Consider the following 57,671-nt stretch of genomic DNA (forward strand, 5'->3'; position numbering starts at 1 on the left):
GCAGCTAAGCACAATGTATACTTATCACGCTTCTCACAAAGCATCATGTGTAACGGCCAAGATATTCGTGATATTGCAAAGAAAGATTCAACAAACAACATAACTGAAAACAAAGTAGAAGTGTTTGCTAAAGATGCTCAACAAGAAACTCAATTATGTATGACTGCATTAAAGCAAGGTTTAGCGCCAGTACGCCAAAAAATAGGTAACTTAAACTCGCTTAAATGTAACGGTCAGAAAGTTACTGACTTTGTTAAGCGTTATCAAAACGCTGCAATTTAATTAGCACGACAAAATTAATGAGAGCCCAGCTTTTACAGCTGGGCTTTTTTTTGCAAAATTTACAAGGTTGGTTGAAAAGGTTTCAAGGCTAACGTATTGAAAATAGGATAAATAATAAACAGGGTTTCTGTAAGGTACTGAAATTTATATTTATTTTACTTTGGCACCAGACTTGTATTAGTTGTTGTGACATTTATTAACAACGAAGGACACGTCTTATGAAAAAGTTAACATTAGCAACAACTATTTTAGCAACATTAAGTTTAGCAGCCTGCGCATCTAATCAAGGTCTTGATAAAATAGACAGCGACTTTGCAAGCCTAGACAACGACAGTGATGGTTTTATTTCAAAAGTTGAAGCTGACGACGATAATATTTGGGGTCACTTTTCAAATATCGACACCAATATGGATGAAGAAATTAGTCGTAAAGAATTTAATGCTTACATGCAGTTAAACACTGGCAAGGTTGCAACCGATAGTGATGTAAGTGAATCAGCCTTTAAAGCTGAAATTGCAAAATTTGACAAAATTGAAAGTAGTTTTGCCAGTTTAGATAACGATAGTAATGGTTACATATCAGTTGTTGAAGGCAATGACGACGATATTTCAAATCACTTTGGTTATATGGACAAAAACGAAGACAAGCGAATTAGCAAAAATGAGTTTATGGGCTACATAAATAAATATGGTAAATCTGTAGCTGAAGACGAAGCGTTAGAGTCAATTAAACACAGCTAATTAAAATTCAGAACATAAAAATCAAAGCCAGTTATTTTAACTGGCTTTTTTTATGGCTAATTTTAGATAATTGCCAGATATATTTTCCTAGTTAGTGGTTGTTCTGTCATAATAGATGGCTGTGTATTTTTATTTATTAAGAGTGTATATGGCTGGGCGGCGAATTAGTGATGAGCAGTTGGTTGAAATCATTGAGGCTGCGATTTTTGTTGCAGACAAACCCATAAGTAAACGCCATATTAAAGACACTGTTTTAGTGGATATTGCAATTTCTATGTCACGTATAAACGATGCTATAGAAACAATACAAACACACTTTCAAACCCGTGGTATTCGCCTTGTTGAAGTTGGTAGTGGTTATCGATTTCAGGCGTGCAGTAGTTTAAGCCCTTGGTTGAGTAACCTATGGCAAGAACGAGCTCCTAAATACTCACGTGCTTTATTGGAAACATTATCACTTATTGCTTATCGTCAACCCATTACGCGTGGTGAAATAGAGCAAGTAAGAGGTGTAACAACGGGTTCGAATATAATTAAAACCTTACTCGAAAGAGAGTGGGTGAAAGTGGTAGGGCACAAAGAAGTACCGGGTAAGCCCGCTTTATACGCCACTACTAAACAATTTTTAGATTATTTTTCATTAACGGGTTTAGAAAACTTACCTGCGTTACCTGCGCAACAAGAAAGTAAAATAAACCAGTTATTAAGTGATCCTTCTGTGAGAGAACCATCCGAATGAATATACAAGGTGAAAAGTTACAAAAAGTCCTAGCCAGAGCTGGTGTAGGCTCGCGTCGTGAAATGGAAAAATACATTGACGCTAACCGTGTTAGTGTTAATGGCAAAGTAGCTAAACTCGGTGACCGCGTTGAAGAAACCGATTTAATTCGTGTTGACGGTCATACCGTAAAAATTGAAGAAAAAGCTGACAGAATTTGCCGTGTAATTATGTACAACAAACCCGAGGGAGAGTTGAGTACTCGTAAAGACCCTGAAGGTCGTCGTACTGTATTTGACAGACTTCCTCGTATTGATGGCGATCGTTGGATAGCTGTAGGCCGACTGGATGTGAATACGTCAGGCTTAATGTTGTTTACCAACGATGGTGAATTAGCCAATCGTTTAATGCACCCAAGTTATGAAGTAGAGCGTGAATATTCTTCGCGTGTGTTTGGTGAAGTAACAAACGAGACACTTAAAAACCTGATGCGTGGTGTTGAGCTTGAAGATGGTCCAGCAAAATTCACAAATATAAAACCGCTAGGTGGTGAAGGGATTAACCGCTGGTTTAATGTGACATTAAACGAAGGGCGCAACCGCGAAGTTCGTCGTTTATGGCAATCTCAAGACGTTGAAGTGTCGCGTCTTATCCGTATTCGTTACGGTAAGCTAGAGCTAGATAAGCGTGTGCCACAAGGTGGTTGGGTTGAATACGACTTAGAAACCGTTAACTACTTGCGTAAAACGGTTAAGTTAGGTCGTGAAACGCAAACTAAACTTTCAGTTATGCCTGAAAAACGCAAAGATAAACGCGCTAAAATTAATCAAATTCGTAAAGCGGTTAAAAAGCACAACCAACGTGTTAAGTCGACTAAGCGTAAGTGATATTTTGACGTTTTGTATAAAAGCCGCATTATTTGCGGCTTTTTTATTGAGGTTAATAAAAGTAAACAGCTGTTACTTTTTTATTTGTGCGTCTAATGACTCGCCATTGACTGCAATTGAATCATCACTCATTAAATATAAATAGGTCGGCATAATACTTTCAGGTGTTGCCAACTTATCTCTATCTTCGCCAGGGTATGCCGATGCGCGCATAGATGTGCGTGTAGCACCTGGATTAATACAGTTTACGCGAATGTTGGTTTTACCTACTTCACAAGCCCACGTTTGCATCATACCTTCAACTGCAAACTTAGAGATGGCATAGGGTCCCCAAAACTCACGGCCTTTACGACCAACACCAGATGAAGTGAAAACAATAGAAGCATTGTCTGATTTACGCATCACGGGGAATAATGCTTTGGTGATCATTGCTTGAGCTGTCACGTTAACTTTCATGATGTTCTCAAACGTAGATGAACAAAAATGTTCTAGTGGCCCTAGAGAGCCTAATATGCCAGCATTATTTAAAAGTCCGTCTAAACGACCAAACTGATTCTCAATAGTTGCAGCAAGATCACGATAATTTTGTTTTGTTGCGCCTTTTAAATCCATTGGCACAATCGCAGGTTTTGGGTAACCTGCATTCACAATTTCATCGTATACGCATTCAAGTTTATTTGTTGTTTTACCCAATAAAATGACAGTCGCACCATGCTTTGCATAAGTAATGGCTGCTACCCGGCCAATACCATCGCCTGCGCCAGTGATTAAAATAACTTTATCGTTTAATGCATTTTCAGCTGCTTGATAAGTGTGCATAAAAGTACCAATTGATAGATTTTTTCTGATTTTAACATAGCAATTCGACAAGTAATCGAATTTATTGAAAAATTAGGTGGCGAAAAAAGAAACTTTACGTTAAGTTTAACTGGTCTAATGTCTCATTAATAATCTGATTACATTGTTTTAACTTGATACACTGATTAAACACACTATAAAAATAAAATATGTTCGGAGTCACCAATATGAAGAAAATGCTACTTTCACTCTCGGTCACTGCTGCTTTAGCAGGTTGTGGCGGCGGAGAAACGTTAGAAGATGTTAAGAATGAAACCGCTACAGTTGTACCTATGGCCACGGTTAGCTTTGACCCTGCTAACGGTGTAATTTCTGTTCCCAATGATTTATTAATGAGCGGTACCCAAGATGGTACTTTAAATATTCCAGGTGAATTAGATGACGACAATGTATCTATCCCGCGTGCTGCATATGCTGATCCTCAGTTAGCATTAGGCGCACTGGACGGCTGGTCGTCTCAAGTTCCTTATAAAGTTGATTTGACATTTCCACCAAATGTTTCACTTGACGAAGCGTCAGCTGGAACACTTGGTAGCGTAAGAATTTTTGAAGTAATAATGGGCGCAAGTCTGACAGATGCAGAATGTTCTGTTGCTCCAGCTGGTGCAGCTTGTAAGCTTGTTGGCGAATTAACATTCGGTGTTGACTTTGTTACTCAAGCTTCAGGAAATGCCGTCGCTATTATTCCTCTAAAGCCTTTTAAAGCAGGTAGTTCGTACATCAATGTATTAACCACAGGCCTAAAAGATTCTATGGGGCGTTCTATTGCGCCGTCATCTACTTATGGCTTAGTTAAGCAAGAAGCGCCATTAATTACTGATTCTCAACTTGCATTACAAGGTGCAGTTAATAGTTACGAGAACGTAGTTGTGAGCTCTGGGGATATTTCAAAGGAAGATATTATTTTTTCTGGCGCGATGACGATTCAGTCAGCGGGTCCAGTACTTGGCACAATTAAAAACTTATTGGCTGCAAGTTTACAAAACGATGCTTTGCCTACACCAGCATTGCAAGTACCTGAACAACCTATGGTCAATGTGCAACAAGTGTTTGCATCTCAGGGTGTAACAGTATCTGCTGCGTTTTCAGGCGTTCAATATCAAAAAGGTAGCATTATGTTACCTATGTATCTTGGTACGCCAACTGGCACAGATATTAGCGATTTAAACGATACATACTGGCAAGGTATGTGTGATAACGCTGTAGCACTTCAAGGTTACAAAGCGGTTGCAGGTGATGCATTCCCAACTGATCCTATCAGTGAAAATGATGGGTTATGTTCAGCGCTTAGTGGTGGACAGTTACGTGATCTAGGTATCGATAGCACACGTCATTTAACAAAATATAACTCAATCCCTAAAGTACAAAGTATGGCTAACGTACCAGTACAGGTGACAAAGCCAATTTTACCAATCATTAACGGTGTACGTGCACAGTTACAGTTGCCAGCAATTGAGATGCCTGAAGGCGGTTGGCCTGTTGTTATGATGCAACACGGTATTACAACTAATAAAGAGAGTATGCTTGCGCTAACGGCTCAACTTTCAATTCAAGGTTTTGCAACGGTTGCAATAGACCACCCTCGCCATGGTGAACGTGGTGTTGATGTAGACGGTGACGGCAACGATGATTTTAATGCAACGACCGGTTCAGTACTTAGCTACATGAATTTAAGCTCTTTATTAGTTGCTCGTGATAGCTTACGCCAATCAGCAGCTGATTTATTAGGTTTACGTTTAGGCTTAAACTTTTTACAAGATGCAACTATTAACAGCCAAGATGTAACATACATAGGGCATTCATTGGGTTCTATTGTTGCTCCTGCATTTATTGCACAGGCTAATAATCCATTAGCGCCTACTGTTGACCCATTATTTAATGTAAATACAGTGGCTCTGGCAAGTGGCGGCGGCGGTATAGCTAGCTTCTTATTAGAATCAGCAGCATTTGGTCCGTTTATTCAAGGCTCTGTACTTTCTCAAGCTGGTACAACTGAAGCTGATGAATTTAATGCCTTCTTGCAAGGTGATGCTGTTTCTAACTGTGGTGCTGCGTTGCCAGATATGGAAGCATATTTAACGTGTGGTTATAACGAGTACATTACTTCTATAACAACGGCAGGCGAAACAGCTAAGCTTACTAATATCCAAGGCGTGTTTACGCAGTTCGCGTTTGCTTCTCAAACAGCATTAGACAGTGGCGATCCAACTAATTACGCAGCGGCGGTACAAGCGTTAGGTACACCTGTTTATACGAATGTTGTAGTGGGCGACGGCGGTGAAAATAAGCCAGATCAAGTTATTCCACCAATGGCAGCTAACAATCCTATTTCTGGTACAATTCCACTTGCTAACTTTATGGGATTAGAAACAGTAAGTACAACGCAAGCAATGACAGAAGCACCGGCTAGCTACTTAGTTAAATTTTCTAAGGGCCATCATGGTTCTATTTTAACACCTGCTCAAGATGCTGCTCAGTCTTCTACTGTAGAGGGGAGTGCTGCTGCAAATGCTGAAATGCAAATGCAAGTTGCTGTTTATTTAGCAACGCGCGGTCGTATGTTATTAGTAACAAACAGTGATGTTGTTACTGATTAAATATACACTCTAAAATATATCTAGTACAAAGCCACTTTAAAGTGGCTTTTTTTTGCTTAAAAGCATGATAAATTAGCGTAAATTTAAAATCGGAGAAACCAGTTGGAATTTTTATACGAGTACGGTTTGTTTTTCGCCAAAACAGTTACCTTTGTTATTGCGATAGGAGTTATTTTAATGATGCTTGTTGGCGCTGCTGTGAGGCCAAAAGCAAAAAAGGGTGAAATACAAATTGATGATGTGTCGGCTCAGTTGAGTGAGCTTAAAGAGGATTTTTTACAAAATACATTAAGTAAAAAAGAACTTAAAGCGCACGATAAAGAGCGAAAAGCACTCGACAAAAAGTCAGATAAAGAAGGCTCAAAACCTCGCCTGTATGTTGTTGATTTTATTGGCAGCATGGATGCACATGAAGTTGAAAGTTTAAGAGAAGAAATTACGGCAATTATTTCAATTGCAGACCCTAAAAAAGATAAAGTCCTCATTCGCTTAGAAAGTGGTGGTGGGGTAGTCCATGGCTATGGGCTTGCTGCATCGCAATTGCAACGCATTAAATCGGCAGGTATACCACTGAGTGTGTCAATCGATAAGGTAGCAGCGAGTGGTGGTTACATGATGGCTTGTGTAGCTGATGAAATATTGGCAGCGCCTTTCGCAATAGTCGGCTCAATTGGTGTGATAGCACAAATTCCAAATTTTAATAAAATCTTGAAAAAGAATGATGTTGAGTTTGAACAAATTACCGCAGGAGAATTCAAACGAACCTTGACCTTGTTTGGTGAAAACACAGACAAAGCGCGTGAAAAATTTAGAGATGAAATTGAACAAACTCATGATTTATTTAAAACGTTTGTCAGTTCACAGCGCCCAAGTTTAAATATAGACCAAGTTGCAACGGGTGAACATTGGTTTGCAACGCAAGCAATAGAAAAAGGATTAGTTGACGTAATTAAAACAAGCGACGATGCATTACTTGAACAGCAAAGCGAACGTCAAATATACAAAATAAAATACAAAGTAAAAAAAGGACTAAGCGATAAATTTGCGCTTGGATTAAGTAGTGGCGTTAATAAAATAGGCATAAACTTGCTGTCTAAGTTTAAATCACTAAATCCTTAAGTACGGCATAAAGTGTTACGCATAAAAAACCCTGAGAACTATCAGGGTTTTTTATAGCTTTAAAACTGCATGGCCATTAGTCAATTGACTTATGGTAATCCTCTAAATCTTTTGCAGCGTTAGGGTCGTTAAATATAGTCTCATCTAACTCACCTTCGCTTTTAGCAACCGCGCAAGTAACCATACAGTCGCCTGTAACATTTACAGCAGTACGAGTCATATCTAATAGTCTGTCTACACCAATAATTATGGCGATACCTTCTACCGGTAAACCAACTTGGTTAAGCACCATTGCTAGCATAATTAAACCAACGCCTGGTACACCCGCCGTTCCTACAGACGCAAGCGTAGCTGTTAATATTACCATTAAGTAATCCGATACCGTTAAATCAACTGCAAAAACCTGTGCAATAAATACCGTAGCAACACCTTGCATGATTGCAGTGCCGTCCATGTTGATAGTTGCACCGAGCGGAATAGTAAATGATGCGACAGAATTACTAGCACCTAACTTTTTAGTTGCAGTTTCAAGTGTTATTGGCATGGTTGCACTAGAGCTTGATGTACTAAAGGCAAATAAACACGTGTGTTTCATTTTTGCTAAGAAAGTGGCAGGGTTTAAGCCGGTCAGGAGTTTTAATAATAAAGTGTAGTTTACAAAGGCATGAAACAATAGCGCTAATACAACAACACCAAAGTATTTAGCTAAACTTACAATCAAATTAAGTTCGATTGTAGTAAATAGTTTGGCCATTAAAAAGAACACACCGTAAGGGGCAATGTTCATTAGTAACGTTACTAACTTTAAGATAACGGTGTTTAAATCTTCAAAAACGGCTGCAACACGTTTACCTGCTGAGCCACTTAAAGCCATAGCAATACCAAAAAGCAATGCAAATACAATTACTTGTAGCATATTTCCTTTTGCCATTGCTTCAAACGGGTTGGTTGGAAACATATCAATAATAACACGAGCGAGGGTCGGAGCTTCCTTCGCATCGTAACTTGCTTGAGATGGCAAGCCAATGCCTTCACCTGGGTTAAATAATAAGGCAAGTGTCATAGCCACCGTTATAGCGATTGCAGTTGTAATCAAATACAAGCCAATCGATTTGCCACCTAATCGCCCTAATTTTTTAGGGTCACTTAAGCTGCAGGTACCACATACCAAGGACACAAAAACAAGAGGGACAACGAGCATTTTTAGGCTAGCAATAAAAATTTGCCCACCCACATGAAAAATGCCATCAACAAAAAAGGCTTTAATTGGCAAAGAGAATAATCCAAGAGGGATTAGATAATCGTCTTGACCAGCTAAGATTGCTTGAAATATAAAACCAACTGTAACACCAAGCACCATACCAATCATGATGCGAGTAGTTAAACTTAACGTACCGATTTTTGACATACACCGAATCTACTTTTTATAAATTTGCCATAGACTACCAGTAAGAAATTATTTACTACAGAAAAAATTAGTATTTACACGAAATATTTTTGTACAAAAAAGTAATAAAAAACTGTGATTTTAGACTAAGTTATAGGTTAATATGAGGTAAACAACATATTGTTAATAATAACAACGCTAGGGAGAGGTTCATGCCTTTAATGCGACTACTCGGCATTTTATTGCTCAGTTTATTACTCACAGCCTGTGGTGGCGGTGGATCAATTGAAAAAAGCGGTACAGTTGGTGGCACTGATACGGACACAGATACAACAACTTACACGTTAACGCTACAAGGGTACTCTCAAGCAGACGCAACTAAATCAAATAGCGTGACGAATACTGCGGCATTAGATTTACGTGCAACCCTAAAAGACAATGATGGCGCTGTTGTTGCTGGTAAACGCATTACCTTTACGTTGGCTGACGATATAGGGGTTTTAAACCCTGATTCAGCCCTGACACAAAACGATGGCATAGCAACAATCGAGTTAAGTGCAGGCTCTGAGGCAGGCGCTGGTGAAGTTACTGCTACCTACAATGGTGATGATGAAACGTATACAGCCACGTTTGCATTTCAATCAACGGGTGGCCAAGGTGACGACACGGGTGTGAGTGGCTCAACAACTTTAGAAGTCCAAATTGTTGACCAAAATGGTGATAAATTTACCAGTGCTAATCCAGTAACTGCGGATAACGTTGGTGTTGTTGTTGCTACACTTAAATCAGATGGTGTTGCTGTTGCGGATAAACTCATTTCTTTTAATACCAATTTTACGGGCGTTATAACGCCAGAGCTTGGCACGGCAATTACTGATGATTCAGGCGAAGCTCGCGTCACATTGGGCAGTGGTGTTGCAACGGGTGCTGGCCAAGTTGTAGCAAGTTACGCTCCAGCAAGTGGTACGAGCGTTAGCAACACGGCTGTATTTTACTCATCGGGTGATGGTGCAGCGCAAGATGAAGCGCAATTTTCGGTATCTATTAAACTACTAACAGGCTGTAATGCTGATTGGGATGATAACCGAAGCAATGTTAAATTAGACCCTTTATCTGCAGCATCTGGTTGTACTGTGACCAACAGTATTTCATCTTCTGAATTGGGTGAGCTATTTGTAGAAGTCACTAATGAACAAAGTGGCGAAGGCAGTAAAAACGCACTCGTAAATATTGAAACGAATTTAGGTACAATTTTACCTTCATCGGGCACTGCTTTAACTGATAACTTTGGTATTGCATTATTGAAGTTGCAACCGGGCAATACTGGTGGCGCAGGAACCGTTACAGCAACGGCTCTCGATGAAAGTGCATCTTTAAACTTTGCAGTGGGTATTGCAAATTTAACGCTTAGCGTTGATAACGGCTTGAACACCAATGATGACGGTAGTGTAATACCACTTAAAGCCGGCGGTAGTACGGTGATAGAAGTAACGCTTACAGACGAAGATGGCAATTTATACTTAACGGCTACTGACGTTGAATTTAGCTCTACCTGTGCGATTGCGGGTGAGTCAGTCATTGATGACAGCGTAAAATCGTCAAATGGTATTGCTACAGCAACTTACAGAGCAACAGGGTGTAATATTGACGATGATGTAACTATCACTGTTGAAACAGGCGGACAAAACTTTACTGAATCAACGGTTATACCCGTGGAAAGTTCTGCAGTACAGTCTATTCAATTTGTGGATGTAAGCGAAACATTTATTGCGCTTCCACCAGGCGAAGGTGGCCTACCAACTCAATCAATCGTTACTTTTAAACTTTTAGATGCTGACAATATAGCGTCTTCTCAGCAACGAATTGACTTTAAACTAACAGATTCGGTAGGCGCTGCAAATTTAACGCTTACCAGTGGCAATACAGATAATGAGGGCTTGGTACAAACGACAGTAACGTCAGGTATCGTGCCTGGGCCTTTAGTTGTGAAAGCGTGTTATGTGTCTAAAGACGATGTTAAAGCACTTCCAGAAGGTGATGATTTAACGTGTTGGGTTGATGACTTCCAATTGTGCCAAACTGATCCTAGCAATGAAATTTGCCCAGAGGGTACATTAAACCTGATCCCACTTTCTGAGCAAATTAGTTCTGTTTCTGCTCAGCTTACACTTGCCTCGGGTGTAACTGATCAAAACAGCTTTGATTTAAGCCCAACAACATTTAACACTAACTCGCTTTACTACAACGGTATCATAACCGATTTAACTGTATTTTTTGGTGACCAGTTTAATAATTACAACGGTGACGGTGTTGAAGCCACAGTGCTTTCAGAAGCCGGTGTGGTTGGCTCTTCAAGCAACGAAGAAACATGTAAAACAACCGATGCAACCTGTGTTGTTACATGGCGCTCTCAAGGTGACCGCCCATTTGAAGATTACAAATGGGGCAACAGAATAGGCGATATTGACGGTAATGCGTCTACAACTGAGGGTATCAATCCTAAAACAGGCCAAATTAACTGTGACCCTTACTTTGGCGCAGCTGCACCGTGTATTAATGGTATTACCCGCGCTAAAAATGACGAAAATGGCGTAGTAATGGGCGGGCGCGTAAGTGTGCTTGCAGTTACTAAAGGTCAAGAGAATTTTGTTGATGAGCAATCAACTGATGATATAAAGCGTACGAATGGTTTATTTGATATTGGCGAGTACTACGCTAGCTACGATTTACCTGAAGCCTTTATTGATCACAACGAAAATAACAGCTTTGATAAAGCGGATTGTAGTGATGCACGCGGCGATGATTACGACCCTGTATCAGATGCGTGTTCAGAGTTAAACTCACGTGGTGGCCATAACGAAACGTGGCGTGACTTAGACAACGACGGTATCTACGATGCCGCTGACGGCCTATACAATGGGTTATTATGTAGTGAAGCTGCAAATGCTGCAGGCGAGTGTTCACGTGAGTTGGTTGAGGTTCGTAAAAACATTGAGCTAGTTATGTCAGGCGATGAACCATTTGTACGTTTCTCTGTGGTTAAAACGGATGCATTACCAGCACCATTTGAAGTATTTGTTCCTGCGGATTGTTCAAGTTCAGTATCTGGTAACAGAACTTTTGTAGAGTTAGAAGAGTCCGATGTAACTGAACGTTGTGATGTTGCTGCAATAGACCTTTCTGTCAACAATGTTGAAATCGCTAACCCAGATTTCGACCCTAATGACCCTGACGAAACAGACCCTGAAACACTTACCGTGGACATTGGTTTAACATCAATGGCTGTTCGTATTCACTACACAGATGAATTTGGTAATCCATTACCTGCAAACACAGTAGTGTCTTTAACAACGAGCAATGGCGATCTGTCAATTATTAGTCACAGTGAAACAATACCTAATACCAACACAGATAAACCGATGTTCTCGGATGTATTAATTTCACGAGAGACTGATGGTAACGACCAAACAAGTGGGGTTTTAAGTATTACTTTTGAATTTGAAAACCAACTAGGGGCCAGTAAAACGGTCTCGACAGGCATCACAATTTTCGATGATGTTTAAGTTATCGTAAAAAATGCCAACCTTTAGGTTGGCATTTTTCTTTGTGTTCTATATATTCCACAGCAATTATTCTAAAAACACCAGTTTGTCTAAATTAGCAACAAAAATTGTTCGTTTATTCAGTAAATACTGAAAAGTTTGTATTAAAAGCTTGTAACAACTAGTGTTTGTAGATATACCTATAAATATTCGCACCGCTAATGCGGTAAACACATTTTCAATATTTGGTTAGAAATAGGCAACTATGGGCAAATCGCTAGTAATTGTAGAGTCACCTGCTAAGGCTAAAACAATTAATAAATACTTAGGTAATGACTTTATCGTAAAGTCCAGTATTGGACATGTACGAGACTTACCTACCTCAGGTTCGAGCAAAGCAAAAGTGCCGGCAACTAAAACGCCAGCAGAAGTGCGTAAAATGCCACCGGATGAGAAAGCAGCTTATAAACAGCAACGAGATTACACAAACTTGGTTGCACGTATGGGGATTGATCCTGAAAAAGGCTGGCAGCCTCATTACGAAATCCTACCGGGTAAAGAAAAGGTTGTTCAAGAATTACAAAAGCTGGCCGAAAAAGCAGACCAAATATACCTCGCAACGGATTTGGATAGAGAAGGGGAAGCAATTGCTTGGCACCTTCAAGAAATCATTGGTGGTGAACCAGAAAAATACAAACGCGTTGTTTTTAACGAAATTACTAAAAATGCCATTCAGCAAGCGTTTGAAACACCGGGTGAGCTAAATACTGACATGGTATTTGCTCAGCAAACTCGTCGCTTTTTAGACCGTGTTGTGGGCTTTATGGTATCGCCGCTTCTGTGGGCAAAAGTAGCGCGTGGTTTATCTGCAGGGCGAGTACAGTCAGTTGCAGTGCGATTACTCGTAGAGCGTGAGCGTGAAATAAAAGCGTTTATTCCAGAAGAGTTCTGGGATATTCATGCAGATGTTAAAAATAGCGAGTCTGACTTACGTTTAGAAGTCACTAAACAAGCAGACAAGCCATTTAAACCTGTAAATGAAGCACAGATCAAAGAGGCGGTAAAAAGCCTTGAGAGTGCAGAATATAAAGTTGTTAATGTTGAAGAAAAACCGAGTAAAAGTCGCCCAAGTGCACCTTTAATCACATCAACAATGCAGCAAGCTGCCAGTACACGTTTAGGTTATGGTGTTAAAAAGACCATGATGCTAGCGCAGCGATTGTACGAAGGTGGTTATATTACTTATATGCGTACTGATTCAACAAACTTATCGAAAGATGCTGTTGAGATGTGTCGGGAATACGTTACAGAGCAATTTGGCTCAAAATATCTGCCAAAAGAACCAATTAACTACAGTTCTAAAGGTAATGCACAGGAGGCACACGAAGCGATTCGTCCTTCTAGCGTTACTGTGCTGTCTGGACACCTTGAAGGTGTAGATGCCGATGCTAAAAAGCTTTACGAATTAATATGGCGTCAATTTGTAGCGTGCCAAATGGTACCTGCAGAGTACGATTTAACAACCTTAACTGTTGCGGCTAACGATTTTCAGCTTAAGGCAAAAGGGCGTGTGCTTCGTTTTGATGGTTGGACCAAAGTGCAACCAGCTGTTCGTAAGAAGAACGAAGAAGATCAATCACTCCCAGCTGTTGCAGTGGGCGAAACACTAACACTTGTTGAACTTGATCCTAAACAGCACTTCACTAAGCCACCTGCGCGCTTTAGTGAGGCAAGTTTGGTAAAAGAGTTAGAAAAACGAGGAATAGGTCGTCCATCTACTTATGCTTCTATCATTTCTACAATACAAGACCGTGGCTATGTGCGGGTAGAAAACCGTCGTTTCTTTGCTGAAAAAATGGGTGAAATTGTAACCGATCGTCTGGTTGAAAACTTTACCGATTTAATGAACTTCGATTTCACAGCAAAAATGGAAGGCCGTTTAGATGATATAGCAGAAGGTGAGCGTGTATGGACGCAAGTACTTGATAAGTTTTACGCTGATTTTTCAACCCAATTAACCATTGCAAAAGACGAACCAGAACAAGGTGGCATGCGTCTTAATGAAATGGTTGAAACTGATATAGAGTGTCCTACCTGTAGCCGTAAAATGGGTATTCGCACGGCATCAACGGGTGTTTTCTTAGGGTGTACAGGTTATAACTTACCGCCTAAAGAACGTTGTACTACTACTATGAATTTAGTGTCGGGCGATGAAGCGGTTGCCGCTGATGTTGAAGACGAAGAAACAGAAAAATTAATGCAAATGAAGCGCTGTCCCGTTTGTGAAACAGCGATGGATTCGTATTTAATTGATGAGACTCGCAAGTTACATGTATGTGGTAACAACCCAGCGTGTAAAGGGCATATTGTTGAGCAAGGCACGTTTAAGATTAAAGGTTATGACGGTCCAATTATTGAGTGTGATAAATGCGGCTCAGACATGGAACTTAAATCTGGACGTTTTGGTAAGTACTTTGGCTGTAATAACGAAGAGTGTAAAAATACACGTAAGTTACTAAAGAATGGTGAAGCTGCTCCGCCTAAAGAAGATCCAGTTCATATTCCTGAATTAGAATGTGAAAAATCAGAAGCCTATTTTGTATTACGTGATGGTGCTGCAGGTATATTTTTAGCTGCAAATACATTCCCTAAATCGCGTGAAACTCGAGCTCCTAAGGTTGAAGAGTTAAAACGATTTAGAGATCGTATATCCCCTAAATTTTACTATTTAGCGGACGCACCAGGTCAAGACCCTGATGGTAATCTTGCTGTTGTGCGCTACAGTCGTAAAAACAAAGCGCAGTATGTTATGACTGAGATAGACGGCAAAGCAACTGGTTGGACTGCTCATTATGAAGCAGGTAAGTGGGTAGAAGAAGCCAAGAAAAAAGCTGCACCTAAAAAGAAAGCAGCTGCTAAAAAAGCCCCTGCTAAAGCAAAACCTAAAGCAAAAGCAAAAAAAGATGAAGAGTAACTAAAGCTCGTTTTTAACACCTTATAGTTACAAAAAACCGGAATGCACAGCATGTGTCTATTCCGGTTTTTTTATGCTTGGTAATTGTGCTCGCAACGGCTTTTTGGCTGTTCAATTAGCTAAGCATAGCTAGCCTTTAAAGCAGGCTTAAAGCATACCTTTGAGTCAGGGTTAGATTTTTACAGAAGTTACTTTTTGATAGCCTTCTGATTCAAGCTCATCATTTACGCAATTTAAAACATACGCGTAAAGGTCTTCATTCATTACATCGTCGTCTTTAGCCCAGTTAACGCACATCTCAGTGTACTCTTTTACCATTTGTGCTGATGCTACTGGTGTATCGTCTGCTACTGAGTATGTTGCATATACTGCAAATAGAGACGCTGTAAGTGATGCAAGTAATGCTTTTTTCATTCGTTTATTCCTAAAAATGGTTTTATAGCGGTGATTGTCGCTATTAAACAAACATGTCCAAGCAGAACGCTTCTGTTGGTATGCTGAATTTAATCGAATTTTAAATAAAAGATAACGAAATATATTTATCGTAAAGATAAGTTTATTTATGAGCCGTTTTTTTATAATTATTTGTATAAGCTTAATTAATACGTTAATGTCGCATTTTTAAATTCATAGAATAATAAATGACACCTAACACTCCCGTTACACCCAAAAAAAACATTCAATCAACCAATAAAATAGAGCATGCATTGGAGTCGTTTATTTTTAAAGGACGTTGGTTGTTAGCGCCTTTTTTTGTTGGCCTTTTGTTTGCAGTTATTTTGTTATTAATAAAGTTTTTTAAACAACTTTATTTAATGGGGATCGCTACTTTTACCGCATCAAGCCAAGATTTACTAGTAGGCATATTGACGCTGGTTGATACAGCGTTACTTGCAGGCTTATTATTGATTATTATATTTAGTGGATACGAAAACTTTGTGTCTAAACTAGGTATAGATAATCATGAAGATAAGCCATCTTGGATGGGTAAAGTGGGGTTTTCAGGGCTGAAAATGAAGCTTATCAGCGCAATCGTTGCAATATCGGCTGTAGAACTATTAAAAGTGTTTATAAATTCAGAGGCGCATTCAAACGACGAGCTACTATGGAAAGTAATAATCCACGTTACCTTTGTAATGTCCGGAGTGTTGTTTGCATTTACCGATTACCTCAATAGTAAAACCCATAACCATTAAATTTACCTACAAAAAAAGCCCATGTTATTACATGGGCTTTTTTGTAACTAATTAGCGGTTAGTATCAATTAGCACTTTGCGTAATAGCATGCAAAAGGCGCTAATAGTAATTCCTCGCTCGTTACATGGCCTTTATGGTGGCTAAGCTCACTAAACTCTGTTAATACTTCAGTTGGCAGCGATAGCGATGCATCAGCGCTGCTTAAATTAAAAACACACAACATTTTTTCATTTTCGAATGTTCTGTAAAAAGCAAGTACAGGCTCATGTGTGTTAATAAATTCAATATCGCCTTCAAGTAGCACGGTTTTTGTTTTTCGCCACGCCATAAATTCACGATAAGCATTTAAAATAGAATCATGATCATGTGTTTGCTGTTTTACTGATTGCTGTTTATGCTGCTCGTCTACAGGAAGCCATGGCTTAGTGTCACTAAAGCCCGCATGGTGTAAATCGGCATTATCCCATGGCATCGGCGTTCTACAGCCATCACGGCCTTTAAAGTTTGGCCAAAAGGTTATCCCATACGGGTCTTGCAAATCCTCAAAGGCTACGTTTGCTTCCCCTAGGCCTAACTCTTCACCCTGGTACATACATACGCTACCGCGCAAGGATGCGAGTAGGGCGGTGAGCATTTTACATTGCTGTGAATTAACTTCGCCATTTTGACTCCAACGGCTTGCTACACGTTCAACGTCGTGATTACTAAACGCCCAACAAGGCCAGCCTTCTGTCATTCCTTTTTCAAGGGTTTGCACGGTTGTTCTTATATACTCACTTGAATAATCGTTAGTCAAAAGCTCAAAGCTATAACCCATATGCAGCTTATCACCGCCTTGTGTGTACTCTGCCATAGTGGCTAAAGAGTCCTCTGACGAAATTTCACCCAGTGATACAGTGCCTGGGTATTTATTAAGTAACGCACGAATATCTTGCATAAACTCAATATTTTCAGGTTGGGTATTATTGTAATAGTGGTATTGAAATGCGTAAGGGTTGTCTTCACTGAAACCACGGCCTTGGCGTTTTTCTTTTGGTTTTGCAGGATTATCACGAAGCTGCGCATCATGATAACAAAAGTTAATGGCATCGAGTCTAAAACCATCAACGCCTTTTTTAAGCCAAAACTCAACGTTATCTAGCACTGCTTTTCTAACATCTGGGTTATGAAAATTTAAATCGGGTTGTTCAGTTAAAAAGTTATGAAGGTAGTATTGCCCTCTGCGTGGTTCCCATTGCCATGCACCGCCGCCAAAAATTGATAACCAGTTATTTGGTGCAGTGCCGTCTTCTTTAGAGTCAGCCCACACATACCAGTCGGCTTTGTCGTTACTTTGATTTTCACGGCTGTCTAAAAACCATTGATGTTGATCTGACGTATGGCTTAATACCTGATCGATAATAATTTTAATATCGCGGTCGTGTGCTTGTTCTATGAGCTCGTCGAAGTCGTTTAAATTGCCAAATAAAGGGTCAATATCACGGTAGTCACTAATATCGTAACCAAAATCTTTCATTGGAGATTTAAAAAATGGCGAAATCCAAATAGCATCAACACCTAAGCTCTTAATATAATCAATACGATTAATTATTCCTCTTAAATCACCAATACCGTCGTTGTTGCTATCTTGAAAGCTACGCGGGTAAACTTGATAAATAACCGCACCTTTATACCACTGCTTTTGGGCCATGCTTTTCTCCGTCATTCCAAACAGTTTTTTAAATTCTTATATGTGATTATGGTAAATCACGTTATTTGCAAAAAGCATACGTGAAGGCCGAGATACTGTAAAAAGACTGCATACGTATGCACAAAAATAAGCATGTTTGAGTGACTTCAAAAAGCGTCTATTTAGTTTTAAGGAAGCGTTGCCATTAAATTAAATCTGTTTACCAATTGCATGTAATTAAAAAGTAACACGGCATAGCACCTCGCAAGTGCATATTTTAGCTGGGTTGCACTATAATAGTGATTGAATGTAATGGTCTTACCAATTTCACATTGATATTTATTAGTTAAATTTAGCCAATGGTGTATGGATCTAATTTATTTCTTAATAATTACAAGCTGTTAAAGCAGGTTTAAATCATTAGGCTATTTTGCATAATTGTAATATTCGGATAAAATTTTTTGCACCAATAAATGTCATTTAAAACAGTGTGTTACTAATTTTTTTGTGAAGTTTATGTTAATTTATGTTGGTTTTATAAGGCTTGAATACGTATGCATAAACTTGTTAATAAAATAAACCAAGCGTTAATATCCATCCTGACAACAAAATAAGCTCGCCTCTGTTTACTATCACTAAACAATTGAGCGGGTATCACAATATGGGTAACGGGAAAACATCATGTCTATGTTCAAACCAAGTATATTAACTCTGGCGTTAGCTGCTGCTGGCATCACTAGTTTTGCAGCAACTGCAGCGGAAGAAAAACAATTAAAAAATGATGACGTAGAAGTTATCGAAGTTAAAGGTTTTCGTGGCAGTATTGTAGAATCAATCAACACTAAACGTTTTTCACCAGAAGTCGTTGAATCTATCTCTGCAGAAGATATCGGTAAGCTACCTGATTCGTCGATTGCTGAGTCTATCGCTCGTCTACCTGGCTTAACAGCACAGCGCCTAGACGGGCGTGCAAGCCGAGTGAGTGTACGTGGCTTTAGCGAAAACGAAAGTGCCACTACATTTAATGGTCGTGAGCAAGTATCAATTGGTGATAACCGTGGTGTTGAGTTCGACCTTTACCCATCTGAAATAATGAGCGGCGTTACCGTTTATAAAACACCAAGTGCGAGTATCGAAGCTGAAGGCATCGCCGGTGTTATCGACATGCAAACCGTTAAACCTTTAAGTAAAGGTGAACGTGTAATCATGTTTAATGGTCAACTTGAGCAAACTGGTTTTGGTAAGCTTAATCCAGACGGTGATGATCAAGGTTACCGTGGTACGGTTTCATACATTGACCAATTCGCAGATGACACCATTGGTGTTGCGTTTGCTCTAAACACAATGAGTTCACCAAACCAAGAAAAGCGTTGGAACTCATGGGGTTACCCAGAGTTTACTACTGAAGATGGTCAATCATATTCTATTTTAGGTGGTGCTAAACCATACGTACGTTCTTCAACGCTTGAGCGTGATTCAGCAATGCTTGTATTAGAAGCTGCACCGACTGATAAATTGAATATGACGTTTGATGCGCTTTATATCGACTTTTCAGATGAACAAATTTTGCGCGGTATCGAAATTCCATTTGCATGGGGTCAAGGTTCAATTAGCTCAGATTCAACAACAGTTGATGCTGAAACTGGATTTATCACAAGTGCTGTGACTGAAGGTCAGCGTGTTGTTGTTCGTAACGACCATCAAGAACGAAAAGCTGAATTAACGCAGTTTGGTTTTAATGCAAAATACGATATTAACGACAGTTGGAGCACAGAGTTTGATATTAGCCGCTCTGAGGTTGAACGTCAGCTATGGAGCATTGAAAGTTATTCAGGCACAGGTCGAGGTGATGCTAATGGTGTTGCTGACAACATTGGTTATATGCTTGATGGCGGTAATACAGGTGCACAATTTTCTCATGAGCTAGACTATAGTGACTATAACCTAATTCAATTAGGTGGCCCGTTATCGTGGGGTGGAAGTAAAGCCCTTAATGACAAATATGGTTTAACTGACACACCATTTCAAAATACAGCACAAGATGGTTTCATCAATGCGCCAGAAGTGAATGATGAACTAACCACGTTAAAACTTGCTGCAACTAAAATTCTAGACAACGAATACGTTAATGCTGTTAAATTTGGTATGTCTTATCGTGACCGTGAAAAATCAAAGTTATCTGAAGGTTATTTTTTAACACTTAAAGATTTTTCTCTATCAAACCCAGGTATGGTTTCGGTTCCAGAGCAGTACCGTTTAGGTTCAGCTAGCTTAGACTTCATTGGTATGGGCGATATGATTGCCTACGATACTCGTGCCCTAATAAACGATGGTTACTATGATTTACTTCAAGAGAGCCTTACAGACCAAAAACATAAAACACAGTCGTGGACAGTCCAAGAAAAAGTAACTGCCTTCTTTGTTCAAGCCGATATTAACGCAGAAATTGGATCAATTCCGGTAACAGGTAATGTGGGCGTTCGTTATGTTAAAACTGAACAGTCTTCACAAGGTTCAGCTGCTAACACAGTAGACGGTCTCGTAGTTGTTACACCAACAGACGTAAGTCACGACTACAGCCATGTTTTACCAAGCATTAACTTGTCGTTTGCAATCGACGAAGAACAAACGTTACGTTTTGGTGCGGCTAAAACTATTTCACGCGCATTGTTAAACGATATGAATGCGTCAATCAATGCATCATACGGTCAACAACCAGATGATAATGGCAACTTTTGGAGTATTTCAGGTGGTAACCCTAAACTAGAGCCAAAAGAAGCGACAGGCTTCGATATCAGCTACGAAAATTACTTTAATGCAGAAGGTTACTTCTCTGCTGCGGTTTTCTATAAAGATATCAACCAGTGGATATTTGATGGTACTTACGCAGTCGATATGTCTGGCGTTGCTAACCCTGCAACGGGTGAAATACCAGCAACTTCTTCAGGTACTGGTAATGGTAAAGTAAATGGTGGCGGCGGTGACCTATGGGGTTACGAGCTTTCTCTTGCGCTACCGTTTAACGTATTTCATTCTTCACTTGATGGCTTTGGTTTAATTGCAAGCCATACAGGCATTGAGCAAGACGTTGAAGATCAAAATGGGAATGAATATGAACTTGTTGGCTTATCTGACCAAATAGATAGCTTAACTGTTTACTACGAGCGTAATGGCTTCCAAGCGCGTACAAGTATGCGTAAACGTAGTGACTTTAAAGGTAACGTAAATGGATTAGGCCTTGCTGCAACTCAAGTTGACATTAAAGGTGAAACAATTTGGGATGCACAATTGGGCTTTGATTTTGGAGAAGCAGGTGTTGATAGCTTAGATGGCTTAAATGTAACCTTCCAAGTACAAAATATTACTGAAGAACCGTTTACCACTTTAAGTGGCGATAACGCGCTACAAGTACGTGACTACCAAGATTATGGTCGTACGTTCTTATTGGGCTTTAGTTACAAGCTATAATAAACGTTGTGTGTAGGAGCCCTTGTAATTTATTTTACAAGGGCTTTTTTATAGCTACTTTATCTAAATTTTATCAAACTTAACAAAGCTTTGGCTTGTACAAGTGGGCAATACTATGAAACCAATAAAAAACGTTGTTATTGCGGGCGGTGGGACCGCTGGTTGGATAGCCGCAGCGCTACTTAATAAAGTGTTAGGTAAAGTAATTAACATCACCCTTATAGAATCCAGCAGTATTGGCACAATTGGCGTTGGTGAAGCGACCATTCCGCCTATTATTCAGCTCAACAATGCGTTAGGTATTAATGAACAAGATTTTATAAATGCCACTAATGCCTCTATAAAGCTTGGTATTGAGTTCGAAAACTGGAAAACACCATCACATAGTTACATGCATGCGTTTGGCTCGTTTGGTAAAGACTTTCCGTTTTGTGACTTTTATAACTTTTGGGTAAAAGGGCAAATTAGTGGTAGTGAGGATTCTTTATGGGATTTTTCACTTAATTACCAAGCAGCTAAAAAGCACAAGTTTGCACCACTAAGCGCTATTCCTAATACCCAGCTACCTGGGATAAGTTACGCTTTTCATTTTGATGCCACCTTATATGCTGAGTACCTTAAAAAACTGGCATTATCACGCGGTGTAAAACACATCGATGCAAAAATAGAGCGTGTTACTCAGTGCACAAATACAGGCCGAATTAACAGTCTAACGCTTGATAATAATAGCCAAATAGAGGGAGATTTATTTATAGATTGTACGGGGCAACGTGCACTTTTAATTGAGCAAACGCTTAATACAGGCTTTGTTGATTGGTCGCATTATTTACCATGCGATAGCGCCGTAGCAGTGCAATCAACAGGAAGTGACGAATTAAGGCCTTATACGCGTTCTATTGCACATAACGCAGGCTGGCAGTGGCAAATACCGTTGCAAAATAGAACAGGAAACGGGCTTGTTTACTGCAGTCGATATTTATCTGACGAGGGCGCGACTGCACTTTTACTTAATAACTTACCGGGTGAACCGACAACAGATCCTCGCTTAATAAAATTTAAAACTGGGCGACGCTTAAAGCAATGGCATAAAAATGTGGTAGCAGTGGGGCTTTCAAGTGGGTTTTTAGAGCCGCTTGAGTCTACCAGTATTCATTTAATTCAAAGTGCGGTTATACGTTTAATTAAGTTATTTCCTCATAATGGCATTAGTGATGCGCTTGTTACTGAATTTAATAAGCAAAGTGTTACTGAAATAGAACATATTCGCGACTTCATTATTTTGCATTACAAATTAAACGAACGAGAAGACTCGCCATTTTGGCGCCAATGTAAGCAAATGGATATACCTCAATCGTTAGCTCATAAAATAGATTTATTTAGGCAAACAGGCAAGGTAGTGCGCGAAAACGACGAGCTATTTGCAGAAGTGGCTTGGCAGCAGGTGTGTATTGGGCAAGGTCTTATTCCCGAGGATTACAACAACATCGTTGAGTCACTCAGTAGTGAACAACTAAACGATTTATTCTCAACACTAAAAACGCTTATTACCTCAACGGTAGATCAATTACCCACTCATAAAGATTTTTTAGCAAAAATTAAAAAGGCATGATGATGCAACTTTTAAAAAAACTTTTACTTGTAAGTGCCTGTACTTTACCAACCATTAGCTACGCACTTGACGTTGAGCCAGCTAATTGGTGGGTTGGCATGAACAAAAACACGATTACCATCATGGTTCATGAGCAAAACATTGCAAACGAGCACATTAAATTAGCTAAATACAACGGCGTTAAGTTAAATAAAGTAACCCGTACCGATAATCCAAATTATGTATTTTTAAATATTACCATCACCGACGCCGCTAAAGCCGGAACGCTTAAGTTTAATAGCAGCGAAACGAGCAATAACTTTGAGTTCCCACTTCTTGATCGAGATAAAAACAGCGCTCAGCGTCAAGGGTTTACATCAGCCGATACGCTTTATTTAATTAACCCCGATCGCTTTGCTAATGGTGATAAAGAAAACGATACCGTCCCAAACATGTTAGAAGCAGCAAACCCGAGTATAAAAGGTGGGCGCCACGGTGGTGATATTCAAGGCGTTATAAACGCGCTTCCCTATTTAAACGACTTAGGCGTAACACAGCTTTGGCTAACGCCTGTGCTTGAAAACAACATGCCTAATTATTCTTATCATGGATATGCAATTACTGACTTTTATAAGGTTGACCCACGAATGGGCTCAAACCAGTTATACAAAACGTTATCTGTAAAAGCAAAAGAGCAGGGTATAGGCCTTGTAATGGATATGGTTCTTAACCATTTTGGCTCTGAGCATACTTGGGTTAAAGATAAGCCAACTAAAGATTGGATTAACTTTAATGGTGAGTTTAATAAAGGCAAGAATGCCACCAGCCATGCGCGCCAAACCATACAAGACCCACATGCCAGTGAATACGACAAGCGCCAGTTTAACGATGGCTGGTTTGTAGAAACCATGCCTGATTTAAATCAGCGCCAGCCACTGTTAAGTGAATACTTAATTCAAAATGCGATTTGGTGGATAGAATACGCCGACTTAAGCGGCATACGCGTTGATACCTACTCTTACTCAGATAAAGCATTTTTGAGTGATTGGACAAAAGCCATAATGCAAGAGTATCCAGACTTTAATATTGTTGGAGAAGAGTGGACGTCTAACCCTGCTATTGCTTCTTACTGGCAACGTGGCAAGCATAATCAAGATGGGTATACATCAAGCTTACCAAGCGTGATGGACTTTTCGTTGCAAGAGTCGGTAATTCAAGCGCTAAATGAAGATGAAAGCTGGAACACGGGTTGGGTTAAAGTATATGAATCGTTAGCTAATGACTTTTTATACCCTGATACAAATAACATTATGGTGTTTGCCGATAACCACGATATGAGCCGTGTTTACACTGAGCTAGGTCAAGATGTAGCCAAAACAAAAATGGCGATGACCTTGTTTTTAACCACACGTGGCATACCGCAAATGTATTACGGTACGGAAGTATTATTAGATAACACCCCAAGTAAAGACCATGGCGATATTAGAATTGATTTTCCTGGAGGGTTTGATGGGCAAACACGTAACGCCTTTACCAAAGAGGGCTTAACAAAACAGCAAAAAGAGATGCATAACACCATCAGTACGCTGCTTAACTTTAGAAAAAACAGCTCAGCACTAGATAAAGGTAAACTTGTACACTTTACGCCTCAACAAGGGGTTTATAGTTATGCACGTATTAGCGATGAGCAAACTGTGTTGGTATTTATGAATAAAAACACACAGACACTACAAAAAAACATTGAGTATATGCAAGAGGTGATGCCTAACAGCACAACAGCATTTAATTTATTTACTCAAAAAATACAAAAGCTTGGCAAAACTGTTCAATTACCAGCTATGAGCGCAACTGTATTAGTTATCAATAAGCCACAATAGTGACCTGAATACGTATGCAGCAACTGTATGGTTGCTGCAGTAATCTTTAGTATAAAGTTAATAACAATACTGACAAAAAAGACACACAATGAAAAAATCAGTTTATATACCCGCAGTGCTGTGTAGTGCACTTATTGCTACAGGGTGTTCAGAAAATAATAAACCTGAACAACAGCAAACACCTGCACATACGCAAAATGAGCTTACCAAGCCAGTTGTGTATCAAGTTTTTACCCGTTTATTTGGTAATACCGAGACAGCCAATGTGCCATGGGGCACTAAAGAGCAAAACGGTGTAGGTAAATTTGCCGACTTTAACGACGCAGCCCTAAAAGGCATTAAAGAGCTAGGTACCACGCACGTTTGGTATACCGGTGTGTTACACCACGCGTTAGTGGGCGATTATACCGACTACGGCATTTCACAAGATGACCCTGATGTGGTAAAAGGTCGCGCAGGCTCACCGTACGCGATTAAAGATTACTACGATGTTAACCCCGATTTAGCTGTTAATGTAACAAACCGCATGGGAGAGTTTACCCAGCTTATTGAACGTACACATAGCCATGGCATGAAAGTCATTATTGATATAGTGCCTAACCATGTGGCACGTAATTATGAATCGCTAGGTAAGCCTAAAGGTGTTAAATACTTTGGTGAGCAAGATGACACCAGTAAAGTGTACGATAAAAATAATAATTTTTACTATGTACCAGGAAAGTCTTTTCAAGTACCTACAGATGTTAATTACCAAGTCCTAGGTGGCAATGCTCATCCACTTGCGGACGGCTTTTTTGATGAAAACCCAGCAAAATGGACCGGTAATGGTGCACGAGCGCCAAAACCTGACATAAACGATTGGTACGAAACCGTAAAAGTGAATTACGGTGTTAAACCAGACGGCAGTTACGACTTTCCAACACTACCAAAAAACATAGAAACGAAAGATTACCGTGTTCATTATGCGTTTTGGCAAGATAAAGAGCTTCCTAACAGCTGGTATAAATTTAGAGACATTGCGCTTTTTTGGCTCGACAAAGGCGTTGATGGCTTTAGATACGACATGGCCGAGATGGTACCGGTCGAATTTTGGAGTTTTTTGAATTCATCAATAAAAATGCAAAAGCCAGATGCCTTTTTACTGGCTGAAGTTTACAACCCAAAAATGTATCGCGCCTATATTCACCAAGGGAAAATGGATTTTCTTTACGACAAAGTGGGCTTTTACGATACGTTAAAGGCCATTATGCAAAGCAAGCAGCCAGCAAACACTATTTTTGATGCGCATAAAACCGTTGCAGACATAGAGCAACACATGTTGCACTTTTTAGAAAATCACGACGAGCAACGTATCGCTAGCCCTGACTTTGCAGGAAATGCAGTTTGGGGTAAACCCGCCATGGTGGTTTCTAACTTAATTAGTCGAGCACCAAGCTTATTATACTTTGGCCAAGATGTTGGTGAGGATGGATCTGAAAATGCCGGCTTTGGATCGCCTACTCGGACTAGTATTTTTGATTACATAGGCGTACCCGCTCATCAAGCATGGATGAATAACGGTAAGTTTGATGGCGCAAAACTCACTAACGAACAAGCTGCTTTGCGTGAGTACTATAAAGCAATTATGGCTTTAAATAGCTTACCTGCTGTTGTAGGCGGCGATATGCAAAAGCTTAACCTTACAGGTAGCGATCGTATTGTTGGGTTTAGCCGAACACTAGGGCAGCAAACAATTTTGGTACTAAGTAACTTCAGTGAGCAAACACAGAGTATCTCCGTTGATTTATCTCAGGAGCAAGTAACAAAACTGGGAGAAAGCTCACTAATTGTTGATTTACTTGAGCAACACCAAGTGGAACTTAAAACACACTCACAAGGCGCCACATTTAACCTGACACTTGATGCATTTAGCAGCGCAGTATTAACAAATAAGGCTAATAATGAATAATCAAAATATTAATACCGATAAGCCAAATTTAAGTTTTTGGCAAATATGGAACATGTGCTTTGGCTTTTTAGGCATACAGTTTGGTTTTGCTCTGCAAAACGGCAATGTAAGCCGAATATTTCAAACATTAGGCGCACAAGTTGATGATATTCCTATTTTATGGGTTGCAGCTCCGCTTACAGGCTTAATTGTTCAGCCTATTATAGGTTACTGGAGCGATAAAACGTGGGGGCGCTTTGGCCGTCGTCGTCCGTTTTTCTTTGTGGGCGCTGTGTTAACAACACTTTCGTTGTTTATTATGCCGCACTCGCCAACACTTTGGATTGCTGCTGGTATGTTGTGGATTATGGATGCCTCAATCAACGTGACAATGGAACCGTTTAGAGCGCTTGTTGGCGATAACCTGCCAGAAAAACAACGCGCGACAGGTTACGGTTTACAAAGCTTTTTTATTGGTATTGGTGCGGTGTTAGCCTCGGCGCTACCATGGATGATGACCAACTGGTTTGATGTAAGTAATACTGCAGCGGCTGGGCAAATTCCCGAGTCGGTTAAATATTCATTTTACTGGGGTGGAGTAGTTTTATTAGTTGCTGTTTTATGGACTGTGGCACGCACGAAGGAATATAGCCCAGAACAACTTGCTGAATTTGAACAGCAAACAGCAAAATCTACGACTGCAATTATTGCTGATATTAACTTTAATAAAGGTGCTATTATTTTTGTGGTGTTAGGTTTAGCAACCCTTGCATTAGTTATGGGTTTATCGCTTGAAAAAGAGCTTTACCTATTAGCCGGTGGATTATTGGCATTTGGTATTGTTCAGTGGATTGCAGCCGCGCTTAAAAGCGCCAACAAAACACAAGGTGGCTTTTACCAAGTAGTACAAGATGTTTTTACGATGCCAGAGGCCATGAAGCAACTTGCATGGGTACAGTTTTTTAGCTGGTTTACCTTATTTGCTATGTGGATTTATACCACCGCTGCAGTAACAAGCTTTCATTATGGTAGTAGCGATGCAACTTCTAAAGCATTTAACGATGGCGCAGACTGGGTGGGTATTTTATTTGCAGCCTACAATGGCTTTGCCGCAATTGCAGCTATGTGTATTCCGTTTTTAGTAAAGAAAATGGGTTTAAAAGGCGCACATTGTTTTAATTTATTGCTAGGCGCGTTAGGCCTTGCAAGCTTTATGTTTATACAAGACCCTAAAATGTTACTTATACCTATGATAGGCGTAGGGTTTGCGTGGGCGTCTATTTTATCGCTGCCTTATGCCATGTTAAGTAACGCCTTACCAAGTAATAAAATGGGCGTTTATATGGGCATTTTTAACTTCTTTATTGTAATACCGCAGTTACTCGCCGCTAGCATTTTAGGGCTTATTTTACGCCATGTATTTTCTAACCAGCCTATTTACGCCCTATTAATTGGTGCAGCCTCATTTGTGGTTGCCGCTGTAGCCGTAATGCGCGTTAAAAATTCTAATTAAGGACACACAATGAAAAAATACAACCTTATAACCGCCTCACTTTTAGCCTTAGGATTAACAGCTTGTGGTGCACAAAACACAAGCACAACTAATGAAAGTACTTCAGCAAAAGTTACATCGGCACCAGGCGCCCCAGGGGTAGAGCCATTTTGGGCGTATGCAGGCAAAACAGGTATTGGCACATCGTTTGAAGAATATAAAAACGGGCAGTACAGCGATACAACCGCAACAGGCAATGTGTCTAAAGTATGGTTTTCTATTGCTCAAGGAATGATCACCGAAACCATGTTTGGGCTTATTCACCAAGCGCAAATAAAAGACATGCAATTTATAGTAACAGGTAATGATTTTACCGTTACCGAAGCGGATGACTTAGACGTAAGCATTGATTACTTATACAAAGATGAGCAAGGCAGACCGCTTTCGCTTGCTTATAAGGTAACAAGTACCGATAAGCAAGGCCGCTTTAGCTTAGAAAAGCACATATTTACTGACCCAGATGGGCAAACCTTGTTTGTACGCAGCGTATTTAATACTGAGCTTGAAGGGCTAAAAGCGTATGTGGCTGTTAATCCGTACATTAATAATAACGGCTTAGATGACTTTGCTAAAACAACAGATCAAGGGCTTGTCGCATGGGAAGGCGATAACTATTTAACATTACAATCAAGTTCACCTTTTAAAGCTAAAACAGTAGGATTTACAGGTGAAAGTGATGGTATTAATGCACTTAAAACAACGCAAGCAATTAATAATCAGTATACAAATACCGGTGAAGTTTCAGGTAATGTAAACATGCTTGCAGAACTCGGTGATATTAGTAACAACACCACATTTGATTTAGCGTTAAGCTTTGGTAAAACGCAGCAGCAAAGTATTCAGCAAGGCGAACAAAGTTTGGCTAAGGGCTACCAAGCCGTACTCGATCATTACAACGGTAAAGGCGATGCGCTAGGTTGGCAAGATTACCTACAAAGCCTTAAACCACTAAATACAATGACTGAACAAACTGCCGATAACGGCAAGCTTTTATACACCAGTGCTATGGTTTTAAAAGCGCAAGAAGATAAAACACACGCGGGTGCGCTTATTGCGTCACTGTCAAACCCATGGGGAGAAACCGTATCTGCTAAAGAGGGCTCTACGGGTTATAAAGCGGTATGGGTACGCGATTTTTATCAAGTAGCTATGGCTTTTATGGCGCTCGGCGATACCGCTACAGCTAAAACAGCGTTCGAATACCTTGAAAAAGTACAAGTTAACAGCAGTACACCGGGTAACAATGGTGATACTGGCTGGTTTTTACAAAAAACACATGTTGATGGTGAACTTGAATGGGTGGGTGTCCAGCTTGACCAAACAGCCATGCCTATTATGCTTGCTTGGAAACTTCACCAAGCTAATGTACTTAGCGATGAAGAGCTAAAAACTTGGTATGGCAAAATGTTAAAACCCGCAGCTGATTTTTTAGTTGATGGTGGCTTAGCTAAAATTTTATGGAACGACACGCAGATCACTCCACCGGCAACACAGCAGGAGCGCTGGGAAGAGCAAGAAGGGTATTCTCCTTCTACTACTGCCGCAATTGTTGCAGGGCTGATAACAGCAAGCGATATAGCAACACTTAGCGGTGACGATAAAAACGCAAAACGTTATTTAGAAACGGCTAAAAAGTATAACAGCGAAATAGAATCGCAAATGTTTACTACAAAGGGTAATTTAAAAGGCGAAAGTACCGATGGTGAGTACTTTATTCGGATCGGTCAGGATACTGACGCCAATTCAAACACTAAAATTAACGCCAATAATGGCCGTGAAGGGTTTAATAAAAAGCAAATATTAGATGGTGGTTTTTTAGAGCTAGTACGCTATGGCGTTCGCCGTGCAACCGACGAAAGTATTGTTAAAACACTGCCTGAATACGACGATGAAACGCTTGAAGATAACCTACAGGTAAAATATAGCTTTAGTTTTGAAGACGGGACCGGCACATTTGCAGGCTACCGCCGTTACGGTAACGACGGTTACGGCGAAGATGAAGTAACAGGCACAAATTACGCAGAAGGTGGCGCTAACACACCAGGCCAACGTGGTCGTGTATGGCCATTTTTCACCGGTGAACGTGGCCATTACGAAATAGCGGCAGCCAACGCTACCAAAACATTGAATGATGCTAAGCAGGCTGATATTAGAAATAGTTACGTAAAAGGTTTAGAACAATTTGCGAATGAAGGCATGATGCTGCCTGAGCAAGTATGGGATGGTGTAGGTGTCAACAAAGCGGGTTATGAACTAGGCGAAGGTACTAATTCAGCAACCCCACTGGCATGGACTCATGCTGAATACGTTAAGCTAGTGCGCTCACTAAGTGATAAACAAGTATGGGATCATTACCCAGTTGTTGAAGAATCGCTAAAGAAATAATACATCATACCAATTCGCATAATTAAGTGATTTATTTGAGGGCTAGAAAAACGCGTTGATAGCTTGGCTAAAAAATTAGCTACTTAGTTGTTCTAAATGAGACATTTTTAACGCCGTTAGCGACAAGTTTAGCCCCAAAAAATGATTAAGTATTATTGAGGAACGGTATATAAAATACTGTAACTGGAAAAAGGGCTTCTAAATAAATTTAGAAGCCCTTTTTCTATATCCTCACTTAATACACAAAAAGTGCTCTTCAAATAAAATGAATGCCACTTTTTTATTTATATTATTTGAGACCACATTCATTATCAAACCATGATAACAACTCTGTATAAAACTCTTTTTTATGATCGTAGAAAAGCGTATCGGAAAAGTGATCGGCATCTTCTAGCTCAACATATTTAAAGTCTTTTTTATACTTCTCAAGCTCTGATACGAAGTCTCTACTGTGTTTTACTGGAACACGACTGTCTATATCACCATGTATAACCAATATAGGAACATTTACCTTTTCTACTTGTTCTACAGGGGATACACCTGAAATAGTAGGGCGTTGTAAAATACTTAAAAAGCGATTTTCGTTAAGGGTTGCATTTATACGACTTAAATCACTTACCCCAGCACCGGCAACAACACATTTGTATATGTTGTTTTCACGCATAGATGCAGCAAATGCAGCGTAACCACCATAGCTCCAGCCAAATAAAGCAAGTTTATCTTTTGTCGCTAAGCCTTTTTTGATCAAGTACTGCGCAGCATCGTCTAAATCATCTTGTTTTTTCAAGCCCCAGTTATTATCACCAGCCATCCAATGCTCTAAACCGTAACCAGTAGAGCCACGATAGTTTGGTTGAATAACTACATACCCATGATAAGCAAGTAGCTGTGCCCAATCATCAAACACAATGGAATCTCGCACCCAAGGGCCACCATGAGGAAGCACTACCGCAGGGTAAGGGCCTTTAGTAGCCGGGATGGTTACATATGCTTTTATTTTACGACCATCTCTAGCTTTATAAGAGATATACTTAACGGTTCCTAGCTTACTCTTATCAATAAACGGGAGTCGATCACCAATTTTAGTTAGTTTTTGCTTATTAGTAACAATGTAATAGCTGCCAGGATTGTCGTCAGCAGATACTCTAACCACTAATACGTTATCGTTTTCAGAGCTACTAACAATTTGTACAAATTTACCCTTAAATAGGGAGGAAACAGATTCGTTAAGTGCTTGAAGGTTAGGATCTGTGAAATAAAACTTAGGTTGCTTGGTTGTATAGCGAAAGCCTTGTAAAGTGCCGTCGGTATCAAGTACGACACCATCGGTATCTACAGATTTAAGACCAAATTGTCGGTCAGTGTACTGACCTGTTTTGATATTGTATATATAAATACCAGTCGTATTTTCGCCCAAGTTAGCGTTTACATAAACTTCGTTAGGGTTACCTTTCGCAAATCCTAATATCTCAAAGCTTTCACGCTTTTTAGGGCTAACTTGCTTAATTACTTTCCAGTCATCACTGCCTTTATCGCGTGCGTAATAATCAATTGCGTTATCAGATTTATTCCAACCTTGGGCTATTCTTATTTCACCATCGTAATCAGATAAAAACGAGCCTGATACTTTTTCATTACCACGCATTACAGTAACACTTCGTCCAGTATTAATATTAAATCGGACTACATCTGGAATGTAGTTATTATTAATATCAACCTCTACGAGTACTTCATCTTTTTTGTCTGGAAGTATATTGATTATATTAAATTGAACATTTCGCTTTTTCTTAAACGGTAATAACCAGTCACCTTTACCATCTGCATCTGTTATTGCAAATTTGTTTACCCAGTATTTGCGACTACCATCTTCAAGTATTTGCCTAAACATAACGCCAATTTTTTCATCGTTTAACCATACGATGGAAGATATCAACATCTTATCAGCACCTAATCTTACAGGTTCTGCTTCTAGATTATTAGGATCTCGTATCTCAATAATATAATCACCATCTTTGGTAGTCGCTCTTAAAATAGCAAGCTTATTACCATCTGGTGATGCTACAACGCTCCGAATAGCAGCCGACATTGAGAAAGCATCGATACTACTCACTTGCGTCGTATCTTCAGTTTCGCTATTGGCGAAAGAAGATAGGCTTAGTAAGCTCAATCCTACTAACATTCTTTTTTTTAGTTTCATTTTTATTCCTTCAAAAAAAATGGCCTAAAATTTTAGGCCATTTGTATTGAAATTTACTTAGCCATTCTAAATTAGAATGATGCTGTAAAGCTGATGTAAGGGCTTCGACCAGAGGTATCGTAACCAACACCCAGTGGGATGTTAGTATTTGAGAAAGACCCACTCGGATCTACTTTTGGTGGCGCTTCATTAAATACGTTACGGACACCTAAGTTAACTTTGTATGCATCGTTAGACCATGTAAGACCAACGTTGTGCACAAAGTAGTCATCAGTGAAACCAACAGGGCGACACTTAAGTGCTTCACCATTAGCGTCAGTTAAACCACGACATCCTGCAGTACCTTCTTCAAACTCACCTAAATCATCTTCATCTTCACGACCTTTACCGATGAAACGAGTTTCCCAGTTAAATCTAAAATCAGAGTACTTCAGTTGTAAGCGAGCTGTACCACGCCATTCTGGTGAATCTGGTTCACCCATATTATCGTCAATTGTACCAAGCACATCATATACTTGTTCAGTCATACGTGTTGCTTGAAGGTCTAGAGTAATACCTAAATTTTGCTCGGCTATAACAGTATCAGTTTCGAAATAAACGTTGTAGTCAAAACCTTTAGATGAGATTAAGCCAATATTAATAAAGCTAGCATCAACCAAGCTAATTTGACCATTAGCATTACGGTTTATTCTGTCACAGAATGCTTCATTACCGTCTGCAGAGTAACATTGTGCAATGCTGTATCCTGCACTTGGCTCTGCAATACTGTTGGTAACCTCAATATCAAAGCGCGTCAATGATAGAGTTAAATCAAACGCTTCACTGAATGGTTGTTCAAAGATAAAGCCGTATGTTTTTGCTACAGAGGTTTCAGGTTGAAGCTCTGTAGTACCACCAGTTTCTATTTCAGCACTATATCCTGCAGTGTAAACTGTTGTTCCGTCTTGACCTAAGCCAAGCGAAGTAGGATCAACACCAGATGCTTGACAAGCGTTCAATACCGCAGCATCACGAGTTTCTTCAGCTGCATTATATGTCGCTGCAGCGCCTGGATTTAATGGATCAATATCACGTGCATCTTCAGGTACAACACATGGATCTGCAACTGTATTAAAACCAGAGGTACCATTTAAGAAACGTTCACGTAAATTTGGTGCTCTGTATGAAGTACCTTTCGTAGCTCGAAGTGTGAACCAATCTACAGGTCGATAAATGGTTTTGATACTGTACGTAGATTCAGCATCGTAAAAAGACTCTTCAGAAACACGACCAGAGGCCGTAAACGTTAATTCTTCTGCACCTTTAAGACCTTTAAGCAAAGGGAATTCAACTTCAGTAAATACCTCTTTTAGATTTCGTGCACCATCGGCTCCTTGGTCAGAGAAGTAACCCCAAAGCAAGCCTTGAGCTGCTGCAGCATTCGGGTTTGATTCAATTTCGTCACGTCGATATTCAACACCAACAATACCAGCTACAGTTTCATCGTTCCATGGTAATGCAAAGAAATCACCGCCCATGAACGCATTGAATACGAATTGGTTTACCTTAGTCTCTATATCACGGTCAATGAATAAGTACGCCGCTTCTTCAGGTGAAAGCGTTCCGCCACCTTCTTGATATATACTATCAGCAAATAAATTTACAGGAACACAGCCATCAGAACCTGTACCACAAGTAACAGTGCCGTCATCATTGAGTACAGATGTTTCTAGAGAGTAAAGTAATCGTTCTTCATCAATACCCACACGGTGATCATCACCTTTAGATGCGCTGTAAGATACGGATGCATCATAGTACCAGTTGTTTAAACCGACATTCTCAAACATCCCTAAGTTACCCGTTACACCTGAGACTAAGCGATATTGAGAAACTTCAACATCAGTACGGTCACGATCTCCACGAATATTTATAATAGGGCGAACTGTTTCAGGGCCTCCAGGACCTACACCTAAAACGCCAAAACAATCAATGCCATTTGTTCCACAAGGGTTGTATGGGTTTGTTTCTGGTACATACTCAAAAATTTGTGCGCCTGGGCTAAAAATTGGTGATTTACGACTTGCGTATAAACCTTCGTAATAAAATGTAGTATCGTTATCATCTTGAAAGTTATATTCACCGTTTAGCATTAACGAGATGCGTTCATTTTTACTTCTGTAATCACCGCTTTTGTAATAATCAGATTGTTGGAATGCATATAGTGGGTTTTGGAAGTCAACATCACGGAAACCATCACCATCACCATCAACAAATACACCATCATTAATCCCATCACCATCAAAATCACCCGCTACCCAAGATGGAAAAAATCCTTCAAGACTTGCAGGAACAGTTGATTCACTAAAATTAGGTATCCCTGTATTCGTAAAATTAGGTGTGTAGTAAACACTTCCAAAAAACGAAGGAACACTAATGCGATTCGTTAAAGGAAATATGTCACAAGAGTCTTCACCACTTGCAACTGGACCATAGCCACTATTGCGCGTAACAATGCTTCCATCTTCTGCTTCCCAAATACGCTCTTCACAGCCTTTAACAAAAGGATTACCAGATAGAGATTGAGATTTTTGCTCAGAGTACTCAACACCGACTGTTATAAAACCATTGTCCATGGTTTTACCCCACATACCAGATAGTACAGTTTCTTCTCCGCCTTCACCTTTAGGCTGACGATACGATGCGTCGAAAATGAATCCTTCAACATCTTTTTTCAATATTACGTTAGCTACACCGGCTACCGCATCAGAACCATAAACAGTTGATGCACCGTCAAACAAGTTTTCAACTCGTTCAACCATAACACCTGGTATTAAGTTAAGATCTGGAGAAGTTGGTGCACCACCAACGCCAGCAGGAGCCATTCTTCGGCCATTAATTAGTACAAGAGTACGCTCTGCACCTAAACCACGAAACCCGATTGTTGCAGCGCCCGGACCGTTATCTAATACAAAACCACCAAATGTATTATCTATTTGTGTACCTGCAGCTTGGCTTGTGGATTGCAGCATAGAGCCTGCGTCAAACAACCCCATTTCGCGTGATAAATCGCCATTGATAATTTGAATTGGGGACGCATTAGAGAATTCTGCTTTTCGTATACGAGAGCCGGTAACAACAATTCTCTCAGGACCTTCTTCTTCTAATTCTACGTCTGCGTTTAACTCTTCCTGCGCCAATACATTGGGGGCAAGTGCTACAGAGCCTAACAATAAAGAGTACCTTACTGCATTTGATAGAGCTTTGGTTTTGAACATATTAAAATCCCTGTGATATTTTTTTTATAATGTTTAACAACTTATATATAAAAAGATAGATAAGTCACAATAAATTTACATCATGATGCGTGTTATGTAAATCGGTCCAATTCAAAAAACATTGCATTTCAACAGGTATAATGATTAAGAATGATAATTGGTGTACGTGAAAGTGCTGGGGTAAATGTAAGATATTGTTTTTTATGGTTAAATTATTGTGTTGATTTGCCTTGCAATTTGTAAACAAATGTAAATCAGGGAGGTGTTACATTTGTTTAAATTTCATGACTTTTCTTAATATTTAACTCGATCCGCGAGCAATTAACACAGGGGGTAAAAGGGTGCTTTGCACATCTTCTTCTCTGATTAGTTTGAGTAAATTTTCAACGAGCATTTGCCCTGCAAGAGTTGTATTTTGTTCTATGGTTGTCAGTGGTGGGTTTACAAAACTGGCTATAGCTATGTTATCAAACCCGACTACAGCGACATCTTTAGGGACATTAATGTTTGCTTCTTTGAGTGCTCTGATAGCACCAATTGCAATTAAGTCGCTTGCTGCAAACAACGCATTAAATTTAATATTATTGGCAATGAGCGAGCGAGTTGCATGATAGCCCGATTCTTCCGTTGAAATAGCGTTAGCCATTTTACGTTCATTTATTGCGATATTGTTAGCTTCTAGCTCGTCCTTAAACCCTTGAAAACGAGCAAAAAATTCCGGGCTGTGGTCAGAAGCATCGCCAATAAATGCACAATCTTGTCTGTTGTGAGCTATAAAATGAGCCGCAGCTTGTTTACCACCACCGTAATTGTCACAGCACACGGTTAAATCAGGTCTGTTATCTACCGTTGCCCCCCAACATACAAATTTAGTGTTTTGCTCAAGCAGTGTTTTAAATTTAGGCTGAAAATCAATGTAATCGCCATAACCAAGCAAAATAATGCCATCGGCTCTGTGGCTATCTTCGTAATCGGCTTGCCAATCTGCACTGGCTGATTGAAACGATACTAATAAATCGTAGCCTTCTTTTGCACACGCGCGTGTAATACTGCCGAGCATAGATAAAAAGAACGGGTTAATTTGTGATTCGTCTGAGGTAGGGTCTTCAAATAATAAAAGTGCGAGTGTGCTGCTTTGTTGCGTGCGCAAGTTGCTTGCGTTTTTGTCGACCTTGTAATTAAGTTTTTTTGCAATGTCATGAACACGTTTACGTGTTTCTTCGTTAACAAGCGGGCTATTTCGTAAAGCGCGAGATACAGTTGATTGAGATACCCCTGCATAGTGGGCAATATCAAATGATGTAGCTTTACCTTTCATTATCACAACTTAGTTAATGTAATACACAATAGTGCCATTTTCGTTTATTAATTAAATATTTCAAGCTTTTTGTGTTTAATGTAAATTATTTATTGATTTGACTGTGACACCGGTGTCATAATATTTATGTTTTATCATTTTGTTGTCAAAACGAATTGGCTGTTTGTAATTGCTACAGGCAGCATTTTTTCTCTGATAGCCGCTTTAGGGTGATAGCCTAAAGCAATTACACCAATGGTTTACTATTGTAGAACAAAAAGCACTGATTGCTTAAACAAAAGAGATAACACCATGAGCCTAAACTCTTCTACCCAATTTGATCCTATTTTAGTTGCCGATGTTGGTGGCACTAATGCTCGTTTTGCTTTAATTACATCGTTTGATGACACAACAAATCAATTTGCAATTGAGCATAATAATACGTTTCCTAGTGCTAATTTTGGCTCACTTGAAAAAGCACTCGAGCATTACTTATCAACCGTACCACATATTGTACCAAAACGCGCATGTTTGGCGGTTGCTGGCCCTATAAAAGCAGGGCAGGTGCATTTAACAAATTTAGGATGGCACTTTAGTGTTAACGATTTTAAGGCTTATTTTGAGTTAAATGAGCTTGATGTTATTAATGATTTTGCTGCTTTTGCTTACGCTGCACCTTACTTAAACCCATCTCAAAATGTTGTTATAAAAGCAGGTCAAGCTGATGACAATGCAAATATTGGTGTAATGGGGCCCGGAACTGGCTTTGGTGCGGCTTGTTTAGTCAGAACATCTCACTCTACTTCTGTTTTAAGTTCGGAAGGTGGGCACATATCGCTTGCAGCTGTAACAGAGCTTGATGCCTTGTTAATTCAAGAACTAAAAAAAGAGCATCAACACGTGTCTGTCGAAACCGTTTTTTCAGGCCCTGGTATTACCCACTTATATAAAGCAATGGCTGCAGTTAAAGGGCAATCGCCTAAAAATCTTGATGCTGCACAAATTAGCAGCTTAGCAAATAGTGGCGAATGTGATGTGTGCGATGCAACCCTGAATCAATTTTGTGATTGGATTGGCAGCGTAGCAGGCGATTTATCACTAGCTTATGGCGCATTGGGTGGCCTATTTATAGGTGGTGGAATATTACCGCGTATGCAAGCTCGATTACTTGAAAGCCGTTTTGTTGAACGCTTTTCGCAAAAAGGGATTATGTCGCAATACACAGGGCAAATACCTGTTACATTAGTGACACAAGACAACATACCTTTAATTGGCGCAGCGGCGTGTTTGCACAACGCAAATTAGTTTTTTGTTGATTGCATGTGGAAAATAGAGTGATGAAGAAAGTAACAATCAACAGCGTAGCAAGTCATGCTGGCGTATCTAAAAAGACAGTATCGCGGGTTCTAAATAACGAGCCCAACGTGAGTGCAGCCACTCGCGAAAAAGTACTCGCTGTGTTTAAAGAGTTGGATTACACGCCAAACCCTATAGCGCGTGGGTTAGCACAAAATCGAAGTTTTATTATTGGTTGTTTATACGACAACCCAAGTAAAAGCTACATAACCCGTGTTCAAACAGGGGCTCTAGCCGCTTGCCAAGAAAACAATTACAACTTGCTAATTCACCCATGTGAATGCAGAGGTGATGCTTTAATTAGCAACGTTGAGCAGTTACTTCAAACATCCCGTTTAGATGGTATTGTACTTACGCCACCTTTTGGTGATTTTCCTGAGCTGGTTGAGTTTTTAACAGCTAAAAAAATCCCGTTTGCGAGAGTAGCGTCCGCAATTTTACAAGATGAATCTATTTCTGTTCGTAGTAACGATGAGCAGGGCGCATTTGAAATTACAGAACATTTAATCAGCCTTGGTCACAAGTCAATTGCATTTATTAAAGGTCACCCCGATCACAGTGCAACACAGCAGCGCTTTAAAGGCTACAGGCGTGCATTAGCCGATCACAATATTGAGTTTGACGAGCGATTAGTTGAAGAGGGTAACTTTAGTTACCACTCGGGTGTAGACAGCGCCCGCAGTATTTTAGACTTGTCGCCACGGCCTACGGCTGTATTTGCATCGAACGATTACATGGCAGCAGCGGTGCTAAAACTTGCAACACAAAGGCAATTGCGTGTACCTGACGACATATCTATAGCTGGTTTTGATAATGCACCTATTGCACGCCACATATGGCCAGGGTTAACAACCATAGCCCAACCAGTAGAAGAGATGACAAAGCTTGCTGTTACTCAATTAATTAATCACATTACAGAGCCTCAAGAACAGCCTTTTCAAATTACGCTTGAATCGCGTTTAATAACGCGTGAATCAACAGCTCGCGTAAACCCATAAAATATTTTTCACAGTAGCCTGAATAAGAGTGACGCTTATTCAGGCTTTTTTTTTGCCCGTAGCTTGATAAAAGTCTGTATGTACACAAGAATTTAAGTGTTCATTAATTGGTCATGATAAAAAGTTAAATTAATTTTAGCGGTCAGGGTTGACACCGGTGTCATAGCTATGAGTTAATACAGTGACACCGGTGTCAGGTTTGTTGTGAGAGGCTCCCTGATATCGTACCTTTGAACGGGTCAATCAAAGATGCTCAGTACAGTTATTTACGTGGAGTCTGTAATTGCTACTGAGCCTTTATCCTCTAACTAATAGAGATGAGTTAATTATGTTACATCCTCGAATTCAAGAAGTTACCCAACGCGTTATTGAACGCAGTAAACAAACCCGTCAAGATTATTTAGATCGTATTTCGCATGCAAAAAAACAAACAAGAGTTCGTGCGGGATTAGGCTGTGGCAACATTGCCCATGTAATGGCAGCTTGTAGCAGCGACGATAAAGCGCGCTTAAAAGCAGATGAAGTGCCAAACTTAGCTATTATCAATTCATACAACGACATGCTATCTGCGCATGTACCTTACAAAGATTACCCAGACGTAATCAAAAGCATTGCAACTAAGTTTGACGCAACCGCTCAGGTAGCGGGTGGCGTTCCTGCAATGTGTGATGGTGTTACGCAAGGGCGTGACGGCATGGAATTATCGCTTTTTTCTCGTGATGTGATTGCAATGTCTACCGCTGTTTCACTATCACATGATGTGTTTGATGGCGTTTTTTGTTTAGGCGTATGTGACAAAATTGTCCCAGGTTTATTAATTGGCGCATTATCATTCGGCCATTTACCTGTGTTCTTTTTACCAGCAGGCCCAATGCAGTCGGGTATCCCAAATAAAGAAAAAGCACGTATTCGTCAAAAGTTTGCACAAGGCTTAGTAAGCCGCGAAGACTTGCTAGAAGCTGAAAGTGCATCTTACCACAGCGCGGGTACTTGTACGTTTTACGGTACTGCTAACTCAAACCAAATGCTTATGGAAATAATGGGCTTGCACCTTCCAGGCAGCTCATTTATCAACCCATACACAGAGCTTCGCGATGGACTAACAGGTAATGCTGTAGAAACCATGCTTAAGCAACTTACAGATGATAAAGAAAGCCCGTGTTTAGCAGAGGTAATTAGCGAAAAAACCATTATTAATGGTTTAGTTGGCTTGCTATCAACAGGTGGTTCTACTAACCATGCTATTCATATCGTTGCAATTGCTAAGGCTGCTGGTATCCAAGTTACGTGGAAAGACATGTCTGATTTATCAGAAGTTGTCCCACTTCTTACACGCATTTACCCTAACGGCTCTGCGGATGTAAATCATTTCCAAGCAGCCGGCGGCATGGGCTTCTTAATGCGCGAACTAGCAAGCGCAGGCTACTTACACACAGACGTTAAAACAATGCTTGGCGATGGTCTTGCGCCATACATGACAGAGCCGCGTTTAGACAAAGACGAAAGCCTGATCATGAGCGATTCAAATGGTCCAAGCAAAGTGAAATGGGTTGATTGCCCTGCTAATTCACTTGATGAAGAAGTGCTTCGTCCTGTAAGTAATCCATTTAGCAAACAAGGTGGCTTGCAACTGCTTACTGGTAATTTAGGTAAAGCGGTTATTAAAGTGTCTGCTGTTGCTGAAGAGCATCAAGTCGTTACTGCACCTGCTAAAGTTTTCAACTCGCAAGGAGCATTACAAGAAGCGTATACCCGCGGCGAGTTAAATCAAGACTTTATAGCTGTGCTTAAAGAGCAGGGCCCTAAAGCGAAAGGTATGCCAGAGCTTCATAAATTAACGCCAGTAATGGCAACCCTTCAAGACCAAGGTTTTAAAGTTGCTATTGTAACTGACGGTCGTATGTCGGGTGCATCAGGTAAAGTTCCTGCTGCAATTCACCTAGCACCAGAAGCTGTTGAAGGTGGCATAATTGCAAAAATTCAAGAAGGCGACTTAGTAACTTTAGATGCCCCTAACGGAATTTTAAAAGTACATGTTAGCGACGATGAGCTTGCAAAACGTGAGCTTGAAATTAGCCAGCCAAGCTTAACATTTGGTACGGGACGTGAGTTATTTACTGGATTTAGAAATATCGTAAGCAGTGCCGATTTAGGCGCGAGTGCTTTTGGACTTGAATAATAATTAGCCGAACTGGGTAATGAGGAACAAGTAATGAGTATTGAAAAAATCTTAGCATCGGCACCCGTTGTGCCAGTGGTTGTAATCGAAAAATTAGAAGATGCTGCACCACTTGCTAGAGCGTTATACAACGGTGGCTTAAAAGCACTTGAAATTACACTGCGTACGCCAATTGCAGCAGAAGCTGTAAAGTTGATGAAAGCTGAAGTGCCAGAAGCTTTTGTTGGTACGGGAACTGTAGTTGATAAAGCAAGCTTTGAAGCATCAGTGGCTGCAGGTGCAGATTTTATGGTTAGCCCAGGTGTGAGTACTGAGTTATTAGCACTTGCAAAAGAGTCAGACATTCCATTTTTACCTGGTGCTGCAACTGCGAGCGAAGTAATGCAGTTAGCAAGTCATGGTTTTAAGTATTTAAAATTCTTCCCTGCTGAAGCTGCAGGCGGAACGGCAATGCTTAAGTCTATAGGCGGACCATTACCACATATTACTTTTTGCCCAACAGGTGGCATTAGCCTAGCAACTGCACCTAACTATTTAGCACTTAACAATGTTATTTGTGTTGGTGGTACATGGATGCTAGACAAACAACTAATTGAAAATAAAGACTGGCAAGCCATTGAAGCGCTTGCTCGCCAAGCAAGTGAACTTAAATAGGAGTCTCAAATGATTAATGTAGCAATTAACGGTTATGGTCGTATCGGTCGCAATGTATTACGTGCGCTTTATGAATCAGCACAAAACAGTGAAATTAAAATTGTAGCAATTAACGATTTAGCACCGGCTAATGTAAATGCACATTTAACACAGTTTGACTCAGTTCATGGTCAATTTTCTAAAAAAGTAACACTTGCAGATAACACCATGCTGATTGGTGATGACGTAATTACACTTACTCAAGAGCGTGACCCTGCAAACCTACCGTGGAAAGAGCTAAACGTAGATATCGTTTTAGAATGTACGGGCTTTTTCACTAAGCGTGAAGACGCGGCTAAGCACATTACAGCTGGCGCTAAAAAAGTTATTGTATCTGCTCCTGGTAAAGATTTAGATGCAACAGTAGTTCACGGCGTTAACAGCGATGTAATTAATGCTGATAGCAACATTATCTCTAACGCATCTTGTACGACTAACTGTTTAGCACCTATTGCAAAAGCAATTAACGACACAGTAGGTATTGAGCAAGGTAGCATGACTACAATTCATGCTTACACAAACGATCAAAACTTATCTGACGTTTACCACCCAGATCTATACCGTGCGCGTAGTGCAACACAATCTATGATCCCAACTAAAACAGGTGCTGCTGCAGCTGTTGGTTTAGTACTTCCAGAGCTTGCGGGTAAATTAGACGGTATGTCGGTACGTGTACCTACTATTAATGTTTCTTTAGTTGATTTTACGTTTATTACTAAGCGCGAAACAACTGCTGAAGAAATTAACGAAGTAATGAAAGCCGCAGCAACAGGTTCAATGAAAGATATCTTAGAATACAACGAGCTTCCGCTTGTTTCTATTGATTTTAATCACAACCCTGCGTCATCAATTTTTGATGCAACGCAAACAAAAGCTGAAGGCAAACTAGTTAAAGTAATGGCTTGGTACGATAACGAGTGGGGCTTCTCAAACCGCATGTTAGACCAAGTTAAAGCATTAGGTCAGTACTTATAATTGACCCTGTAAAAGTTTAGCTTTATCCAATCAAGCCTGCATTATGCAGGCTTTTTTTGCTTAATTTATACCAATTCGTTTAATAAGGTGCTTAATGCTTTAAAGCTAGGGCGTGATGCAATAACGCTGTTGGTAGAACGCGTTGCTATATCGGACATTTTACCAAACAATTCGTCTTGCTTAACTGCTGCGCTAACAGTACTTAGTAAATCCTCTATTAAACAACCAAAAGCGCGGACTTCTATTAATTGTATTTGCTTTTGCTGATATTCGCTAAGCATAGCTAAATTTGTTGCTGCTCCAAAATCGCCAAATAAAACGTCATAGTGTTCATTTATCATGGTGTTATGGGCGTAAATATCGCCGTGGCTTACCTTATTCGTATGGAGGTGAGTAAGAGTATTTGCCATTTGTTTTGCTATTTTATAAACAGCTTCAATAGAGTAGTTGCAACCGTCATTAAACGTATCGCGTGTACATGTTTCTAAACTTGGTGGTAAGCCTAAATTAGTATAATTGGTATCTATTAACTCCATTACTAAGCCAAGTTGTTCACTTTGCTCTATGTAGCTTAATACCTTTATTAAGTTTGCATGATTAGCAGCTTGTAGGCAGCAATTCACCTCATCAAGTGGGTAACCATCGCTGGTGATCGCGCCTTTAAAAAGTTTCACTGCAACATTATTATGTTCTGTTTTTGCAAGATGAATAACACCCGATGCGCCTTGGCCTATTACTTTTTTAAGCTGAAAATTTTCAAGTGGGGTATTTTTCAACGTACTTTTAGTTAAGCACTGCGCTTTATTAAAGTCGTTACCTGCAAAGGCAAGCCAAGCAAGTTTTGGTAATTCTAGTAGCCAGTCATCGAGTTTTATTAGGTTGTTTGCAGAGAGCCTAACAAGCTCTAAATTAGTACAGTTAGCCATGCTTGCTGGTAAATTTTTCAGGTTATTACCCGCAAGTGCAAGCTTTTTAAGTTGGGTGTAATTACCAAAGTCGTCAGGTAATTCGCTTAGATTATTATCGGTGAGAATAAGCCACTCAATATTTTTTGGCAGGCTGTTTGGTGCAAACTCCGATATTTGGTTACCTTTAAACGCAACCATAATTAAAGCAGGGCATTTAGCCAATACTGAGGGTATATGTTTAAATTGATTAAACGACAAAAACACACGCTTAAGGCGATGCAAACACGCAAACTCGTCTGGTAAATCACTTAAATTATTATTAGAAAGATCAAGTACTTCAAGTGTATCGGCAAGATTAAAAATGTCTGTTGGAAACTCAGATAATTGCTCAATCAGCTGTAAGTGCTTTGCACCGGCTAACTTACCAGCCTTTAGCTCTGAAAGGGTATTCATTAATTTATAAAGCCCTGTAAATAAAAAAGCCAACATGGCTGTTGGCTTTAATTAACATGTAGATGAAGTTTAGAATTGCGCGTTATGATAAACGTTTTGTACGTCGTCACAATCTTCTAGCATAGCTAAAAAGCGCTCCATTACTTCAACATCTTCACCTTCAATTGGCGCTTCTACTTGTGGTACAAACGCGATTAAGTCTTCGTCAAATTCAGAAATGCCCATTTCTTCTAATGCAGTACGTGTGTTGTTGTATTCAGTATGAGGTGCGAATACGGTTACTTTACCGCTGTCTACTTCTACATCGGTTACATCAACGTCAGCCATCATAAGCGCTTCAAGAACAGCTTCATCATCGTCGCCATCAAAAACAAAAATAGCTAAGTGATCAAATAAATGTGACACCGAATTTTGTGCGCCAATTTTAGCATTTGCTTTTGTAAAACAAACGCGTACGTCTGCAAATGTACGTTTGTTGTTATCGGTTAAACAGTCAACAATAATCATACAGTTACCAGGGCCGTAACCTTCGTAACGTGTTGCTGCGTAGTCTTCACCGCCGCCGCCTTTTGCTTTTTCAATTGCGCGTTCAATTACGTGTGCCGGCACTTGGTCTTTTTTTGCACGTTCAATTAAACGGCGTAATGATAGATTACCATCTGTATCTACACCGCCATTTTTAGCACAAATATAAATTTCTTTACCGTACTTAGAATAAACTTTAGTTTTAGCACCCGCAGTTTTAGCCATTGAATCTTTTTTGTTTTGGTAAGCTCTTCCCATCTGCGTTTCGCCTTAATTTTATAAATAACTGAAAAAATAATAGACCGTATTCTAAAGGTAAATGGCATTAAGGGCTAGTACGGAATGGGGAACATTAATAGTTAAAAAGCTAAAATAACCATTTGAATAAAAGAATATGCTTAAAATAAAACAGCCCGCTGTTGCGGGCTGTTTAGTTTTTGTTTACATGTGTATTAGTGTAATTACCAAATACGAACGCGTTCTTCTTCTGGCAAATACAAGGCATCACCAGGTTTTACGTCAAATGCTTTGTACCAAGCATCGTGGTTACGCGGTGCTTGTGCTCTAAAGCGACCCGGTGCATGTGTGCCACCGCGTAGTTGATTTAACATACTTTGCTCAGTACGTTTTTCTTTCCATACTTGTGCCCAAGCTAAAAAGAAACGTTGATCGCCGGTTACACCGTCAATTACAGGCGCTTCTTTACCATTTAGGCTTAGTTTGTATGCGTGGTAAGCCATGGCTAAACCACCCACATCACCAATATTTTCGCCTAGGCTATTACGCCCATTTACAAAGTTACCTTCAATAGGTTCGTATTTACTGTACTGTGCGGCAAGTTGGTCTGCTTTTGCATCAAATGCAGCGCGGTCTTCGTCTGTCCACCAGTTACGTTGAATACCGTTAGCATCAGATTTTGAACCCTGATCATCAAATCCATGGCCCATTTCGTGGCCAATTACAGCACCAATGCCGCCGTAGTTAACCGCTGGATCGGCATTTGGATCAAAAAACGGAGGTTGTAATATAGCGGCTGGAAATACAATTTCGTTAAACGAGCTATTGTAGTATGCATTTACACGTTGTGGTGTCATGCCCCAACGGTTACGGTCAGTTTTTTGTAGTTCTTTTTCTACGCTTTCAGCGCGGAAAAATTCACGCATGTTTTTAACGTTACCTACTAAATCGTTTTGGCTAATAGTTAAACCATCGTAAGACTGCCATACATCTGGGTAACCAATTTTTGGAACAAATGCTGCTAACTTAGCACGTGCGTTTACCTTCGTTTCAGCGCCCATCCAATCAAGATTATCAATTCGCTCACCTAATGCTGAACGCAGGTTTTCAACCAGTTCAGACATTTGTTGTTTAGATGATTCAGGAAAGTATTGGTCAACGTAAATTTTACCAATAGCAAAGCCTAGCGAGCTTGTACCCGACATTTCGTTAATAGCGCGTTTCCAACGAGGGCGTGGTTCTTGCTGGCCGTTTAGTTCTTTGCCATAAAATGCAAAACGTGTATTAAAAATATCTTCAGAAAGTAAACCTGCATTACCGCTAATTGCATGGTAGGTTAAGTAGTCTTTCCAAACCGCTAAATCTTCATTATTGATAAGCTCAATCATGGCTTTAACCGGTTCAGGCTGAGATACATTAAGTTGAGGTACTTTGTATCCTGTTTGCTCAAAATATACATCCCAGTTAAAACCAGGGTATGTAGCTGCTAAATCTTCACGTTTAATTTGATTTAACGACAGGTCGCGATTACGTCGTTTTTCGCGCGGCCAATGGCCTTGTGCTATTTTAGTTTCAAGCTTTAGTATGGCTTTTGCGCGTTCTGTTGTGTTATCAACATTGGCAAATTTTAGCATGTCGGCAATATGAGCCACGTAAGCTTCACGGGTTTTAACAAAACGCTCAGCATCTTCTAAATAGTAAGAACGGTCTGGTAAACCTAAACCACCAGCGCCTAACGACATTTCGTATTTATTTGGGTCTAAACGGTTAAACCACATACCACCACCAATAGGAGTACGAAGGCCCGATAACCACGATTGCCCAAATACATAAGCTAAGTCGTCGGTAGATTCCATATTACTAATTTGATTTAACAGCGGTTGAATAGGTTTAACACCAAGTTCATTAAGTGTGTCGGTATCCATGTACGAATTATAAAAATCAGCAACCAATTGCTCTTCAGCGTTAAGCTCTTTACGTGCTGCAATGTCTTCAATAATTTTTTTAACACGGTCTTCACTACGTTCTGCTAAAGCCGAAAACGCACCATAACGCGTTTTGTCAGCTGGCATATTGTAGTTGTCGTACCATGTGCCACTGGCGTACATGAAAAAGTCATCACCAGGCTTAACGGCTTCGTTACGCGCTGATAAATCAACACCAAAGCTACCTAATTCAGCTTTATTGCTAACAACTGTATTTTCTGTGCTTGCAGTTTGAACTCCACTGCTTGTAGTTTGTGGCTCTGAACAGCCCGTTATAAAAGTGGCAGCTAAAGCCGCTGCAATTAAACTCTTTTTCATTGTTTATCCCCCTGGATAATGAATTTGTTAATTTTTGTTATAAAAATATCATTTTGATTGTTATGTATAAAAGACAGGCACACAATTCTTTTGAGGTGAATCACAGCCTGACCCGATAAAACCAATAAACAACGCAAGCAACAAGCTACCAACATAAATTCATCAACAGGTTAATCTTGTTGTTGTAATGCCCACATATTTGCATATTCACCGCCCAAGGCCAGTAACTCATTATGTTTGCCTTGTTCAACAATTTGGCCTGATTTAAGCACAATGATAGAGTGTGCATCGGTAATGGTTGATAAGCGATGCGCAATTACAATACTGGTATGCTCGCTGGCTACTTCATGCATTGCCTTTAATATTGCTTGCTCAGCCTGAGAGTCGAGTGCCGATGTGGCCTCGTCAAATATTAAAATAGGGGATTGTTTTAAAATTGCGCGTGCAATTGCAATTCGCTGTTTTTCGCCACCGGATACTTTTAAACCGCGTTCGCCAACTCGCGTTTTATCGCCATCAGCCAACGTGTTAATAAAACCTTTTAGATGGGCCATTTCAATCGCTTTATCAATATCGGTGTCGCTTGCAGAAGGGCGGCCATAGGCAATATTTTCACGAATTGTTGTATTAAATAAAACGGTATCTTGCGGAACGATAGCAATGGCTTTACGAAGGCTATCAAGCGTAACAGAGCTAATTGCTTGGTTATCAATGGTAATACTGCCCGAAGTTACATCGTAAAAACGATAGAGCAGGCGCGCTAATGAACTTTTGCCGGCACCACTTGCGCCCACAATCGCCACTTTACTACCCGCTTTAACCTTAAAGCTAATATTATCAAGAATAGGGCGGTTTGCATTGTAGCTAAAACTGACGTTATTAAAGGCAATTTCCCCCTTTTTTACATTAAGGGTATTTGCATTTGGAGCGTTAGTGACTTGTGGTTTTTTATTGAGTAAGCCCAGCATATTTTCTAAATCGGTAAGGGCGCGGCGGATTTCACGGTAAACAAATCCTAAAAAGTTAAGCGGTAAAAATAATTGGATCATATACGCGTTTATCATTACTAATTCACCAATGCTTAGTGACCCTGTTACTACCTCGCTTGAACCTAACCACATTAACGCAGTGATGGCACTGGCAATAATTAATGCTTGCCCTGAATTAAGCGCAAGCAAAGACATCCTATTTTTTAAACGCGCGGTTTCCCAATTAGCTAAAAATGAGTCGTATGTGTTGGCTTCAAACTCTTCGTTGTTAAAGTACTTTACAGTCTCGTAGTTTAGCAGGCTGTCAATTGCGCGAGTGTTACTGAGGTTGTCAGCCGCGTTTGATTCACGAATAAAACGGTTACGCCACTGAGTGACCGTGACAGTAAAAAATATATACACGCCTACAGCAAGGAGCGTAATTAAAGCAAACCAGACAGAAAATAGCGTCCCAAAAATAATCGCGACGGTGAGGATTTCAAAAAGGGTGGGTACAATGTTAAACATTAAAAAGCGCATTAAAAAGCTGAGTCCACTGGTACCTCGTTCTATGTCACGGCTTATACCACCAGTTTGCCTGTCTAAGTGAAATGCAAGTTCAAGCGAGTGTAAATGCTTAAATACTTTTAGGCCAATATTGCGCATGGCATGTTCGGTTACACGCGAGAACACTGCATCGCGTACCTCGCCTAAAAACACGCTAGCGAAACGTAAGCTGCCGTACATAAGTAACAATAAAGCGGGAATGACCAATACTGGGTTTATTGACTTATCAACCGAGTCGATAATTTCTTTAAGTGCCCAAGGCATTAAAAGAGTGGCGCCTTTGGCACCAATAAGCGCTAAAAGCGCAATAAAAACACGCCATTTAAACTTTGTAATGTAAGGCCACAATGTTTTAACGCTTTGTTTTAAATTCATGGCATCTGCACGTTTTTCAACGTTTTGTCTGGAGCGCATTATTTTTCTCGATTAAATACTTAATTATTAAGCATTGTATTTTAAATAGTAGCCCTAATATACTAGTCATCCTTTATTTTAGTTTGATTTAAGTATGTTTAAATTTCGTGTTTTTATAACTGCTTTTTTGCTACTCGCTGCACTTTTTAGTGTGCAGAGCAATGCTGTGCAGGTAACACAAAATTTAAATCCAGCTGTCAATTCACATATTTTATTTACAGACACTATTGATAAAACTAAAACAAAGCCTACAAAAAAGTCTGCAGACGCACCTGCGCATAAAAAAACACAACACACCGATTTTGACTCACATCAACCAAGGCTTACAGCAAGTAATGCGTCACTTTTTTTGCACACAGTTCAAAGTGAGCCCGAATACGACGTTGTTTTTGAGTTTTTTGCGCAGCACCTTGTTAGGCAAATATTTTTACGCCCCCAAGCTGTAAATGCTATTCAGCCATGGTATACGCTTGTATATCATAGTAAAAAATTGCGTTTAAGTGGCTGGAAAGATGCCAACTTACTCTACAGAGCTGTAACTACCTACCACGCTTAATTTTCTTAGTTAATTTTTATTAGGTTTCAACGTTTTTCGTTTAAGCCTTGAGATTAATTGTACTTTTAAAAAGTACGTTGCCAGTAATTAACTGGTAATAAGGAAAAACCATGTTAAGTGTAAAAAAAGATCAAAAGCCATTTATGGCTAAATTTAAATTAAGCTATATAGCCATGCTTATTGTGCTGGTTTTATTAGCCATTAGCGCATTACCCAACTTATACCCTAATAAATCGTGGTTGCATGTATATAGCGCGCCACATAGCGAAACCCAAGCCGTGCCAAGCACTCAAGCCTTAGTTACTTTTTTAAATAACCAAGGCTTAAAAGTCGAGCAAGGCCTTGATAAGCAATCCACTATAAATATTTTATTAAACGAGCCAACTAAAAGCGCACAAGCGCAGGCAGCCATAAAGGCGCAGTACCCAAACACGCAAGTTAAAATTGTAGAGCATGCAACAAGCCCAATTTGGCTGCAAGAATTTGGTTTATCGCCAATAAAATTGGGACTAGATTTAAACGGCGGTGTGTTATTTGTACTCGACGTAGATTTAGATAAAGCCGTTGATGAGCAATTAGTCAGTGCGTATCAACAAGCCAAATCAATTATTGTTAAACAAAAAGCGCACGGCCTTAAAGTGCTGCAAACAGGGCACGGCTTTGAAATTAACGCGCTGCCTAATGCGGTGCAAAAACTTAACCCAGTGATTGATGAGCTACAAAGTCGCTTTGCTAATTTAGCGGTTACAACAACCAATAACGGCAATGTTAAAAACGCCAAATTTAGTTACTCAGAGCAAGGGCGCAGCAACTTTAATAAAGAAGTAATGAGCCAAACGCTTACTACGCTTCGCTCACGCATAGAAGAATTAGGTATTACTGAAGCCGTAACACAGCGCCAAGGAACACAGCGTATACGCATAGAACTGCCAGGTGTGCAAGATCCAACAGAGGCAAAGCGCATTATAGGTGCAACTGCATCACTTGGGTTTTATCAGTTAAAAGAAGTGGGTGGGCAAACATTTAATATGCAATCGGGCGGGACCATCAAACTTGATCCTGTGCCAATTTTTACCGGCGAGCATATTAATAATGCCAACATAGGGCGCGACGATTGGGGTAAACCCCTTGTGCAACTTAGCCTTGATGGGCAAGGCGGCGATGCCATGTCAGCGTTTTCAAAAGCAAATATTGGTAAACCTATGGCAACGGTTTACTCAGAGTACTCTCAAAACGCAAACGGTGAAACCGTTAAAAAAAGTGAAGTTATAAACGTGGCTAATATTGCGCAGCATTTAAGTTCACGTTTTAGTATTACCAATATGAAAAGCCAACAAGCAGCGGCCGATTTAGCCCTGTTATTACGAGCAGGTTCGCTGACTGCGCCGGTAACTATAGTGCACGAGCAAACAATTGGCCCAAGCCTAGGTCAAGAAAATATAACTCACGGCTTGGCCGCATTAATGCTGGGCATGGGTATTACACTTGCCTTTATGGCGCTGTGGTATCGCCGTTTAGGGCTTATTGCAAACGTCGCGCTGTTATTAAATTTAACGTCGCTTGTGGGGCTAATGTCGTTATTACCAGGGGTTGTGTTAACACTGCCGGGTATTGCCGGGCTTGTACTCACTATTGGTATGGCAGTAGATACCAACGTTATTATATTTGAGCGAATAAAAGAAGAGCGTAGAAAAGGCCGCTCTGCTTATCAAGCTATTCAAGAAGGTTACAAGCAAGCCGCTAACACCATATTTGATGCCAATATAACCACCATGATTACCGCGCTTATATTGTATGGAATAGGTTACGGCCCAGTTAAAGGCTTTGCCATAACATTGGCACTTGGCTTAATAACCTCAGTATTTACTGGCGTGTACGTATCAAAAGTACTAAGCCAAACGGTATATTTAAAAATGGCTAAAAAAGCAGGAGTAAATGCACATGCTTAACACTTTTTTAAAGGGCGAGGCGGGGTCGCGTCTGCGTTTTTCAGGCATGTTTTTGAGCACCATACTTGTACTGCTATCGGTATTTACGCTTAGTCAAAAAGGGCTTAATTTTGGACTCGACTTTACCGGTGGTTACCTAACAGAATTTACCACCAGCCAAGGTGTTGAGCTAAAACAACTGGAGCAATTTATTACTAAAAATCACAATGGCGAGTTTGAACTAACCGCACAAGGTAATAATCACTTTCAGCTACGCGAAGCGCCCAGCGGTTCAACAGCAAACAGCAATGATTGGCAAAGCGCCATTACACAAAATGCAGACATTAACGCCGAGGTTTTATCATCAGCGTATATTGGCTCACAAGTGGGTGATGAACTGTTTGAGCAAGGTTGTTTAGCGCTATTTTCAGCTATGGTTGCAGTAATGCTTTATTTAGCGGTACGGTTTGAATGGCGTTTAGCCGTAGGCTCAGTGGTTGCGCTAGTGCATGATTTATTACTGGTACTAGGGCTATTTTCGCTATTAAGTATTGAGTTTAATTTAACCGTACTTGCCAGTTTGCTGGCCATTATAGGTTATTCACTTAACGATTCTATAATAGTAGGCGATAGAGTACGCGAGCTTTTACGTGTTAAATCTAATAATGCACTTAGCCCTGCAAGTATTATAAATAGCGCGATTGAAAGCACTTTAACCCGCACACTTATTACGTCGGGTACCACGCTTGCTACAGTTGCAAGTGTTTGGTTACTCGCAGGTGCACCATTACAAGGCTTTGCCATTGCATTATTCACAGGCATTGTAGTGGGCACGTTTTCGTCTATTTGTATAGCGGCTACCTTACCCGAGCTTTTAGGGTTAAGTGCTAAAAATTACGAAGAAAAACAAGATGCAGAAACGCAAGCGTTGCTCGATATGCCCTAGCAATAAATGCTTTTAAAAATCTGCATTAAAACACTGGCGCTTAAAATAATGGTTTTAAGCGCCTTATAACGGTAAAATTGATCACATAGTTTACCGTATTGGTTATTAGCGCCTTTCATGAATAAATCCCACGTAATAGAACACCTTAAATTTGCACTTGAAGCGCAATTAAACAGCGCAAAACAAGCAGCAAAAGCCGCGCACGACGCCGCAACTCACGAAGAAAGCGTAGCAGAAACGCAGTACGATACCCTAGGACTCGAGGCTGCTTATTTAGCACAAGGGCAAGCTGAGCGTGTAAACGATTGCTACAAAAGCATTAAACAATTTGAAGCCATTTTTAAAGAGCCCACTCATAATAAAGTGATTATAAGTTCACTCGTTTGCCTAGAAGATGAAAACGCCCTACAAAAATGGTTTTATTTAGGCCCAGCCGCAGGCGGGTTAACGGTTGAAGTGAAAGGGCAAACTATTCAAGTTGTTACACCCGAAGCACCACTGGGTAAACAACTTTTAGGCAAACAGCTTGATGATGAAGTAAGTTTAACCATTGCAGGTAAAAACCATGAATATGAAGTGGTAGAAATTTTATAAAGCATTGGTTTTAGATGTAGGTCGGATAAGCGAAGCGCCATCCGACAAAGCTAATTTGTCTCTTGCCTCATAACATTACTAAAAGTCGTTTTGGTATATTTGAACAACATAAACTTCATAACATACATAATTACCTGTTTACATTAGAGTTGTTCGGTGGAATTATTGGGAGGTGTAATATACGCCGTTTTGGGGTCTTATAATCCTCCAAAGTGGAGTTTAATAAGCAGCTAACTGTTTCTATATCTGTGAGGTTGAAATTATATGATTGAGTCTAGGTATTGGAAAAGTGATTTAGTTAAATATGCTAATAGTTTCAAGCCTGTAGCTAAACCTGCATATTATTCTGAAAAGAAACAAGTTAATTTTGAAAAAGACGTTATTTTGTCTTTGTTTATGGTTAGAAAACTAGGTGAATCTTTAAAGCTGTCATCTAAAACACTTAAGAGTGGATTTACAGTTTTTTCATCTCTATCAATTAAGCAAGTCCATAATATGAATTTTTACGATATCGATGGGCTATATGACTTACAAACTGAAACTAAATACAGCAAAAACGTGCAATTTATATCGAATCAATTGATTCATGGCCGAGCAGTTTATGCCTATCGTGATAGTAGTAGAAATTGGGCTGGTATATATACGTGTTCAGACTTTGAAAGAGATAAGAGGATCTATAGAATTCCCGTATCAACAATTATTGATATACTAGAAACCGCCGCAAATGATTACCCAACAAAAATAGATTATATATATTGTAGTAAAAAACAGGATTATATAGTTACTACAAATTGAATGTAAACAGCTAGCAACACGCTCTGGGGTGGACGACTAGTAAAATTCAGCTATTAATTGCAAGTTTTAAAAGTGGTGAGCCTCTGAGTTTTAAGGCCGCTAAATACGTCGATTCATGGTAGATTGCATTCGTTTTCCAACACTTAAATACAACCCTTGTTCATTTAAATGCCAGTATCTAATAATAAATTAGGATGACACCCGGCCTAATTACCAACACGATAAACTATTACCTTTGTTCATAAATCTATTGTCGGATGGCATGGCTTCGCCATTTATCCGACCTACGTCAATGTTGTATATATCCTAAATTTGCGCTTTATTTGTCTAATGCGTAACAAATAATACAATGGATATGAAATGCAATATCGTCGTAATTATGTAAAAGGTGGGACGTACTTTTTTACAGTTAATTTGCTCGATAGGAATAAATCGTTGTTGGTTGAGCATATCGATTTATTAAGAGAGTCTATCCGTTTTGTTAAATCTCAAAGGCCATTTTATATAGATGCATGGGTTGTGCTGCCCGATCACCTTCATGCAGTTTTGACTTTACCAGATGATGATGTGGATTATTCGAGTCGTTGGCGAGAAATTAAAAAGCGATTTTCAAAATCACTCCCTAAGACAGAGTTTTTAACTCAAACACGAAAACGTAAAAATGAACGTGGAATTTGGCAGCGCCGTTTTTGGGAACATACTATTAGGGATGATAATGATTATTGGCATCATGTTAACTATGTTCATTTTAATCCATTAAAACATGGCCTAGTTAGTCAAGTAACTGATTGGCCTTATTCAAGTTTTCATAGAGCCGTGAAACAAGGTATTTATACAAATAATTGGTGCGGATAAAAAATATAAATATTTCGTAGGTCGGATAAGCGAAGCGCCATCCGACAAAGCTATAGCTTCATAATACACTTCAGTTTTGTACAAAAGTTTTTGTTAAATGAAATAATTTCGGCCTTTATTACGCGTCGGATGGGATGGTTTCCCCCTTTATCCGGCCTACGGGTTAGCCTTTTTCACAAACTTTGCTGTTACCATCATTTCGCCAATGCCATCTACTTTGCAATCTAGCTCGTGATCTTTTTTATCAAGCACACGCCTTACGACCGCTTTGGTGCCAATTTTAATGACTTGTGAGCTGCCTTTAATTTTTAAATCTTTGGCTACGGTTACTTTATCGCCATCATTAAGCAGGGTGCCGTTGGCATCTTTAACTAAAATTGCGTCTTCATCGTTTGTACTATTTGGGTTCCATTCATAGGCGCATTCAGGGCAAATAAGCTGTTGCTGGTCTTCGTAAACATATTCAGATTGGCACTGTGGGCAGGTTGGGTGTGACATTTATAACGCTCATTTAATATTAATTTTGCGTATTTTAATCTGCATTAATAGGAAAATATAGTTAATCAATATTTTTTATCTTCACGCTAAAAATATCTCGTTTGTGTGGTTTTTAAAAAGGGCATATAAAGCAGATGTCGCTTAAGCAATTTAAGCGCTAACACTTACAGTAGGTATTTGTTAAAGCACCCATCGTATTAAGTGATACGCGCAATGCCCACTTAGTACGCTGGGTGTTTCTATTTATAATGCTGAGTATTTTACTAAGCATGCTTTTTTATATTTTGACTTAACTAGGAAAAGTCGTGTTTAAAACCTTAATAGTGGTTGATAACAACGAGCAAACACTTGCTCAATCTTTCGAAAATGTGGTTACGTTTAATAGTTACTTACGTGATTACCCAAAACATAATGAACCTAAAACCCGCATTATTAATTTATGCGACTCAAACCAATACTTGAGTAAGGGTTACTATTGCTCATTGCTTGCTGAGGCCCGCAAACACCAGGTGTTACCCAGTGTTAAAACAATAAACGCGCTTCGAGGCGGACAAGCTCCTATGTTAAACGTTGGGCAAATTGATGGCGAAATTTACTTTGGTAATGCTTTAAACGAGCTACAAAGCAAAGCGGCTAAATCGGTATTTAAGCAATACCCAGCGCCTATTTTATTTGTAGATGAGCAAGGCTTATTGCAACAGGGTTCGCTTAGCACTTTAAACGATGAGCAATACAGTAATTTTGTAGCAAAACTAAATACGTTTACTCAAACCCAATGGCGCATTGGTACTGTGCAGCGCCGTTTTAGATGGGATATGGCAATAATTGTTGATCATAACGAAAAAGTACCACCGAGTGATAAAGATGCCATTACCCGTTTTATAAAAGCAGCGGCTAAACATGGTATTAATGCACAAGCACTCAGTTTTGATGAAATAGACAATATTGCCCAGTTTGATGCGTTATTTATTCGCCAAACGACAGCGATTGACCATCCAACGTATCGCCTTGCAAGCAAAGCGCAAAGCCTAGGTTTAGTGGTAATAGATGATGCTGAATCTATTTTACGTTGTTGTAATAAAGTGTATTTACACGATGCGTTTAATTACCAAAAAGTGCCCAGTTTAAAAACGGTTGTAGTGGCTGATCAATCAGCGCAAACGCTTGAGCAATTAGAAGAGGCGTTTACCTATCCGCTAGTTTTAAAAATGCCTGAAGGGTCGTTTTCAAAAGGGGTGTTTAAAGTTGCAAACCGCAGTGAGCTTGAAACTAAACTAACCGAGCTGTTTGAATATAGCGCATTGGTACTTGCACAAGAATACATGTACACCGAATACGATTGGCGAGTAGGTGTATTAAATGGCCGCGCTATTTATGCGTGTCGCTACTTGATGGCACGCAACCATTG

General features: G+C 39.9%; 39 protein-coding genes (2 of these 39 running past the window's edge). 27 read left to right on the top strand and 12 right to left on the bottom strand.

What is annotated here, in order from left to right; genetic code table 11:
• The 4 genes from R0J88_RS01035 to rluB all read left to right on the top strand — a co-directional run.
• A protein-coding gene (locus R0J88_RS01035) for a hypothetical protein (protein ID WP_008131524.1) crosses the window boundary here: on the top strand, positions 1-282 show its 3' portion. Its footprint begins 150 nt before the window's first position; only the last 282 of its 432 coding nucleotides appear in the window; its start codon lies off the left edge, out of view; the stop codon is at positions 280-282.
• 218 nt (positions 283-500) lie between these two features.
• On the top strand, positions 501-1,022 hold the full coding sequence (locus R0J88_RS01040) for an EF-hand domain-containing protein (protein WP_039036865.1): 522 nt from the start codon (positions 501-503) through the stop codon (positions 1,020-1,022).
• A 148-nt stretch (positions 1,023-1,170) separates the two neighbouring features.
• Positions 1,171-1,761: an SMC-Scp complex subunit ScpB gene (scpB, locus tag R0J88_RS01045; protein WP_006792164.1), complete on the top strand. Its 591-nt coding sequence runs from the start codon at positions 1,171-1,173 to the stop codon at positions 1,759-1,761.
• Entirely contained in the window at positions 1,758-2,627 is an 870-nt protein-coding gene (rluB, locus tag R0J88_RS01050; protein ID WP_006792163.1) for a 23S rRNA pseudouridine(2605) synthase RluB, read from the top strand. Before scpB ends, rluB begins: the two co-directional genes overlap by 4 nt.
• Positions 2,628-2,699: 72 nt before the next feature.
• On the opposite strand, the gene R0J88_RS01055 is transcribed toward rluB, so the two are convergent.
• Positions 2,700-3,446, bottom strand: coding sequence for a YciK family oxidoreductase (locus R0J88_RS01055; RefSeq protein ID WP_006792162.1), 747 nt, complete (start codon positions 3,444-3,446; stop codon positions 2,700-2,702).
• Between the two features lie 206 nt (positions 3,447-3,652).
• Here R0J88_RS01055 and R0J88_RS01060 point away from each other — a divergent pair, with 206 nt between their 5' ends.
• Positions 3,653-6,082, top strand: coding sequence for a VolA/Pla-1 family phospholipase (locus R0J88_RS01060; RefSeq protein WP_410898800.1), 2,430 nt, complete (start codon positions 3,653-3,655; stop codon positions 6,080-6,082).
• Positions 6,083-6,184: 102 nt separating this feature from the next.
• Positions 6,185-7,201 carry a protease SohB gene (gene sohB / locus R0J88_RS01065; RefSeq protein WP_410898801.1) on the top strand — a complete coding sequence of 339 codons (1,017 nt, stop codon included), beginning with the start codon at positions 6,185-6,187 and terminating at the stop codon, positions 7,199-7,201.
• Between the two features lie 76 nt (positions 7,202-7,277).
• Here sohB and R0J88_RS01070 read toward each other — a convergent pair whose 3' ends face one another.
• The gene (locus R0J88_RS01070; RefSeq protein ID WP_010557477.1) at positions 7,278-8,609 is read right to left on the bottom strand and encodes a dicarboxylate/amino acid:cation symporter; all 1,332 of its coding nucleotides are present in this window, start codon (positions 8,607-8,609) and stop codon (positions 7,278-7,280) included.
• 191 nt (positions 8,610-8,800) lie between these two features.
• Here R0J88_RS01070 and R0J88_RS01075 point away from each other — a divergent pair, with 191 nt between their 5' ends.
• Together R0J88_RS01075 and topA are read left to right on the top strand one after the other, a co-directional pair.
• On the top strand, positions 8,801-12,151 hold the full coding sequence (locus R0J88_RS01075; protein WP_410898802.1) for an Ig-like domain-containing protein: 3,351 nt from the start codon (positions 8,801-8,803) through the stop codon (positions 12,149-12,151).
• A gap of 244 nt (positions 12,152-12,395) precedes the next feature.
• The gene (gene topA, locus R0J88_RS01080; RefSeq protein WP_039036869.1) at positions 12,396-15,104 is read left to right on the top strand and encodes a type I DNA topoisomerase; all 2,709 of its coding nucleotides are present in this window, start codon (positions 12,396-12,398) and stop codon (positions 15,102-15,104) included.
• A gap of 171 nt (positions 15,105-15,275) precedes the next feature.
• Here topA and R0J88_RS01085 read toward each other — a convergent pair whose 3' ends face one another.
• Positions 15,276-15,518: a hypothetical protein gene (locus tag R0J88_RS01085; RefSeq protein ID WP_006792156.1), complete on the bottom strand. Its 243-nt coding sequence runs from the start codon at positions 15,516-15,518 to the stop codon at positions 15,276-15,278.
• A 227-nt stretch (positions 15,519-15,745) separates the two neighbouring features.
• Between R0J88_RS01085 and R0J88_RS01090 the strand changes: the two genes are divergently transcribed.
• The gene (locus tag R0J88_RS01090; protein ID WP_010557473.1) at positions 15,746-16,300 is read left to right on the top strand and encodes a TIGR00645 family protein; all 555 of its coding nucleotides are present in this window, start codon (positions 15,746-15,748) and stop codon (positions 16,298-16,300) included.
• 68 nt (positions 16,301-16,368) lie between these two features.
• Here the strand turns inward: R0J88_RS01090 and R0J88_RS01095 are convergent, their stop codons facing one another.
• On the bottom strand, positions 16,369-17,991 hold the full coding sequence (locus R0J88_RS01095) for an alpha-glucosidase family protein (protein WP_410898803.1): 1,623 nt from the start codon (positions 17,989-17,991) through the stop codon (positions 16,369-16,371).
• Positions 17,992-18,651: 660 nt separating this feature from the next.
• On the opposite strand from R0J88_RS01095, the gene R0J88_RS01100 reads away from it, so the two are divergent.
• The 6 genes from R0J88_RS01100 to R0J88_RS01125 all read left to right on the top strand — a co-directional run bounded on the left by R0J88_RS01100 (position 18,652) and on the right by R0J88_RS01125 (position 30,767).
• A complete protein-coding gene (locus R0J88_RS01100; RefSeq protein WP_006792153.1) occupies positions 18,652-21,438 on the top strand; it encodes a TonB-dependent receptor in 2,787 nt (928 codons plus the stop codon).
• A 115-nt stretch (positions 21,439-21,553) separates the two neighbouring features.
• On the top strand, positions 21,554-23,047 hold the full coding sequence (locus tag R0J88_RS01105; protein ID WP_410898804.1) for a tryptophan halogenase family protein: 1,494 nt from the start codon (positions 21,554-21,556) through the stop codon (positions 23,045-23,047).
• On the top strand, positions 23,047-24,903 hold the full coding sequence (locus tag R0J88_RS01110) for a glycoside hydrolase family 13 protein (protein ID WP_410898805.1): 1,857 nt from the start codon (positions 23,047-23,049) through the stop codon (positions 24,901-24,903). The genes R0J88_RS01105 and R0J88_RS01110 overlap by 1 nt, the downstream gene beginning before the upstream one ends.
• 88 nt (positions 24,904-24,991) lie before the next feature.
• Entirely contained in the window at positions 24,992-26,851 is a 1,860-nt protein-coding gene (locus tag R0J88_RS01115) for an alpha-amylase family glycosyl hydrolase (protein ID WP_410898806.1), read from the top strand.
• Positions 26,844-28,343, top strand: a complete 1,500-nt coding sequence (locus tag R0J88_RS01120) for an MFS transporter (RefSeq protein WP_410898807.1) — start codon at positions 26,844-26,846, stop codon at positions 28,341-28,343. Before R0J88_RS01115 ends, R0J88_RS01120 begins: the two co-directional genes overlap by 8 nt.
• Positions 28,344-28,352: 9 nt before the next feature.
• Positions 28,353-30,767: a glycoside hydrolase family 15 protein gene (locus R0J88_RS01125; protein WP_410898808.1), complete on the top strand. Its 2,415-nt coding sequence runs from the start codon at positions 28,353-28,355 to the stop codon at positions 30,765-30,767.
• A gap of 289 nt (positions 30,768-31,056) precedes the next feature.
• Here R0J88_RS01125 and R0J88_RS01130 read toward each other — a convergent pair whose 3' ends face one another.
• From R0J88_RS01130 to R0J88_RS01140, 3 genes are all read right to left on the bottom strand, one after another.
• Entirely contained in the window at positions 31,057-32,964 is a 1,908-nt protein-coding gene (locus R0J88_RS01130; RefSeq protein ID WP_410898809.1) for an alpha/beta hydrolase family protein, read from the bottom strand.
• 71 nt (positions 32,965-33,035) lie between these two features.
• Positions 33,036-36,218 carry a TonB-dependent receptor gene (locus R0J88_RS01135; protein ID WP_006794586.1) on the bottom strand — a complete coding sequence of 1,061 codons (3,183 nt, stop codon included), beginning with the start codon at positions 36,216-36,218 and terminating at the stop codon, positions 33,036-33,038.
• A gap of 301 nt (positions 36,219-36,519) precedes the next feature.
• Positions 36,520-37,536 carry a LacI family DNA-binding transcriptional regulator gene (locus R0J88_RS01140; protein ID WP_010557464.1) on the bottom strand — a complete coding sequence of 339 codons (1,017 nt, stop codon included), beginning with the start codon at positions 37,534-37,536 and terminating at the stop codon, positions 36,520-36,522.
• Between the two features lie 291 nt (positions 37,537-37,827).
• Here R0J88_RS01140 and glk point away from each other — a divergent pair, with 291 nt between their 5' ends.
• From glk to gap, 5 genes are all read left to right on the top strand, one after another.
• Positions 37,828-38,820 carry a glucokinase gene (gene glk, locus R0J88_RS01145; RefSeq protein WP_410898810.1) on the top strand — a complete coding sequence of 331 codons (993 nt, stop codon included), beginning with the start codon at positions 37,828-37,830 and terminating at the stop codon, positions 38,818-38,820.
• 32 nt (positions 38,821-38,852) lie between these two features.
• Positions 38,853-39,869: a LacI family DNA-binding transcriptional regulator gene (locus R0J88_RS01150; RefSeq protein ID WP_410898811.1), complete on the top strand. Its 1,017-nt coding sequence runs from the start codon at positions 38,853-38,855 to the stop codon at positions 39,867-39,869.
• Between the two features lie 328 nt (positions 39,870-40,197).
• Positions 40,198-42,048 (top strand): phosphogluconate dehydratase, encoded by a 1,851-nt coding sequence (gene edd, locus R0J88_RS01155; RefSeq protein ID WP_410898812.1) that lies wholly within the window; start codon positions 40,198-40,200, stop codon positions 42,046-42,048.
• 33 nt (positions 42,049-42,081) lie between these two features.
• Positions 42,082-42,702, top strand: coding sequence for a bifunctional 4-hydroxy-2-oxoglutarate aldolase/2-dehydro-3-deoxy-phosphogluconate aldolase (gene eda / locus R0J88_RS01160; RefSeq protein WP_008131571.1), 621 nt, complete (start codon positions 42,082-42,084; stop codon positions 42,700-42,702).
• Positions 42,703-42,711: 9 nt separating this feature from the next.
• Positions 42,712-43,716, top strand: a complete 1,005-nt coding sequence (gap, locus tag R0J88_RS01165; RefSeq protein WP_008131573.1) for a type I glyceraldehyde-3-phosphate dehydrogenase — start codon at positions 42,712-42,714, stop codon at positions 43,714-43,716.
• A 65-nt stretch (positions 43,717-43,781) separates the two neighbouring features.
• Here the strand turns inward: gap and R0J88_RS01170 are convergent, their stop codons facing one another.
• The 4 genes from R0J88_RS01170 to R0J88_RS01185 form a co-directional block, all read right to left on the bottom strand.
• Positions 43,782-45,113 (bottom strand): protein kinase domain-containing protein, encoded by a 1,332-nt coding sequence (locus R0J88_RS01170; RefSeq protein WP_410898813.1) that lies wholly within the window; start codon positions 45,111-45,113, stop codon positions 43,782-43,784.
• Between the two features lie 33 nt (positions 45,114-45,146).
• A complete protein-coding gene (locus R0J88_RS01175; protein WP_006794578.1) occupies positions 45,147-45,860 on the bottom strand; it encodes a YebC/PmpR family DNA-binding transcriptional regulator in 714 nt (237 codons plus the stop codon).
• Between the two features lie 203 nt (positions 45,861-46,063).
• On the bottom strand, positions 46,064-48,142 hold the full coding sequence (locus R0J88_RS01180) for a M13 family metallopeptidase (protein ID WP_410898814.1): 2,079 nt from the start codon (positions 48,140-48,142) through the stop codon (positions 46,064-46,066).
• Between the two features lie 170 nt (positions 48,143-48,312).
• Positions 48,313-50,091 (bottom strand): ABCB family ABC transporter ATP-binding protein/permease, encoded by a 1,779-nt coding sequence (locus R0J88_RS01185; RefSeq protein ID WP_410898815.1) that lies wholly within the window; start codon positions 50,089-50,091, stop codon positions 48,313-48,315.
• Positions 50,092-50,185: 94 nt separating this feature from the next.
• Here R0J88_RS01185 and R0J88_RS01190 point away from each other — a divergent pair, with 94 nt between their 5' ends.
• From R0J88_RS01190 to R0J88_RS01215, 6 genes are all read left to right on the top strand, one after another.
• Positions 50,186-50,647 carry a hypothetical protein gene (locus tag R0J88_RS01190; RefSeq protein WP_410898817.1) on the top strand — a complete coding sequence of 154 codons (462 nt, stop codon included), beginning with the start codon at positions 50,186-50,188 and terminating at the stop codon, positions 50,645-50,647.
• A gap of 110 nt (positions 50,648-50,757) precedes the next feature.
• Positions 50,758-52,596 carry a protein translocase subunit SecD gene (gene secD, locus R0J88_RS01195; RefSeq protein WP_410898818.1) on the top strand — a complete coding sequence of 613 codons (1,839 nt, stop codon included), beginning with the start codon at positions 50,758-50,760 and terminating at the stop codon, positions 52,594-52,596.
• Entirely contained in the window at positions 52,589-53,521 is a 933-nt protein-coding gene (gene secF / locus R0J88_RS01200) for a protein translocase subunit SecF (protein ID WP_410898819.1), read from the top strand. Before secD ends, secF begins: the two co-directional genes overlap by 8 nt.
• Positions 53,522-53,638: 117 nt before the next feature.
• Positions 53,639-54,115 (top strand): GreA/GreB family elongation factor, encoded by a 477-nt coding sequence (locus R0J88_RS01205; protein ID WP_410898820.1) that lies wholly within the window; start codon positions 53,639-53,641, stop codon positions 54,113-54,115.
• Between the two features lie 264 nt (positions 54,116-54,379).
• A complete protein-coding gene (locus R0J88_RS01210; protein WP_410898822.1) occupies positions 54,380-54,910 on the top strand; it encodes a hypothetical protein in 531 nt (176 codons plus the stop codon).
• Between the two features lie 360 nt (positions 54,911-55,270).
• Positions 55,271-55,765, top strand: a complete 495-nt coding sequence (locus R0J88_RS01215; RefSeq protein ID WP_410898823.1) for an REP-associated tyrosine transposase — start codon at positions 55,271-55,273, stop codon at positions 55,763-55,765.
• 156 nt (positions 55,766-55,921) lie between these two features.
• Here the strand turns inward: R0J88_RS01215 and R0J88_RS01220 are convergent, their stop codons facing one another.
• Complete coding sequence (locus R0J88_RS01220; protein ID WP_410898824.1) at positions 55,922-56,263, bottom strand: zinc ribbon domain-containing protein YjdM; 342 nt, start codon at positions 56,261-56,263, stop codon at positions 55,922-55,924.
• Between the two features lie 305 nt (positions 56,264-56,568).
• Here R0J88_RS01220 and R0J88_RS01225 point away from each other — a divergent pair, with 305 nt between their 5' ends.
• Positions 56,569-57,671: the 5' portion of a RimK family protein gene (locus tag R0J88_RS01225; RefSeq protein WP_410898825.1), read on the top strand. Its footprint extends 292 nt past the window's final position; 1,103 of the gene's 1,395 nt are visible here — the first part of the coding sequence; it begins with the start codon at positions 56,569-56,571; the stop codon falls past the right edge of the window.

It is taken from the genome of Pseudoalteromonas sp. SIMBA_162 (assembly GCF_046535955.1).
Classification (GTDB): domain Bacteria; phylum Pseudomonadota; class Gammaproteobacteria; order Enterobacterales; family Alteromonadaceae; genus Pseudoalteromonas; species Pseudoalteromonas marina.

Excerpts from the sequence above, each read along its gene's own strand:
- R0J88_RS01040 (WP_039036865.1), top strand. The coding sequence starts at position 501 with ATGAAAAAGTTAACATTAGCAACAACTATTTTAGCAACATTAAGTTTA.
- scpB (WP_006792164.1), top strand. The coding sequence starts at position 1,171 with ATGGCTGGGCGGCGAATTAGTGATGAGCAGTTGGTTGAAATCATTGAG.
- rluB (WP_006792163.1), top strand. The coding sequence starts at position 1,758 with ATGAATATACAAGGTGAAAAGTTACAAAAAGTCCTAGCCAGAGCTGGT.
- R0J88_RS01055 (WP_006792162.1), bottom strand. The coding sequence starts at position 3,446 with ATGCACACTTATCAAGCAGCTGAAAATGCATTAAACGATAAAGTTATT.
- R0J88_RS01060 (WP_410898800.1), top strand. The coding sequence starts at position 3,653 with ATGAAGAAAATGCTACTTTCACTCTCGGTCACTGCTGCTTTAGCAGGT.
- R0J88_RS01070 (WP_010557477.1), bottom strand. The coding sequence starts at position 8,609 with ATGTCAAAAATCGGTACGTTAAGTTTAACTACTCGCATCATGATTGGT.
- R0J88_RS01075 (WP_410898802.1), top strand. The coding sequence starts at position 8,801 with ATGCCTTTAATGCGACTACTCGGCATTTTATTGCTCAGTTTATTACTC.
- topA (WP_039036869.1), top strand. The coding sequence starts at position 12,396 with ATGGGCAAATCGCTAGTAATTGTAGAGTCACCTGCTAAGGCTAAAACA.
- R0J88_RS01085 (WP_006792156.1), bottom strand. The coding sequence starts at position 15,518 with ATGAAAAAAGCATTACTTGCATCACTTACAGCGTCTCTATTTGCAGTA.
- R0J88_RS01090 (WP_010557473.1), top strand. The coding sequence starts at position 15,746 with ATGACACCTAACACTCCCGTTACACCCAAAAAAAACATTCAATCAACC.
- R0J88_RS01095 (WP_410898803.1), bottom strand. The coding sequence starts at position 17,991 with ATGGCCCAAAAGCAGTGGTATAAAGGTGCGGTTATTTATCAAGTTTAC.
- R0J88_RS01100 (WP_006792153.1), top strand. The coding sequence starts at position 18,652 with ATGTCTATGTTCAAACCAAGTATATTAACTCTGGCGTTAGCTGCTGCT.
- R0J88_RS01105 (WP_410898804.1), top strand. The coding sequence starts at position 21,554 with ATGAAACCAATAAAAAACGTTGTTATTGCGGGCGGTGGGACCGCTGGT.
- R0J88_RS01110 (WP_410898805.1), top strand. The coding sequence starts at position 23,047 with ATGATGCAACTTTTAAAAAAACTTTTACTTGTAAGTGCCTGTACTTTA.
- R0J88_RS01115 (WP_410898806.1), top strand. The coding sequence starts at position 24,992 with ATGAAAAAATCAGTTTATATACCCGCAGTGCTGTGTAGTGCACTTATT.
- R0J88_RS01120 (WP_410898807.1), top strand. The coding sequence starts at position 26,844 with ATGAATAATCAAAATATTAATACCGATAAGCCAAATTTAAGTTTTTGG.
- R0J88_RS01125 (WP_410898808.1), top strand. The coding sequence starts at position 28,353 with ATGAAAAAATACAACCTTATAACCGCCTCACTTTTAGCCTTAGGATTA.
- R0J88_RS01130 (WP_410898809.1), bottom strand. The coding sequence starts at position 32,964 with ATGAAACTAAAAAAAAGAATGTTAGTAGGATTGAGCTTACTAAGCCTA.
- R0J88_RS01135 (WP_006794586.1), bottom strand. The coding sequence starts at position 36,218 with ATGTTCAAAACCAAAGCTCTATCAAATGCAGTAAGGTACTCTTTATTG.
- R0J88_RS01140 (WP_010557464.1), bottom strand. The coding sequence starts at position 37,536 with ATGAAAGGTAAAGCTACATCATTTGATATTGCCCACTATGCAGGGGTA.
- glk (WP_410898810.1), top strand. The coding sequence starts at position 37,828 with ATGAGCCTAAACTCTTCTACCCAATTTGATCCTATTTTAGTTGCCGAT.
- R0J88_RS01150 (WP_410898811.1), top strand. The coding sequence starts at position 38,853 with ATGAAGAAAGTAACAATCAACAGCGTAGCAAGTCATGCTGGCGTATCT.
- edd (WP_410898812.1), top strand. The coding sequence starts at position 40,198 with ATGTTACATCCTCGAATTCAAGAAGTTACCCAACGCGTTATTGAACGC.
- eda (WP_008131571.1), top strand. The coding sequence starts at position 42,082 with ATGAGTATTGAAAAAATCTTAGCATCGGCACCCGTTGTGCCAGTGGTT.
- gap (WP_008131573.1), top strand. The coding sequence starts at position 42,712 with ATGATTAATGTAGCAATTAACGGTTATGGTCGTATCGGTCGCAATGTA.
- R0J88_RS01170 (WP_410898813.1), bottom strand. The coding sequence starts at position 45,113 with ATGTTGGCTTTTTTATTTACAGGGCTTTATAAATTAATGAATACCCTT.
- R0J88_RS01175 (WP_006794578.1), bottom strand. The coding sequence starts at position 45,860 with ATGGGAAGAGCTTACCAAAACAAAAAAGATTCAATGGCTAAAACTGCG.
- R0J88_RS01180 (WP_410898814.1), bottom strand. The coding sequence starts at position 48,142 with ATGAAAAAGAGTTTAATTGCAGCGGCTTTAGCTGCCACTTTTATAACG.
- R0J88_RS01185 (WP_410898815.1), bottom strand. The coding sequence starts at position 50,091 with ATGCGCTCCAGACAAAACGTTGAAAAACGTGCAGATGCCATGAATTTA.
- R0J88_RS01190 (WP_410898817.1), top strand. The coding sequence starts at position 50,186 with ATGTTTAAATTTCGTGTTTTTATAACTGCTTTTTTGCTACTCGCTGCA.
- secD (WP_410898818.1), top strand. The coding sequence starts at position 50,758 with ATGTTAAGTGTAAAAAAAGATCAAAAGCCATTTATGGCTAAATTTAAA.
- secF (WP_410898819.1), top strand. The coding sequence starts at position 52,589 with ATGCTTAACACTTTTTTAAAGGGCGAGGCGGGGTCGCGTCTGCGTTTT.
- R0J88_RS01205 (WP_410898820.1), top strand. The coding sequence starts at position 53,639 with ATGAATAAATCCCACGTAATAGAACACCTTAAATTTGCACTTGAAGCG.
- R0J88_RS01210 (WP_410898822.1), top strand. The coding sequence starts at position 54,380 with ATGATTGAGTCTAGGTATTGGAAAAGTGATTTAGTTAAATATGCTAAT.
- R0J88_RS01215 (WP_410898823.1), top strand. The coding sequence starts at position 55,271 with ATGCAATATCGTCGTAATTATGTAAAAGGTGGGACGTACTTTTTTACA.
- R0J88_RS01220 (WP_410898824.1), bottom strand. The coding sequence starts at position 56,263 with ATGTCACACCCAACCTGCCCACAGTGCCAATCTGAATATGTTTACGAA.